Source organism: uncultured Thermosynechococcus sp., from assembly GCF_937958135.1.
In the GTDB taxonomy this organism is placed as follows: domain Bacteria; phylum Cyanobacteriota; class Cyanobacteriia; order Thermosynechococcales; family Thermosynechococcaceae; genus Thermosynechococcus.
Genome location: NZ_CALGOG010000045.1, coordinates 1 through 57,671 on the forward strand (window position 1 = coordinate 1; position 57,671 = coordinate 57,671).

General features: G+C 53.8%; 51 protein-coding genes, 1 tRNA gene and 1 other RNA gene (1 of these 53 running past the window's edge). 30 read left to right on the forward strand and 23 right to left on the reverse strand.

The features are described 5' to 3' along the window. Positions 1 to 247: 247 nt before the first annotated feature. The 9 genes from Q0711_RS05595 to bioA all read left to right on the forward strand — a co-directional run bounded on the left by Q0711_RS05595 (position 248) and on the right by bioA (position 7,819). Positions 248 to 964, forward strand: coding sequence for a hypothetical protein (locus tag Q0711_RS05595; RefSeq protein WP_298613754.1), 717 nt, complete (start codon positions 248 to 250; stop codon positions 962 to 964). After that, a complete protein-coding gene (locus tag Q0711_RS05600; protein WP_298613752.1) occupies positions 954 to 1,562 on the forward strand; it encodes a beta-carotene isomerase domain-containing protein in 609 nt (202 codons plus the stop codon). The genes Q0711_RS05595 and Q0711_RS05600 overlap by 11 nt, the downstream gene beginning before the upstream one ends. Before the next feature lie 82 nt (positions 1,563 to 1,644). Further along, entirely contained in the window at positions 1,645 to 2,655 is a 1,011-nt protein-coding gene (locus Q0711_RS05605) for an ArsJ-associated glyceraldehyde-3-phosphate dehydrogenase (RefSeq protein ID WP_298613750.1), read from the forward strand. Positions 2,656 to 2,665: 10 nt separating this feature from the next. Then, on the forward strand, positions 2,666 to 3,919 hold the full coding sequence (gene arsJ, locus Q0711_RS05610) for an organoarsenical effux MFS transporter ArsJ (RefSeq protein WP_298613748.1): 1,254 nt from the start codon (positions 2,666 to 2,668) through the stop codon (positions 3,917 to 3,919). Between the two features lie 129 nt (positions 3,920 to 4,048). After that, entirely contained in the window at positions 4,049 to 4,348 is a 300-nt protein-coding gene (locus Q0711_RS05615; RefSeq protein ID WP_298613746.1) for a hypothetical protein, read from the forward strand. Positions 4,349 to 4,548: 200 nt separating this feature from the next. Beyond that, positions 4,549 to 5,010 carry a ribosome maturation factor RimP gene (gene rimP, locus Q0711_RS05620; protein ID WP_298613745.1) on the forward strand — a complete coding sequence of 154 codons (462 nt, stop codon included), beginning with the start codon at positions 4,549 to 4,551 and terminating at the stop codon, positions 5,008 to 5,010. Between the two features lie 49 nt (positions 5,011 to 5,059). Beyond that, the gene (nusA, locus tag Q0711_RS05625) at positions 5,060 to 6,247 is read left to right on the forward strand and encodes a transcription termination factor NusA (protein ID WP_298613743.1); all 1,188 of its coding nucleotides are present in this window, start codon (positions 5,060 to 5,062) and stop codon (positions 6,245 to 6,247) included. Positions 6,248 to 6,252: 5 nt separating this feature from the next. Beyond that, a complete protein-coding gene (locus Q0711_RS05630) occupies positions 6,253 to 6,516 on the forward strand; it encodes a YlxR family protein (RefSeq protein WP_298613741.1) in 264 nt (87 codons plus the stop codon). Then, the gene (gene bioA, locus Q0711_RS05635) at positions 6,494 to 7,819 is read left to right on the forward strand and encodes an adenosylmethionine--8-amino-7-oxononanoate transaminase (protein WP_298617680.1); all 1,326 of its coding nucleotides are present in this window, start codon (positions 6,494 to 6,496) and stop codon (positions 7,817 to 7,819) included. The genes Q0711_RS05630 and bioA overlap by 23 nt, the downstream gene beginning before the upstream one ends. Here the strand turns inward: bioA and Q0711_RS05640 are convergent. Then, on the reverse strand, positions 7,789 to 8,187 hold the full coding sequence (locus Q0711_RS05640; protein ID WP_298617679.1) for a DUF1823 family protein: 399 nt from the start codon (positions 8,185 to 8,187) through the stop codon (positions 7,789 to 7,791). The two genes, bioA and Q0711_RS05640, sit on opposite strands and share 31 nt — an antisense overlap. A gap of 92 nt (positions 8,188 to 8,279) precedes the next feature. Next, the gene (locus Q0711_RS05645; protein ID WP_298617677.1) at positions 8,280 to 10,352 is read right to left on the reverse strand and encodes a glycosyltransferase; all 2,073 of its coding nucleotides are present in this window, start codon (positions 10,350 to 10,352) and stop codon (positions 8,280 to 8,282) included. A 189-nt stretch (positions 10,353 to 10,541) separates the two neighbouring features. On the opposite strand from Q0711_RS05645, the gene Q0711_RS05650 reads away from it, so the two are divergent. After that, positions 10,542 to 11,234, forward strand: coding sequence for a DUF1997 domain-containing protein (locus tag Q0711_RS05650; RefSeq protein WP_298617674.1), 693 nt, complete (start codon positions 10,542 to 10,544; stop codon positions 11,232 to 11,234). On the opposite strand, the gene Q0711_RS05655 is transcribed toward Q0711_RS05650, so the two are convergent. Then, positions 11,185 to 11,805 (reverse strand): bifunctional 4-hydroxy-2-oxoglutarate aldolase/2-dehydro-3-deoxy-phosphogluconate aldolase, encoded by a 621-nt coding sequence (locus Q0711_RS05655; RefSeq protein ID WP_298975835.1) that lies wholly within the window; start codon positions 11,803 to 11,805, stop codon positions 11,185 to 11,187. The two genes, Q0711_RS05650 and Q0711_RS05655, sit on opposite strands and share 50 nt — an antisense overlap. A 97-nt stretch (positions 11,806 to 11,902) precedes the next feature. Here Q0711_RS05655 and smpB point away from each other — a divergent pair, with 97 nt between their 5' ends. Beyond that, positions 11,903 to 12,361 carry an SsrA-binding protein SmpB gene (gene smpB, locus Q0711_RS05660; RefSeq protein ID WP_298617669.1) on the forward strand — a complete coding sequence of 153 codons (459 nt, stop codon included), beginning with the start codon at positions 11,903 to 11,905 and terminating at the stop codon, positions 12,359 to 12,361. Between the two features lie 2 nt (positions 12,362 to 12,363). Here smpB and Q0711_RS05665 read toward each other — a convergent pair whose 3' ends face one another. The 3 genes from Q0711_RS05665 to Q0711_RS05675 form a co-directional block, all read right to left on the reverse strand. Further along, complete coding sequence (locus tag Q0711_RS05665) at positions 12,364 to 12,996, reverse strand: DUF3747 domain-containing protein (RefSeq protein ID WP_298617666.1); 633 nt, start codon at positions 12,994 to 12,996, stop codon at positions 12,364 to 12,366. A 119-nt stretch (positions 12,997 to 13,115) separates the two neighbouring features. Beyond that, entirely contained in the window at positions 13,116 to 16,622 is a 3,507-nt protein-coding gene (gene smc, locus Q0711_RS05670) for a chromosome segregation protein SMC (protein WP_299041919.1), read from the reverse strand. Between the two features lie 158 nt (positions 16,623 to 16,780). Further along, positions 16,781 to 17,758 (reverse strand): site-specific DNA-methyltransferase, encoded by a 978-nt coding sequence (locus tag Q0711_RS05675; RefSeq protein WP_298617660.1) that lies wholly within the window; start codon positions 17,756 to 17,758, stop codon positions 16,781 to 16,783. 148 nt (positions 17,759 to 17,906) lie between these two features. On the opposite strand from Q0711_RS05675, the gene trxB reads away from it, so the two are divergent. Then, complete coding sequence (gene trxB, locus Q0711_RS05680) at positions 17,907 to 19,268, forward strand: thioredoxin-disulfide reductase (protein WP_298617656.1); 1,362 nt, start codon at positions 17,907 to 17,909, stop codon at positions 19,266 to 19,268. A gap of 19 nt (positions 19,269 to 19,287) precedes the next feature. Next, positions 19,288 to 20,043 (forward strand): sulfite exporter TauE/SafE family protein, encoded by a 756-nt coding sequence (locus tag Q0711_RS05685; protein WP_299041923.1) that lies wholly within the window; start codon positions 19,288 to 19,290, stop codon positions 20,041 to 20,043. A gap of 43 nt (positions 20,044 to 20,086) precedes the next feature. Here Q0711_RS05685 and Q0711_RS05690 read toward each other — a convergent pair. Both Q0711_RS05690 and Q0711_RS05695 read right to left on the reverse strand, forming a co-directional pair. Then, positions 20,087 to 20,158, reverse strand: a tRNA-Thr gene (locus Q0711_RS05690). A gap of 67 nt (positions 20,159 to 20,225) precedes the next feature. Then, positions 20,226 to 21,008, reverse strand: coding sequence for an ABC transporter permease subunit (locus tag Q0711_RS05695; protein ID WP_298617652.1), 783 nt, complete (start codon positions 21,006 to 21,008; stop codon positions 20,226 to 20,228). A 432-nt stretch (positions 21,009 to 21,440) separates the two neighbouring features. Here Q0711_RS05695 and Q0711_RS05700 point away from each other — a divergent pair, with 432 nt between their 5' ends. Then, positions 21,441 to 23,678: a heavy metal translocating P-type ATPase gene (locus tag Q0711_RS05700; protein ID WP_298617649.1), complete on the forward strand. Its 2,238-nt coding sequence runs from the start codon at positions 21,441 to 21,443 to the stop codon at positions 23,676 to 23,678. Here Q0711_RS05700 and Q0711_RS05705 read toward each other — a convergent pair. The 5 genes from Q0711_RS05705 to Q0711_RS05725 all read right to left on the reverse strand — a co-directional run bounded on the left by Q0711_RS05705 (position 23,631) and on the right by Q0711_RS05725 (position 26,323). Beyond that, on the reverse strand, positions 23,631 to 24,173 hold the full coding sequence (locus Q0711_RS05705; RefSeq protein WP_298617646.1) for a hypothetical protein: 543 nt from the start codon (positions 24,171 to 24,173) through the stop codon (positions 23,631 to 23,633). The two genes, Q0711_RS05700 and Q0711_RS05705, sit on opposite strands and share 48 nt — an antisense overlap. A gap of 116 nt (positions 24,174 to 24,289) precedes the next feature. After that, complete coding sequence (locus Q0711_RS05710; protein ID WP_298617643.1) at positions 24,290 to 25,084, reverse strand: hypothetical protein; 795 nt, start codon at positions 25,082 to 25,084, stop codon at positions 24,290 to 24,292. Positions 25,085 to 25,156: 72 nt separating this feature from the next. Beyond that, positions 25,157 to 25,939: a sterol desaturase family protein gene (locus Q0711_RS05715; protein WP_298617641.1), complete on the reverse strand. Its 783-nt coding sequence runs from the start codon at positions 25,937 to 25,939 to the stop codon at positions 25,157 to 25,159. Between the two features lie 24 nt (positions 25,940 to 25,963). Beyond that, entirely contained in the window at positions 25,964 to 26,137 is a 174-nt protein-coding gene (locus tag Q0711_RS05720; RefSeq protein WP_298615529.1) for a hypothetical protein, read from the reverse strand. A 3-nt stretch (positions 26,138 to 26,140) separates the two neighbouring features. Then, the gene (locus Q0711_RS05725) at positions 26,141 to 26,323 is read right to left on the reverse strand and encodes a 50S ribosomal protein L32 (protein WP_298615527.1); all 183 of its coding nucleotides are present in this window, start codon (positions 26,321 to 26,323) and stop codon (positions 26,141 to 26,143) included. A gap of 210 nt (positions 26,324 to 26,533) precedes the next feature. On the opposite strand from Q0711_RS05725, the gene Q0711_RS05730 reads away from it, so the two are divergent. The 3 genes from Q0711_RS05730 to ppc all read left to right on the forward strand — a co-directional run bounded on the left by Q0711_RS05730 (position 26,534) and on the right by ppc (position 32,219). Beyond that, complete coding sequence (locus Q0711_RS05730) at positions 26,534 to 27,538, forward strand: phosphoribulokinase (RefSeq protein ID WP_298615525.1); 1,005 nt, start codon at positions 26,534 to 26,536, stop codon at positions 27,536 to 27,538. Between the two features lie 26 nt (positions 27,539 to 27,564). Next, positions 27,565 to 29,070: a DUF3352 domain-containing protein gene (locus Q0711_RS05735; protein WP_299041926.1), complete on the forward strand. Its 1,506-nt coding sequence runs from the start codon at positions 27,565 to 27,567 to the stop codon at positions 29,068 to 29,070. A gap of 113 nt (positions 29,071 to 29,183) precedes the next feature. Beyond that, a complete protein-coding gene (gene ppc, locus Q0711_RS05740) occupies positions 29,184 to 32,219 on the forward strand; it encodes a phosphoenolpyruvate carboxylase (RefSeq protein ID WP_298615521.1) in 3,036 nt (1,011 codons plus the stop codon). Here the strand turns inward: ppc and Q0711_RS05745 are convergent. Then, complete coding sequence (locus Q0711_RS05745; protein WP_298615518.1) at positions 32,182 to 33,561, reverse strand: hypothetical protein; 1,380 nt, start codon at positions 33,559 to 33,561, stop codon at positions 32,182 to 32,184. The two genes, ppc and Q0711_RS05745, sit on opposite strands and share 38 nt — an antisense overlap. A gap of 117 nt (positions 33,562 to 33,678) precedes the next feature. Here Q0711_RS05745 and Q0711_RS05750 point away from each other — a divergent pair, with 117 nt between their 5' ends. Beyond that, complete coding sequence (locus Q0711_RS05750) at positions 33,679 to 34,413, forward strand: YggS family pyridoxal phosphate-dependent enzyme (RefSeq protein ID WP_298615515.1); 735 nt, start codon at positions 33,679 to 33,681, stop codon at positions 34,411 to 34,413. Positions 34,414 to 34,451: 38 nt separating this feature from the next. On the opposite strand, the gene rsmA is transcribed toward Q0711_RS05750, so the two are convergent. The 8 genes from rsmA to Q0711_RS05790 all read right to left on the reverse strand — a co-directional run bounded on the left by rsmA (position 34,452) and on the right by Q0711_RS05790 (position 42,895). Then, positions 34,452 to 35,258, reverse strand: coding sequence for a 16S rRNA (adenine(1518)-N(6)/adenine(1519)-N(6))-dimethyltransferase RsmA (rsmA, locus tag Q0711_RS05755; protein WP_298615513.1), 807 nt, complete (start codon positions 35,256 to 35,258; stop codon positions 34,452 to 34,454). Next, complete coding sequence (eno, locus tag Q0711_RS05760) at positions 35,259 to 36,536, reverse strand: phosphopyruvate hydratase (protein ID WP_298615510.1); 1,278 nt, start codon at positions 36,534 to 36,536, stop codon at positions 35,259 to 35,261. Between the two features lie 94 nt (positions 36,537 to 36,630). Next, complete coding sequence (locus Q0711_RS05765; protein ID WP_298615508.1) at positions 36,631 to 37,404, reverse strand: pseudouridine synthase; 774 nt, start codon at positions 37,402 to 37,404, stop codon at positions 36,631 to 36,633. Between the two features lie 430 nt (positions 37,405 to 37,834). Beyond that, positions 37,835 to 39,604 carry an ABC transporter ATP-binding protein gene (locus Q0711_RS05770; RefSeq protein WP_298615506.1) on the reverse strand — a complete coding sequence of 590 codons (1,770 nt, stop codon included), beginning with the start codon at positions 39,602 to 39,604 and terminating at the stop codon, positions 37,835 to 37,837. Positions 39,605 to 39,631: 27 nt separating this feature from the next. Beyond that, a complete protein-coding gene (locus Q0711_RS11675; RefSeq protein WP_366142445.1) occupies positions 39,632 to 39,817 on the reverse strand; it encodes a hypothetical protein in 186 nt (61 codons plus the stop codon). Positions 39,818 to 40,012: 195 nt separating this feature from the next. Next, complete coding sequence (locus Q0711_RS05780) at positions 40,013 to 40,390, reverse strand: YkgJ family cysteine cluster protein (RefSeq protein WP_299041928.1); 378 nt, start codon at positions 40,388 to 40,390, stop codon at positions 40,013 to 40,015. Positions 40,391 to 40,400: 10 nt separating this feature from the next. Further along, a complete protein-coding gene (locus tag Q0711_RS05785) occupies positions 40,401 to 42,425 on the reverse strand; it encodes a ribonuclease R family protein (protein WP_298615501.1) in 2,025 nt (674 codons plus the stop codon). Positions 42,426 to 42,463: 38 nt separating this feature from the next. Then, the gene (locus Q0711_RS05790) at positions 42,464 to 42,895 is read right to left on the reverse strand and encodes a pre-16S rRNA-processing nuclease YqgF (RefSeq protein WP_298615499.1); all 432 of its coding nucleotides are present in this window, start codon (positions 42,893 to 42,895) and stop codon (positions 42,464 to 42,466) included. 42 nt (positions 42,896 to 42,937) lie between these two features. Between Q0711_RS05790 and Q0711_RS05795 the strand changes: the two genes are divergently transcribed. Further along, positions 42,938 to 44,533: a hypothetical protein gene (locus Q0711_RS05795; RefSeq protein ID WP_298615496.1), complete on the forward strand. Its 1,596-nt coding sequence runs from the start codon at positions 42,938 to 42,940 to the stop codon at positions 44,531 to 44,533. A 158-nt stretch (positions 44,534 to 44,691) separates the two neighbouring features. Here Q0711_RS05795 and miaA read toward each other — a convergent pair whose 3' ends face one another. Continuing rightward, positions 44,692 to 45,630, reverse strand: a complete 939-nt coding sequence (miaA, locus tag Q0711_RS05800; protein WP_299041930.1) for a tRNA (adenosine(37)-N6)-dimethylallyltransferase MiaA — start codon at positions 45,628 to 45,630, stop codon at positions 44,692 to 44,694. Positions 45,631 to 45,756: 126 nt separating this feature from the next. Here miaA and gyrB point away from each other — a divergent pair, with 126 nt between their 5' ends. The 11 genes from gyrB to Q0711_RS05855 form a co-directional block, all read left to right on the forward strand. Then, the gene (gyrB, locus tag Q0711_RS05805; protein WP_298975869.1) at positions 45,757 to 47,679 is read left to right on the forward strand and encodes a DNA topoisomerase (ATP-hydrolyzing) subunit B; all 1,923 of its coding nucleotides are present in this window, start codon (positions 45,757 to 45,759) and stop codon (positions 47,677 to 47,679) included. Between the two features lie 37 nt (positions 47,680 to 47,716). Continuing rightward, positions 47,717 to 47,903, forward strand: a non-coding RNA gene (gene ssrS / locus Q0711_RS05810) — 6S RNA. 10 nt (positions 47,904 to 47,913) lie between these two features. After that, positions 47,914 to 48,492, forward strand: a complete 579-nt coding sequence (locus Q0711_RS05815) for a pseudouridine synthase (protein ID WP_298613909.1) — start codon at positions 47,914 to 47,916, stop codon at positions 48,490 to 48,492. 132 nt (positions 48,493 to 48,624) lie between these two features. Beyond that, positions 48,625 to 49,323 carry an FkbM family methyltransferase gene (locus Q0711_RS05820; protein ID WP_299041932.1) on the forward strand — a complete coding sequence of 233 codons (699 nt, stop codon included), beginning with the start codon at positions 48,625 to 48,627 and terminating at the stop codon, positions 49,321 to 49,323. Between the two features lie 235 nt (positions 49,324 to 49,558). Next, positions 49,559 to 50,722: an ABC exporter membrane fusion protein gene (locus Q0711_RS05825; RefSeq protein WP_298613913.1), complete on the forward strand. Its 1,164-nt coding sequence runs from the start codon at positions 49,559 to 49,561 to the stop codon at positions 50,720 to 50,722. 9 nt (positions 50,723 to 50,731) lie between these two features. After that, positions 50,732 to 51,886, forward strand: coding sequence for an ABC transporter permease DevC (devC, locus tag Q0711_RS05830; RefSeq protein WP_298613915.1), 1,155 nt, complete (start codon positions 50,732 to 50,734; stop codon positions 51,884 to 51,886). Between the two features lie 9 nt (positions 51,887 to 51,895). After that, on the forward strand, positions 51,896 to 52,591 hold the full coding sequence (locus Q0711_RS05835; protein WP_298613917.1) for a DevA family ABC transporter ATP-binding protein: 696 nt from the start codon (positions 51,896 to 51,898) through the stop codon (positions 52,589 to 52,591). A 26-nt stretch (positions 52,592 to 52,617) separates the two neighbouring features. Continuing rightward, positions 52,618 to 52,764: a hypothetical protein gene (locus Q0711_RS05840; protein ID WP_298613919.1), complete on the forward strand. Its 147-nt coding sequence runs from the start codon at positions 52,618 to 52,620 to the stop codon at positions 52,762 to 52,764. A 12-nt stretch (positions 52,765 to 52,776) separates the two neighbouring features. Continuing rightward, positions 52,777 to 52,929: a hypothetical protein gene (locus Q0711_RS05845; RefSeq protein ID WP_298613921.1), complete on the forward strand. Its 153-nt coding sequence runs from the start codon at positions 52,777 to 52,779 to the stop codon at positions 52,927 to 52,929. A gap of 316 nt (positions 52,930 to 53,245) precedes the next feature. Beyond that, positions 53,246 to 56,572 (forward strand): DNA-directed RNA polymerase subunit beta, encoded by a 3,327-nt coding sequence (gene rpoB, locus Q0711_RS05850; protein WP_298613922.1) that lies wholly within the window; start codon positions 53,246 to 53,248, stop codon positions 56,570 to 56,572. Between the two features lie 75 nt (positions 56,573 to 56,647). Further along, on the forward strand, positions 56,648 to 57,671 hold the 5' portion of the coding sequence (locus Q0711_RS05855) for a DNA-directed RNA polymerase subunit gamma (protein WP_298616969.1). Its footprint extends 845 nt past the window's final position; only the first 1,024 of its 1,869 coding nucleotides appear in the window; its start codon is at positions 56,648 to 56,650; its stop codon lies beyond the right edge, outside the window.

A 57,671-nucleotide genomic window follows, 5' to 3' on the forward strand; every position in this document is an offset into this window, starting at 1 on the left:
GAGTCTTGGCTAGGGTTCCCTCGACGCTTAGGAGAGGTGCCCCAAAGGACACCCCCGCCAGAACCTCTCCAGGGGCATTTTCAGCACTGTCCGCCCGACAGCGCTTCTCGAATCTATTTCGCAGCACCAGACCACTGGCAATATCTCTTTGTACTCATAGGAGCATTATAACCTTTAGTCGCTTCTAATGTCACTTAGTCACCTGCACAAAGTAGAATAAGACAGCAATTGGCAGCACACCCACTCTATGGTTACCTCTTGGGCGAAATGGTCATTGCCACGACCTCAACAGCACTCAACTCCGCTGCGCCAAAGGCGATTGCCCAAAGGGCACGCTACGCGATCGCTCCGCCGCCGCTGGAAGTCCGCTGTTCTGAGGTTCCTTTCTGAACGCCTTGTACTTGTCATGGCTGGCCTAGGGACAGGCCTCCTTCTGTGGCAAACCGATGGCCCCCTGATGATTGCTACTCTCAGCGGGGTGGGTACGATTTTTCTCCTCAGCCGGTGGCAACGCCGACTTTTAACGCTGTGGCAGGATCTGCGCCAGCAGGTTCACCACTGGCTATATCATCCCTTTGCCTTGACGGTGGCGGGGGGGGTGCTGGCCTGTTTGGGGACCTATACCCTTCTCCATGTGGGGCAGCACACGGCAGATCCGTGGTTGGTGGTGGCTCTTATCTTCCTTGGCCTGCTGCTGGTGGGTGTCATTGCTCTGCTGGGGACAACGATTGGACAACTGCAACAGCAGCATCAGACCCAACAGGTCTGCCGGTGGTTGACTGACCTCACCCATCCTCAACCCCTGCATCGGCTGGTGGCCATTCGCCAACTTGCTCGTGTCTCTCAGGGCGCCGATCGCCGTCAGGTGCAAGAAGCGCTCTATCTCCTCTTAGGACAGGAAACAGAGCCAATTGTTCGCCGTGCTGCCCTGGAAGTGTTAGAGTACCTCGACAATGCCCCCTAAGTCCTTGAATTGGCTAGAGCAATGGTGCTTAGCTCGCCTCATTCGGGCGATCGCCAATGTCCTTGGTGTTCGGGCACGGCGATTCGACTACGTTGGCTTTATTGAGATCACTCGGCAACTAAAGCAAGGGCGATCGCCGGCGCAGCAGCAGGCCATAGTTGCTAAGGTCTTTGATCTTCTCATCCCGCCGACGGTCAGTGCTCTCATCCGCAGGTTTGTGCGTCCTACCCGCTGGGTCTGTGAAGGGAATGCGTGGTTTGCCACCCGGCTCACAGGTTGGCTAGTTGGTGCCAGCGATCGCTACTGGGTTGAGGTGCTTCTCCCGAATAAATCTCGCCAATGGCAGCAAAGTGGCGTCCGCATTCAAAAATGCCGTTACTTGGCCGAGGGCCAATGCATGGCGCTGTGTGTGAACCTCTGTAAAAAGCCGACAGAGCAGTTTTTTCGGCAGCAGCTTGGCCTTCCTTTAACTATGACTCCCAACTTTAGGGACTATAGTTGCGAGATGGTTTTTGGTACGCCTGCCCATCCGATTCCTGAGCCAACAATTCTCCCCTGTTGGCATGAACCAACCCAAGCCTCCTGTCCCCATGTCTAGGGGCACCCTTTAAGAATGGTTGCAGATTGACAGTTCAAGAGGCCTTGAAATAGGGTAGGGGTGTACTGCTGGAGCAGCAACGATGGGCGTCGGCATTGGCATCAATGGCTTTGGTCGTATTGGTCGCTTGGTTTTGCGGGCTGCCTGGGGTTGGCCTGAGCTGGACTTTCGCCACATCAACGAGATTAAGGGAGGCCCGACTGCGGCTGCTTATTTGTTGGAGTTTGATTCGGTTCATGGCCGTTGGCCCCAAACCATTCAAGCCAAAGAGGGGGCGATCGCCATTGACGATCAGATCATCAGCTTTTCGGAAGCGAAAACCCCAGCAGAGGTGCCTTGGCAAGAGCGGGGAGTCGAGATTGTTTTGGAATGCTCGGGTAAATTCCGAACGCCAGAACAACTGGCTGCCTACTTTGCCGCAGGGGTGAAAAAAGTCATTGTTGCTGCCCCGGTTAAAGAGCAAGCCCTCAACATTGTCATGGGGGTGAATGATCACCTCTACAATCCCCAAGAACACCACTTGCTCACTGCTGCCTCCTGTACGACAAACTGCCTTGCTCCCGTTGTGAAAGTTATTCACGAAACCTTTGGCATTCGCCATGGTTTGATCACCACCATTCACAATGTCACGAATACGCAAACCGTCGTTGATGCTCCCCATAAGGACTTGCGCCGTGCGCGCTCTAGTCTCATGTCTCTTATACCCACGACAACCGGCTCAGCCACTGCCATCGGGCTGATTTATCCAGAACTCCAGGGGAAACTGAACGGCTTGGCGGTGCGGGTACCTCTGTTGAACGCATCGCTCACAGACTGTGTTTTTGAAGTTAGTCGCCCCACGAGTGTGGCAGAAGTGAATGCAGCTCTCAAGGCCGCGGCAGCTGGGGAACTCAAGGGAATTCTCGGCTATGAGGAGCGTCCCCTTGTCTCTGTGGACTACTGCAACGACCCCCGTTCCAGCATTGTGGATGCCCTCTCTACCATGGTGGTGGATGAAACGCAGGTGAAAATTCTCGCGTGGTACGACAACGAATGGGGCTACAGCAACCGCTTGGCGGAATTAGCGCGCTACGTCGCCCTAACTTTGTCCTAGGGAGTCTGCTATGGCTGTGTCCACCAGTGTCCGCAACTACATGATTGTGACCCTCGCCTACTGGGGGTTCACGATTACCGATGGCGCGCTGCGGATGTTAGTGCTGCTGTATTTTAACCAGATTGGCTACACCCCGCTGCAAATTGCCTTCCTATTTCTCTTCTATGAAATTTTTGGCATTATCACTAATTTTCTTGGTGGTTGGATTGGTGCGCGGTTGGGATTAAATGTCACCCTTTACGCCGGCATTGGCTTGCAGGTGATCTCGCTCCTTATGCTTACACCTCTAACACAAGACTGGCCGTTGTGGTTTGCCGTGCCCTATGTAATGACGGCACAGGCGATGTCGGGGGTGGCCAAAGACCTCACCAAAATGAGTTCCAAGAGTGCCATTCGCTTGGTAGTGCCCCAAGAGGCGGAGTCGCGCCTCTTTAAGTGGGTGGCAATTCTGACGGGGTCTAAAAACGCCCTCAAGGGGGTGGGCTTCTTTGTGGGAAGTGTACTATTGACGTTGGCGGGCTTTGTGGCGTCCCTGTGGATAATGGCGATCGCCCTCCTCCTGATCATGCTTACCGGTTTCTTGCTGCCGCGGGGGATGGGGCAGATCAAAAAGAAAATCAAGTTTCGTCAACTCTTTTCCAAGAGCAAGGAGATCAATATCCTTTCCGCCGCCCGCTTTTTCCTCTTTGGGGCGCGGGATGTCTGGTTTGTGGTGGGCCTGCCGGTCTATCTCCAAAGTGTCCTCAACTGGTCATTTTATGAAGTGGGGGGCTTTCTCGCCCTGTGGGTCATTGGCTATGGCGGTGTGCAGTCTGCGGCACCGGTTCTGTTGAAATACCTCAATCGCGGTCGGCCTCCCCAAGCAGCCACTATCCAATTTTGGACATTTACGCTGACGATTGTCCCAGCCGTCATTGCCTTGGGCTTGATGAGTGATTGGAATCCCAATGCCGTCATTATTGGCGGTTTGCTCCTGTTTGGGTTGATTTTTGCCATCAATTCGGCAGTGCACTCCTACTTGGTACTGGCCTACACCGACGATGAAAAAGTGGCCTTGAATGTTGGCTTTTACTACATGGCCAACTCCGGCGGGCGACTGGCGGGAACCGTACTCTCCGGCCTCATCTATCAGATTTGGGGCATTGTTGGCTGCCTATGGGCCTCGGTGGTTTTTGTTCTCTGCGCGGGAATTATTTCCCTAAAACTAGAGGATCCGAAACGGCAGCACCCCTACCCCTCCCTTGCTGTGGGGGATGGTGAATAAATGCAACATTTCCGCACCTGGGTGAGAAGGCAATAAAATTAAAGTACAGCCCTTTAAGGGCAAGGAGGGTCAAACATTTTCTTGCTTGCGCAGAGGGCTGTAGGAGAGGTTCCCCAAGGAAGTGCCATTATGATGCTCCCCCAAGAAATCATCGGCCAAAAAGTCTGGTTAGAAGTGGAACCCGAAGAGGCCTACTATCCAGGTGAGAAAATTCGCGTACAGGCAGAAATTAGCCAGCCCACTGCTCCCCCCTGGTATTATGCTCGCTACATTAATCCGCCGCGCTGGTTCCGTACCCCAGGCCAGTGGCTGACCCACCATGAGGCGGAGATGGCCGTGCTCTTGAATCCCGTCCTAGAGGATTTGGAGCTGGAGGAAGAGAACTACGACGGTGATGAGTTGACGAATGGGGATGTGAGCGATCGCTAGGAAAAGCGAGGTGGCGATCGCCCACGGTTAGCTGTTATACTAGTCTTCATCAAGAGTGGTGTAGTGACAGCACCCATGAACCTTCCACGGGGAAGGGTTCAGAATTCTCCTTCCGTTAGGAAGGGGGGAGTGTCCTTTGTTCAGACTGTTTGGGTGTGGTGGGCAATGTCCCGCCTTTTTTATTTCCTATGCAGATACAAATGCTTTTGCCGGTCGTGCAAACTCTGGCGCAGCAGGTTGCCGATCAAGAACGCCTCAACCTAGTTAGTGTGCAGTGGCTGACCCATCAATCGCCACCCATTTTGCGGGTGGAGGTGCGCCATCCTGAGCAGGACACCAGCCTAGAGGATTGTGAACGACTGAGTCGGGCACTGGAGATGGCCTTGGATGGGCTGCCGGAGTTGGAGTTTGCCTACGTTCTGGAGGTGTCGAGTCCGGGTCTATCGGATTACCTGAGTAGCGATCGCGACTTTGATGCCTTTCGCGGGTTTCCGGTGCGCGTCACCACCACTGCCCCCCATCGGGGCAAAACCCTTTGGGAGGGGAACCTGATTTGCCGCGACGCAGAGAATGTCTATCTCAATCGGCGGGGGCGATCGCTGGCAATTCCCCGCTCCCTCATTGCCAGTGTCCAGCTATATAGCCCCGGCGGTGAACCCTAGCCCAGATTGATTTCTATTTCATCTAGTTAGATCGAGGTTGTAACGGACGATGACTCTCTATCGCTTACCCGGCCTACGCGCCATGATCAATGAAATCAGCCAAGAGCGAAACTTACCCAAGCACGCAGTGCATCAAGCTCTCAAAGAAGCCCTACTCAAAGGATACGAACGCTATCGTCGCAGTCTGCGTCCCGATCATGGCCACTTTGAGGAAGATCACTTTGCCAACTTTGAAGTGGAACTCGACACCGAGCAAGAGGGCTTCCGCGTGTTGGCCACCAAAACAATCACAGAAACGGTACAGAACCCAGATCGCGAGATTGCCCTTGCCGATGTGATTCAGGTGGTGCAGGACGCCCGTGTCGGCGATACGGTGCTGTTGGATGTGACCCCTGACCATCAGGAATTTGGCCGCATGGCCGCCATGCAAACCAAGCAAGTGCTGGCGCAGAAACTGCGAGATCAACAGCGTCGCCTTATCCAGGAGGAATTTAAGGACCTCGAAGGTACGGTACTGGTGGGGCGCGTTCTGCGCTTTGAGCGGCGATCGGTGATTATGGCCGTGCGCAGCGACGCCAGCCAGCCAGAAGTGGAGGCCGAACTGCCACAACGGGAACAACTTCCCAACGATAACTACCGCGCCAACTCCACCTTCAAGGTGTATCTCAAGCGCGTCAAAGAGGGGTCGCAACGGGGACCCCAATTGGAGGTTTCCCGCGCCGATGCCGGCTTGGTGGTCTATCTCTTTGCGAATGAAGTGCCCGAAATTGAAGATGAGGTGGTGCGAATTGTTGCCATTGCCCGCGAAGCCAATCCCCCGAATCACAAAGTCGGCCCCCGCACCAAAATTGCCGTGGATACATTAGAGCGGGATGTGGATCCTGTGGGCGCCTGTATTGGGGCACGGGGATCGCGCATTCAAGCGGTGGTGAATGAACTGCGGGGCGAAAAAATAGATGTCATTCGCTGGTCGCCGGATCCCGCCACCTACATTGCCAATTCCCTCAGTCCCGCACCGGTGGAAGAGGTGCGGCTCATTAACCCCGAAGCGCGTATTGCCCATGTCCTTGTGGCACCGGATAAGGTCTCCCAAGCCATTGGCAAAGAAGGCCAAAATGTGCGCTTGGCAACTCGCCTCACGGGCTGGAAAATCGAGGTGCGCGACAGCTCCCAATACAACTACGAAGAGGAGGATCGCTTGGCCATGGCCGCCCTCGAAGAACAGATTGCGAGTTAGTCAAGATGGCTAATCCCCAACGCCGCTGCGTGGCCTGTGGTCGCTTGGCCGATCGCTCGGAGTTCTGGCGCGTGGTGCGCTGCTGGCCAGATCAAAAGGTGCAGTTGGATCAGGGAATGGGGCGATCGGCCTACCTATGTCGTACGGCGGACTGTCTCAAGGTGGCCAAACAAAAAAAGCGCTTGGCGCGATCGCTCCGCTGTCCCATTCCTGAGGAGATTTTTACCACCCTTGCTGCTCGCTTAAATGCCCATCCTAACCATGACTGACTCCCCCATTTGGCAACCCTTTACGCAAATGAAAACGGCGGATGCGCCCCTGAAGGTGGTGCGTGCCCAAGGAGCCATGCTTGAACTCAGTGATGGTCGGCGGATTATTGATGCCATTTCCAGCTGGTGGGTCACGCTCCACGGCCATAGCCATCCTGTTCTGGCGCAAGCCATCTCCGAGCAGGCGCAAACCCTTGAGCATGTCATTTTTGCCGGCTTTACCCATGAGCCGGCGGAGCAGCTCGCCCACCTCTTGTGCGCCCACAGCCCGGCGGGGTTGCAGCGGGTCTTCTTCTCCGACAATGGCTCCACCGCCGTGGAAGTGGCTCTAAAAATGGCCTACCAGTATTGGCAGCGGCGGGGTCAACCCCAGCGATCGCGCTTTATTGGCTTTGTCGGCGGCTACCATGGCGATACCCTAGGAGCCATGACTGTGGGTCAAAGTTCTCCGTGGTGGCAACCCTTCCAACCCCTGCTTCCCCCCCTAACCCTGTTGCCCTACCCCGCCACCTATCCAGGGGATCCAGAGGCAGCAACCAAGGAGGCACAGGCGATCGCTCAACTGGAGGACACCCTCAAGGCAGACCCAGAGACCTACGCGGCCCTCTTTATTGAACCCTTGGTGCAGGGAGCTGCGGGCATGCGCATGTGCCGTCCCACCTTTTTGCAAGCAATTTCTGAGATCGCCAAGGCCTACGGAGTGTTAGTGGTCTATGACGAGGTGATGACGGGATTTGGTCGTACCGGTGCCCTTTTTGCCTGTGAGAAAGCCGGCACGCAACCGGATCTCCTGTGTTTGTCCAAAGGTTTATCGGGAGGCTGCTTGCCCATTGCCGTGACCTTGGCCACGGAGGAAATTTACCAAGCCTTTTATGATGACGACCCAACGCGCGCCTTTTACCATAGTCATTCCTACACGGGCAACCCCTTGGCCTGTGCAGCAAGTGTGGCTTCGTTCCGGTTGTTGCTTTCAGAGCCAGAGCGCTACCAAAGTTTAGAAACACGCCATTGGCAGTGTCAGCGGCAGTATCTGGCCGATGTCAGCAATCTCAAGCACTTTCGTACCTGTGGCACAATTGCAGCCATGGAATTAGAAACCGAGGCCTCCTACTTTAGTGACCTTGTGCCCCGACTGCGCCGCCGCTTCATTGAATTGGGAGTCCTTCTGCGACCTCTGGGGAATACGCTGTATATTTTGCCCCCCTACTGCATTACCGATGCGGAATTAGCCACGGTCTATCAAGCCATCCGCCAAGTGGCGATCGAGGTGGCTCAGGGGTGCTTTGCCCCCGTCTCGGCTTGAGTGGCCAGGTAGCTCAACAGCCAATTGACAGCAGTGGCACGGCGGGTACGGCGGGGGGTCAGTTCTTTAATTTCATAGCCAGGAAAGCCCAACTGTTCCTTGAGCAGTTGTTTGTGGGCAGGGGGAATCGAGCGCGTCAGTTTGACAATGGCGGGGCGGCTACCCATGAAGTCCGGCGGTTGGGGATAATCTTGCTGCCATTCTGGGGGCACGCGATCGCTCTGCCAAGTTTGAGTGTTGGCGTCATAGCGATAACCCAAGCAGTGCCACAGGAGCTGATTTACCGTGGCATCCTCCAGTTCATCATTAAGAATTTGCCACAGCGTGGTTTCTGTGAGAGGGGGGAGTTGCACATCAGAACTGCTCATTGCCTCGCTTCATCGCTAGCTTTGCTGTTCTCGCGATAACGATTTAATCGTATTGGAATCTTAGTCATCGCTCCATTGCACTGAGTCATTTTTCATTTTTGATCGGAATAGCTGTAAGGGCGAGGCTCCGCTTTCGCCTGATCAGAGGGCATGATCCGCCTCCAGTGGCGACTTAAAGGAGGGGAAACAAGAGTGCGCAGGAGTAACCATAGAGTTTGCAATTCATTGGGGGCTTTCTGCCACTGCCACCGGTTGGGTTCACAAAAAAGTAAGGCGACCAATTGGCGGTATTGAGCGCAGGTTAGGGGATCGAAATAAATCTGTAGGGTCGTTTGATTGGGCATATCCACAATTTGGCCGCTGAGGTCAATGCCTGCCTCCAACAGCCGACAGGTAAGGGAGACACCCATCGCGGAGGGGGGGAGGGGTTGGTGCAGATGAATGATAGCCCCCCCTTCAGAAAGGCGAATGGTCTTGCCCCAAAGGGCAGTGGTTTTGTCCCAAGCAAGATGGAGTTCAACCGTTTGCTGCACATTGAGCCAATCGTAGGGATCGGAACGGGGGCGATCGATGAGGCTATAAAGCGCAAGGGCAAGAATCATGAGATTGTAGAGATTCCAGACCCATGCCAGGAGTAGCCCCTTGGTGTGTAATGCCTGCCAATTCAAGACGGCGGCAACAGCAGAGAGCACAAACAGCACCAAAAGGGGGGCAGCAAGATGCCACTGAACTCGGTAGCGATCGCGATAACTCCCCTTGGGGGTCACCCAGAAGCCCTGACCAAAGGGGCGCCATAACGTGTCAATTACCGTCAAGGTCAAGGGCACACACTGAATCACCGCATAGATATCCGACACCAAGGCAGAGCGACTTTGGCCATTGAGCCAGCGGAACGTACTCACCAGGAGCCAATAATAGGGTACAAAATAGTAGAGCCACTGCCGCAGGGTGGTTTCCAGGGGTACCACCCCCCAAAAAGCGGCAATCAGGGGCAACAGCAGCAACAGTAACCGCAGGGGACTGTGGAACCATTGGGTGATTCCCTCTAGGTGGGCAAGGCGCTGCAGCCAACTGAGATTGGGCACCCGCAGTGGACTTGCTGCAATGAACAATCCTTGGAGGGTACCCCGTGCCCAGCGTTGACGTTGACGAATATGCGCCGCCATTTCCTCCGCACACAGCCCCGCACTGAGACTTTCGTTCAGATAAATGAGCCGATGACCTGCTGCCGTCAATTGAATTCCTGTGTAGTAGTCCTCACTAAGGGATTCGGTGACAAAGCCGCCAATGGCCTCTAGAGCCGATCGCCGCACCACAAAAGAACTGCCGTAGCACAGCGCTGTTTCAATGCCATCCCGCAGGACTTGATAATGGCGGGAGAAGATCTCCACCTCTTGAGGCAGGTAATCCTCGAGGCCAAGGTTGCGGGCAATAGGGTCGGGATTATAAAAGCTCTGGTAGGTTTGTACAAGACCAATGTCAGGCCTTTGGAAAAAGCCCACCGTGCGGGTGAGAAAGTTGCGCGTGGGAACAAAATCAGCATCAAAGATTGCAATCAGTTCACCTTGGGTATGGCCAAGGGCATGGTTGAGGTTGCCCGCTTTGGCGTGGCGATTGTCTGGCCGGCTGAGGTACTCACAGCCTAATTCCAAGGTCAATTCCCGGAGAGCAGGGCGACGGGTATCGTCAAGAACATAAATCCGCTTGTGGGGATAGTCAAGGGCTTGGCAGCCGACAATTGTGCGTCGCAAAATTGTCAGGGGTTCATTGTAGGTGGGAATCAAGATATCCACCCAAGGTTGATAGTGGCCACTTTTGACTGCAAGGGCAGCGGCATCGGCTTCGGGACGACGATTTTTAATGTGCAAAAGCAGGTATAGTTGCAAGCCATAGCCCGCCATCATAAAACTTTCAATGCCCAGCAGGAGTAAACTGAGGGCCGCTTCTAGGGGGGTGCGCAGATTGAGGGTGGCGAGAGACCGCCACAGCAGATAATGCAGCATCAGGGCTATTAAACTGCCCACCACAAGGACACGCGCCCACAGCTGCTGCACCTTCCCCCAGCGCAAAACGACACTGCTGAGGATCACCATCAAGCACAGAGGCCAAAAAATCCACGGTTTGTCTAACTGTTCCACCGCAAGCCAAGGCACGAGGATGGCCATCGCTGAAGCCTCAATCAAGAGTTTAAGAAGATACCGGGCGGCATCCCCCGCCGCTATCAAGATAATGTAACGAAATATAAACTAAGCTTTAGACAAGCACAGGACTTTCAGGGGTTCCTGCCGTAGCGATCGCCCCCAGCGGTATGTCAGGATGAAAATCACCAAATTTTGATGAGCTGATGGAATGCTATGACCGCTTCCCCAGATGGCACAAACTTGCCGCCCTTTGTTTTTCACAACCAATTTCAAGGTTGGATGGAAGTTTATGCACCGGTGCAGCGCTACGAAACTTACCTCAACAATCACCAAGAATGGTTTCATCGCTGTGCCCATCCCATGAAAGCAGAACCGGTGGGTCAGCACGGCTACATTCTCACCATTGGTCGCTACGGTTCCCATGGCTATGAGGTGGAACCCAAGATTGGCCTACACCTGCTGCCCCAAGAGCAAGGAGTCTATCGCATTGAAACGATTCCTGTCCCAGAGCAGCCCTTTTTGAACTATGAGGTGAATTTTCAAGCGGCCATGGCCCTAGTACCGATGCGCGCCAATCCAGACACGGATGAGGAGCTATTGCACCTGAATGTGGTTGACTACACCCGCGTGAATTGGGAGCTGGATTTGCGGGTAACAATGTACTTTCCTCGATTTATCTATCGGCTACCCCACGGTCTAGTGCAAGGCACAGGCAATCGGGTCTTGGCTCAGATTGTCCGTCACGTCTCCTACCGCCTAACGGCAAAGGTTCAAGACGATTTCCACAAAACGATTGGCCTCAATTTGGGCAAACGCTGGCGACGCAAACGATTCCATGCTGAGCGGGTGCGCGTCCTCACCCCAACCCCCGATACGCTTGACGAGCCTGCGCCACCTGCTGCTTGAGCATGATCACATCGCTGCTGAGTTGACTCCCCATCCCAATGGCGATCGCCCCTGCCCTCCAGAGGGGTACCACATCCTCCCAGCCAATACCCCCACAGGGGATGAGGGGAATCTCAGCAAACAGGGGTCGCACTGCCCGCAGATAGCTTGCCCCCCCCACCGCCATAATGGGAAACACCTTGACCGCCACTGCCCCTGCTTGCCACGCGCGGAGAATTTCCGTTGGCGTCAAGGCACCCAAAATAAGCGGACAATTGGCCTCCTGGGCAAGGGGCACCACCTCTGTCGCGGTGTGGGGAGTCACAAGAAATTGCGCCCCCGCGGCGATCGCTTCCTCAGCCATCGCTGGCGTTTTGAGACTAGCAGCTCCTATCGTGCAGTGGGGAGAGTCTCGACGGAGTTGGTGCAACACCCCAGCAGCGTCAGGAGTAGTCCATGTCACCTCTAGGCAGGTGAAGCCCGCTTGGATACACACCTGAGCCTGGGCGATCGCTTGCGCAGGATCGGCCGCCCGCACCACGGCAATCAAGGGCAGACCTTGCAAAAACTCTAACTGCTGCGGCTTGGGCATGGCGTCATAACCATTGGAGGTGGAAGGGCAGTGATAAGATGAAAAGTTTCCCTACCCCTAAACTACGGTATATTGGCAATACCCTTGCGAGTCTCAAATGGGTGATAGCGTCAAAATCCTGAGTGAAAATCGCCAAGCGCGCTTTCAATACGAAATTCTAGAAACCTATGAGTGTGGGCTAGTGCTGCTCGGCACGGAGGTCAAGTCTATCCGTGCTGGCAAGGTGAATTTACGGGATGGTTTTGCCCGCATCCGCAATGGCGAAGCGTGGTTAATGAATGTCCACATTTCGCCCCACGAGAGTACCAACCAATCCTATAACCACGATCCCCTGCGCGATCGCAAGCTTCTTCTCCACAAGCAAGAAATCCGCAAGCTGGTGGGCAAAGTGGAACAAAAGGGACTGACCCTTGTGCCCCTGAAGCTTTACCTCAAAAACGGTCGAGTCAAGGTCTCCATAGGGCTGGCTCGCGGTAAGAAACTCCACGACAAACGCCAAGCCCTCAAGCAGCGGCAAGACAAACGGGAAATGGAGCGGGCAATGAAGCAGCGCTAAGTTTAGCTTTGCGGTTTTGGAAGCGGGCTGGCTTCTGTACTGACGGGCAAGATGGGTGCAGGAGTAGGGCTTGGTGCACCTGCCGTTGCCGCCTCCCAAGAGTCATTGGTGAAATACACATGGCCAAGCACGTTGCCTTCATAGGTGCGCCGCGTTAGCCGCCATGTGGGTTCCAGATGGAACTTGAGGAACTGTCCCTCCTGGAGACCATGGGTACGACCAATAATCATCCGCGGGCCACCGCGATTGCTGCTGCCGACAAGGAGTAGCTCGCCATCTCCTCTTTCAATGCGCAGATTGTACTGCAACCCTAAATCCTGTTGAGCCACCCGAATCGAGTAACCGTTGCTATCGGTGGCACGACCACAAATGCCCGTGAAGTCAAACGTAGTCAACAGCGGATCGATCACCACCGGGTTACTGCCCGATTCGCTCCAGCAGGGACGCGTATCCTTAATTTGCTCTACCACCAGTAGGCGATACCCACCGCGGGCAAGGGGCACAGCCATTACGGCATAGCGGCTTTGATCCACTTCTGTTTGGGTAAACATATTGGCTTGGGCAGGTCGAGGGGCCATTGCTCCCAAACAGGCCACAGTCAGTAGGCTCAGACCGAGTTTTTGCCAGGATTTCATAGGGACACTCCTCAACAGAACTTGGAGGTTTTGACAGCTAAAGGTATGCTACTGTTCCACTACGATCCACGCCGAGGAACTATCAAAATTCTGGGAATTATTTTTCAAATTTTCAAACCTCAGCGGTGAGCAGTTAGATCTAGGCCAATCACTTGGGTATGTTGTCCCCGTGCTTGGGTGACCCCAATGGTATGCTCAGCCGCCTCAATCATGGGTCGCCGCAGACTGACAACGAGAAACTGTGCTTCTTGGCTCTGCTGCTGAATCATTTTGGCCAGGCGCTCAACATTGGCGCCATCGAGAAACATATCCACCTCATCAAAGGCATAGAAAGGGGAGGGGCGATAGCGTTGGAGGGCAAAGATAAAACTTAGCGCTGTTAGGGATTTTTCGCCCCCCGACATTGAGGCCAAGCGTTGCACGGGTTTCCCCTTGGGGTGTGCCACTAGATTCAGACCCCCTGCAAAGGGATCCTCAGGCGTTTCCAGTTGTAAATATCCATCGCCATCGGAAAGGGTGGCAAAAATGGTTTGGAAGTTGGCATTGACGGCCTCAAAAGCTTCACGGAAGGATTGGTGACGAAGAGTTGTGAAGTTCTCAATCCGCAGTAAGATCTCCGTGCGCTCGGCTTCTAGAACGGCAAGCTTCGCCTGGAGTTCCCTAAGCCGCCCTTGGGTCTCCTCAAATTCCTGAATTGCCAGCATATTGACAGGTTCCATGGCCTGGAGCTGTTTTTCTAGGGCTTGGCACTGCTGTTGAATATCGCTGAGGGAAAGGTCAGGAGGCACGTCGGGTAATGGCTGCGGTAAGGGGGGTACCTCAATGGTGCTCAATTCCTGAAGGTGTGCTTGCAGCGTGGTGAGGGTATCGCTGGCTTTTTGGTATTCCCACTCCAGCTGTTGAGAGTCCTTTTGAGACTGCCGCAGTTGGTAGTCTTGGCGATCGCGATCGCTTTTAAGGTGACCGAGACGAGCGTCCAACTCCCTCAGGGCAGTTTGGGTCTTTTGAATTTGTGTGGCCAAGTCCCCCAGGGTTTGCTCGAGGGTCTGCTGCTGGCACAGTGTCTCCTGTTGGGCTTGGCGCAGTTGCCGTATCTCCTGCTCCGTTTGGCGTTGGGCTTGCTTCAGTTGCTCGAGTTGGCGCTGGCGATCGCCCAAGGCTTGATCCACCGCTTGTAGGGCGGCCAGATGGTCAGCGTGGATTTTCTCCTGGGCTTGAATTTGTTCCTGAAGCTGCTGCCACTGCTGATGGCAAGGATTGGCTTCAAGGGCATTCAGGGCAAGGCGTTCTGCGGCAAGTTCTGCTTCCAGTTGAGGAAGACGAGTCTCTAGGTGCGCAAGTTCAGTTTCTGCGGTGGTTAACTCTTGGCTGAGGTGCTGCTGTTGCCGCTTTAGGTCTGCCTGTTGGGCAGTGAGGCGCTGCTGTTGCTGTTGGAGTTGCTCCCATTGCCGCTGGCGATCGCGATGGCTTTGACGGGCCTCGCTCAGGGCTTGGCTCAGTTCATTGACTAGGCGCTGTTTTTGACCACGCTCTTGTAAGAGGCGATCCAGTAAGCGCTCCAACTCCCCAAGGCGATCGCGCAACCGTTCAGCTTCTGCCGACTCTTGGGGGGTAACCCCCTGACCAAAATGCAGCATGGGGGTGCGACTGTGGCTCCCCCCCGTCATTGCCCCTGAAGGTTCCAGTAAGTCCCCGTCTAGGGTTACCATCCGATACTGCCCCAGGTATTGTCGCGCTGCCTCAAGGGTCTCGAACACCAGCGTACTGCCAAACACATAGGCAAAAATTGGCGCATATTGCGGTTCAAAGGTAACGAGATTCAAAGCATAGTCAACACAGCCCGCTAAGGCAATGGGAGGGAGGGGCTTGGGACGTGCCATCTGATTCAGGGGCAAAAATGTTGCTCTGCCGGCCCGTTCCCGTTTGAGGAGGGCGATCGCCGCCGCTGCCACACGGTCATCTACGACAACGATATTCCCTAGGCGTGCGCCAGCTGCAATTTCTAACGCCAGTTGATAGCGGGGTTCCACCTGTCCCAGCTGCGCCACCAATCCCAGCACACCCGGTATCTCAGCACTTAAAACCAGCCGAGCCGCAGAGCTTCCTTGGGTTTCTTGGACGGCCTGTTGCCGCGCTTCCAGTTGATCCAGTTCCCGCTGCTTTTGTCGCTGTTCTCGCTCAAGGCGTTGATAGGTTTCTTCACTTAAGCGCAATTGTTGCTGTGCCCTTGCTAAGTCTTGGGCAAGGGTTTGCACTTGCTGCTCCTGCTGGCGGACTGCTGTCTTGGCTTGAGCAAGGGCATCTTCCAATTCCAGTTGTTGGGTGTTGAGGGCAGTGAGCGCTTGATTGAGTTCCCCCTGGCGCTGGCGCAACTGTTGCGATCGCTCCTGAAGGCGAGAAAGCTCACTACGACTCGGTTCCAGTTCGTGGATCAGGGCATCAATCCGCTGTCGCCGCCGACTGTGCTCCTGAAACCAAGTTTGGGCGGCTGCACTTAACTCCTGAGCTTGCTGCCGCAGGGCGTCGAGGGTGGCTTGGCTGGTGGCAACTGCTTGGACTAGGGGGAGGCGATCGCCCCCTTGCTGTTCTAACTCTGCAGCGAGTTGCTGTTGCTGCAACCGTTGACTGTGGTACTGGGCTTGTCGTTGCCGTAGTTGTTCCCCCAACTGTTCCTGCTGCTGCTGGTAAGCGGTTTGCTGGCGTTGATACTGGCGCTGTTGGGCATAGAGATCGGCTAGCGCTGCTTGCAGGCGGAGGTACTCTTCTTCGCCGAGGACTTTCACCTGCTGATTGAGGTGTTCTAGCCTGACGGCTGCCGCTTCAATCTCTTGAGCCTTTTGCTGTAGTTGTGCTCGGCGTTGGTCTTGTTCTTTTTGCAGCCCTTGAATCTCGGCTTGCAGCCGTGTTTTTTTCTGTTCACGGGCTTGCCATTGGCGCACCAGCCGCCATTGCTCTCGCTCTTGCAGTTCCAATCGTAGAGCTTGATATTTTTCCGCTTGCAGGCGTTCCTTTTGCAGGCGATCGCGCTGTCGAATCAATTCCTGCTCAACAATGCGCAAGCGTTCTTCACGCTCCTTGACCGTATCTAACTTTTCGCGAGCTTGGGCAATCTTGCGGTCAAAATCCGCCACCCCCGCCAACTCGTCAATAATTTCCCGCCGTGCCTTGGCATTCATCGAAATGATATTGGTGACATCCCCCTGCAAAACCACGTTATAGCCTTGGGGATAGATACAAAACGCCTGTAATTGATCGTGCAATTCATTCAGCGTGCAGGGTTGATCATTCACCGCGTAGGTCGAGGTATAGGTGCCCTGCTGGGTTACCCGCAGTCGCCGCGTCACCCGCCATTCCGTTTCGGCATCCAGTGCAAAGGTCACCGTGACTCGTGTTTCGACAACACCATGGCCGCGTCGTGTTTGGCTGTGGTTCACCAAATCGGGCAAGCGTTCGGCTCGCATCCCCTTAGACCCTGCAAGGCCGAGGGCAAAGAGCAACGCATCCAAAAGATTCGACTTCCCTGAGCCATTGGGACCTGAAATGACCGTAAACCCCGGCAGCAGCGGAATTACCGTTGTGCCGCCAAAGGACTTAAAATTTGTGAGTTCTAACTGCTTGATGTACACAATTCAGGACGCTGCTCAACGATATACATCCTAGCTGCAAAGCATAGCTAGGTAATTGCTGAGTACATCGCACATGAACGGTTTGGCCGGCCCTATTTCTCAGGCAGTTATTCCCAGTACCAGTACAGGGATGTCAATATCCGCAACGCCACGATGCTCTAAACTCCAAACACTTGGGAAGACTCCTTCCATTCTTCAGGAATTTGGGAGACTTTCTCCTTTCCTGTAGGCTGATAGATCGGTTTGCCTAGGGGACGATAACGGAGAGTACCATCGTAATATGCCTGAATGCGTTGACGGGCTATCTCCACATAGGTTATTGCTCTTTCGCAACCCATTGCCCGCCGATCATGCATGAGCGCAGCAATCAATGCAGAACCAACCCCCATATAGGGATCGAAGACCCAATCCTCTCTATTGGTCAGTGCCAGAATACAACGTTCAACCAGCTCAATGGGAAACTGGCAAGGGTGGATCGTTTTCTCTGGATGGTTAGACTTGACGTTAGGAATCTCCCAGACCAGCTCTTCCCAGTCTTGGACTAAGATTTCCCATACATCAGAGGGATTTTTTCCCAGCGGGTTTCCCGATGGCTTTCCCTTATTGGGACCTTTGAAATGACGTTTGCCAGGGTATTTGGCTGGAACTCGAACTGCGTCAAGGTTGAAGATGTAATTATCGGATTTCGTGAACCATAAAATAGTCTCGTAACGCCCTGAAAAGCGCCTAGAGGCATGTAATCCATGCCCAAATTTCCAAACAATGCGATTACGCAATTTCATGCCCAGCTCTTTGAAGATCGGATAGTAGAGAATATCAAGGGGGTAAACTTCTCCATCTTCAATAAAATTACCGACTTGCCAGCAAATACTGCCATCCTCTCTCAAGATACGGTGAAGTTGAGCAATCAATTGAGATTGAATTTTTAGATATTGGTCAACTGAAAGCCGATTCTCATAGTCTTTTCCTAGGTTATAGGGGGGCGAAGTTACAACTAGGGTAACCGAATTATCGGGAATCTGTTGCACAAAATCATTAACATCACCACAAAAAATAGTAATACGAGCATCCGGTTTGAAATTTGTTTCGATGGGTGCGATAGATTTGACATTAGATAACAATGGAATTTGATTCAAATTCTACTCCTGCCCTCTATTAGGCCTAGGGATTGATCTCACCTTTGATTTCGCTATGCCCATTATGCCCAAAGGCGATTCCCTTGTTTGCCACGGCAAATCGGTTTAGAATTAAATAAATCATAGTCGTTTCGAGTTTATTTTAGCTATGACACCGCCACGGATTGAAAATGTTGTCATTATTGGGTCTGGCCCGGCGGGCTACACCGCAGCTATCTATGCCGCTCGCGCTAACCTCAAGCCCTTTATGTTTGAAGGCTATCAAATTGGGGGGGTGCCGGGGGGACAACTCATGACCACCACCGAAGTGGAAAACTTTCCCGGCTTTCCTGAAGGCATTCAAGGGCCAGAACTGATGGCACGAATGAAGGCGCAAGCACAGCGCTGGGGCACGGAAATGGTCACCGAAGATGTGATTCAAGTGGATTTCAGTCAACGCCCGTTTCTTGTTCGCTCAGCGGAGCGGCAGGTGTATGCCCACAGCGTGATTATCTGTACTGGGGCAACGGCCAAACGGCTCCATCTTCCCGGCGAGGAGCAGTATTGGACAAAGGGGGTGTCCGCCTGTGCCATTTGTGATGGGGCAATGCCCATTTTCAAAGATGTTGAACTAGCGGTGATTGGCGGTGGTGATACTGCGGCGGAGGAAGCAATCTATCTCACCAAATACGGCTCCCACGTTCATCTCCTTGTTCGCGGTGACAAGATGCGGGCCAGTAAGGCAATGCAGGATCGCGTGTTTGCCAATCCCAAAATTACAGTACACTGGCAAACCGAAGCACGGGAAATCCTGGGCGATGGCAACTTAATGACAGGTCTGCGGATTATCAATAAAGCCACAGAGGAAGAATCCATCCTGCCGGTGCGCGGTCTATTTTACGCCATTGGTCACACACCCAATACCCAACTTTTCAAGGATTTTCTGGAATTGGATAGCGTCGGCTATATTGTCACCCACCACGGGACACAAACGAATGTGGAAGGGGTCTTTGCGGCAGGGGATGTTCAAGATCACGAATATCGGCAGGCGGTCACCGCCGCGGGCAGTGGCTGTATGGCGGCACTAGAGGCCGAGCGTTGGCTTTCGGCGCAGGGTCTAATTCAGGAGTTTCGCCAAGCAGTAACCGAGACCAACCCCCCAGAAACAGCGAAACCCACTGCATCCTCCGAGCAGGCGTTTGATCCCCATGCCATTAAGCATCGGGGTAGCTATGCGTTGCGCAAACTCTTCCACGAGAGCGATCGCCTGCTGTTGGTGAAATATGTCTCCCCCACCTGTGCCCCCTGCCATACCCTCAAGCCCATTTTGGATCGGTTGGTGGAGGAGTTTGACGGCAAGGTGCAATTGATTGAAATTGACATCACTGAAGATAGCGCGATCGCCGAGCAAGCGGGAGTTACCAGTACACCTACAGTTCAGCTCTTCAAAAATAAAGAACTCCTAGAGGAGATTGTCGGGATGAAACCCAAAAGCCACTACCGCGAAACCCTCCAACGCTATCTTGCCTAGGCTCGAGCCACTGAGGGGCATGCTCAGTGAGATCGGACTGCTCACCCTAGCGGGTCTGGCGGCAGGTGTGGTCAATGCCCTTGCCGGTGGGGGAACCCTGCTGAGTTTTCCGGCCTTGGTGGCGATCGGCCTGCCGCCGCTGGTTGCCAATCTCACCAGCACGGTTGCCTTAGTTCCCGGTTACTTGGGAGCTACGGTGGCACAGCGCGAGGAGCTGCGGGGTCAACCATGGCGCCTAGGTTGGCTCTTTGTCAGCGCTGTGGTAGGGGGGATGACAGGGGCAATGTTGCTGCTGCACACCAAGGAGGCGGTGTTTAATGCCTTGATTCCCTACTTGCTTTTGCTAGCTGCTGTCCTCTTGGGAGTTCAAGAACAGGTGCGAGCTTGGCTAGGCCGGCGGGTGAATGCCCCTGCGATTTCTGAGGCGGGGGCGATTCCTCTTGTCTTTCTGGCGGCGGTCTATGGCGGCTACTTTGGGGCAGGTGTGAGTGTGATTCTGCTGGCAGTGTTGGGAATTGCCTTCGGCGACAATTTGACCCGCCTCAATGGCTTGAAGCAAGTTTTGGCCTTTGGTACCAATGCTGCCGCCGCTGCCTTTTTTGTCCTGTCGGGGGAGGTGGTGTGGCCTGTTGCTGTGGGGATGGCGATCGCCACCATTGTTGGCGGTTTTTTGGGGGGGCAATTTGCCCGCGCGGTTAACCCCGTGCTCTTACGCCGCATTGTGGTTCTTTTGGCGGTCGTACTGGCAATCGTTTACTGGTTGCAACAGCGATAAATACCCCGCCGCAGATTGTGAATTCCACAGAGTTGGCTAACAAAGCCCGTGACGAGGATTGAACTCGTGGCCTCACCCTTACCAAGGGTGTGCTCTACCACTGAGCTACACGGGCGAGAATTCCCAGAGCTTTATCATAGCCCATTAAGGGGAGAATTGTACCACTGAGCTGCAAGTTTTTCTTAAAAGTTTCGCCGAGAGAAAATTAAGGTGGCGATCGCCAGGAGCGCCACTGTATAAATTACCCCATAAAAGGCATTGACCCCCAGTTCCAGGGGGGAGGGCAGGATCCCATAGACCGCCGTATTCTTAAAGTCTAGGCGAGATAAATCAGGAAAGATCAGATAGAGCAGCTGCAAGAGTTGGCGCACTCCCTCACTCTCGATTTTTTGACCCAGACGAACTAAATTTTGGCTAAAGTGCCCCATAAAGTAGAGGGCGACTGTTAACAGCGTTGCAATCAGGGAACTGGTAAAACTCCCAAAGAGCAGCGCTGCCGCCGTGAGCAGCGATAGCTGAAGCACAATATAGAAGGAGGTAACGATCAGAGGCCCCGCGGGATAGGCAAACTGATTTAGGCTCATCAAAATAAACAGAATCAGCGTCATCAGTGCCACCAGCACCAGCAGAACCGCCGAGAGACCTAAATGCTTGCCAATAATAAATTCTGCGCGGCTGATGGGCTTGGCCAACATCACTAGGATGGTGCGTTTTTCCACTTCTTTATTGAGGAGACCACCCCCCACAAAGGCGGCAATCATTAGGCCAAAGAGAGAAATTCCCCCCATTCCCACATCGAGGCTGATTTTGTCTTGGGTTCCCGCTGATACCTGCCCCAAAATGAGAATTGCTACGGCAAAGCTGAGGGCAAAGAGCGCCGTGACATAGAGAACCCGTTCCCGCAGGATTTCATTAAAGACATTGCGGCTAATTGTCCAGAGGCGACTCAGCGTTAAGGGCAACATCTCCTGTCCTTCTTGAATTCTTGAATTTACTTTTCTCTCAAAGAATACCCAATTTTGTTGTTGCCCTAGCCTCTTGCTTAGACATTCCTGGTCAGACTTTAGACGGTAGTGGTCAAGCTTTCCCCCAATTCTAGGGCTTCTGGCGCCCACAGGAGGCCCTTAAGCAGCGGTCAAGGACACCGGCGATCCGTATTGCCAAGAAACTCCTAGAGAACCAGAAGGGGAGTAAAATACCTTGGATACTTTTAAGAAATCACCAAGCAATCGCCAAGAACTCGCGATGCTCGTCTTTAGGTCAGCCACTGCCATCCCACTTCCAGAGGACAGTTCTCTCCTCCTTTTTCCCCAGAACTTCAAAGCCAGTGTGTCACAATAGGCGGTGGGGACGCAGTTAGGGAAGTTCAACATTGATCTTTTTGGAGAGGGTGCACCGTGTCCATAAGTTCAAGGGTTGATTCCCACACCGCTGAGTTGGCCATCCTGCGGGTGAGTGGCTTGCGCTGTGCCGGCTGTGTGCGATCGCTAGAAAATCAGTTGAAAGAACAGCCAGGCGTAGATGCTGCGGCAGTGAATCTAGTGACGGGAACCGCCGTTGTCACCTATTCCCCCACCCAGACAACCCCCCTTGCCATTGTTGAGAGCCTAAACAAAGGGCGGTTTCAAGCTACCCTTGCCGAAGCCAATGCCCCCTTAGAACTGCCTGCTTCTCCGGAGGAAGCCTCTTTGCCAAGGCTGGGGATTGCCCTTGTGCTCCTCATTCTCTCCAGTGCCGCCCATGGGATTGATCTGCTGCCGGGTCACTGGCCCATGTTAGAAGCCATGATCTGGCATTGGGGGTTGGCCACCGTTGCCCTTCTCCTGCCGGGGTGGGAGATTCTGCGGGAAGGGATAATAGGCCTGATCCAACGTTGCCCCAATATGAATACGCTGGTGGCGCTGGGGGCTTTGGGGGCTTACCTCACCAGTACGGTGGCGTGGCTGTGGCCGGCCTTGGGCTGGGAGTGTTTCTTTGATGAGCCGGTGATGATCCTTGGCTTGATTTTGCTGGGACGCAGTCTTGAGCAGCGGGTTCGTCAACAGGCACAAAAGGACTTGCGATCGCTCCTTGCCCTTCAACCCCCACGGGCACTGTGGCAGCCCAGTTTAGAAAGCACAGACCGCTGGCCCATTCCCGTGCAACAAATTCAGGTGGGAGACTGGCTGTGGGTGGCGGCCGGGGAACCCTTTCCCGCCGATGGCACGATTGTAACGGGAGAAACTTGGGTGGATGAATCCCTTCTTACGGGGGAATCCCTGCCCGTCGCCAAAGGGGTGGGGGACTCTGTCCTTGCAGGCAGTCGCAATGTGGGAGCGGCAGTTACCCTCAGGGTAGAACGCTGTGGCCGTGCCTCATTTTTAGGCCAGATTTTAGACTTGGTGGTGCAGGCGCAAAACCGCAAAGCACCCGTGCAGCAGATGGTGGATGTGGTGGCCGGCTATTTTTGCTATGGGGTGCTGGGGCTGGCAGGAGTAACGCTTGTCTTTTGGGGGGCGATCGCCCCCCATCTCTTTCCGGCACTGACCTATAATACGCCCCTGTTGTCCCTCAAGCTCTCCTTAAGTGTTTTGGTGATTGCCTGCCCCTGTGCCCTTGGCCTTGCCACCCCCATTGCCCTACTGGTGGGCACCAGTCGCGCTGCTGCCAAAGGTTTAATTATTCGCGGTGGCGATGTTCTCGAGCGCGTTCAACAGGTGGACACAATTATTTTTGATAAGACAGGCACGCTGACAACGGGCGAACTGGCAGTGGCCGAGATGAACCTGTACGGCCATGACTCCCCAGAGGAGGTGCTGTATCTACTGGCCAGCCTAGAGCACAAGAGTCACCATCCCCTTGCTGTGGCAATTCAAAAGGCATGGGCGGCCACGGGGCAAAACCGAGAACTCGCAACGGTGACAGAGAGTGAAACCGCCCTAGGACTGGGGATCAGCGGTTACATTGAGGGGCAGTACTATCGGGCTGGGCGCCTCGATTGGCTACGCACCCAGGGCGTGGATTGTCCTTCCCTAGAGCTAGAAACCCATGTCGCCCTAGCCTGCGATCGCCGGCTGATGGCGGTAGTGACTTTTCGCGATCGCCTCCGTCCAGAGGCAGTGAGCACCGTCCAAGCTCTGAAAGCCCAGGGCTACGAGATTCACGTACTCACGGGAGACACCGCCAGGGCGACGCAGCAACTCCTAGGCCCTCTTGGCCTACCGCCAACGCACCTCCACACCGACCTGCAGCCGCACCAAAAGCTCGCCCTCATTGAAGGGTGGCAGACCCAGGGCAAAGCCGTGGCCATGGTGGGGGATGGCATGAACGATGCCCCTGCCCTAACGGCCGCCCAAGTGGGAATTAGCCTAGGCACCGGTACCGAGGTGGCCATGGAAGCAGCGGATATTATCCTTACTCGCAATCACCTAGAGGATGTGCTCACCGTGTTGGCCCTCAGCCGTGCCACCTTCCGCAAAATTCAGCAAAATCTTCTCTGGGCCGTCGCCTATAACATCGTTGGTTTACCCCTTGCCGCCGGTGTGGGGTTACCCCTATGGGGACTCAGTCTCACGCCCGGCATTGCTGCAGCTTGTATGGCCACCAGTTCAATTGCCGTTGTCCTCAACTCCCTCAGTCTCCGTCGAGCAAACTAACTCACGAATCTGCTGGGCGTTGGCGGGGGTGAGTCGTTTTTTATGGGGCAGGACAACAACTGCCGGCCCGCGTTTGCATTCTCCCATACAGCCAGTCGCTTTCAGGACAATGGGGAGCCTTTGGGCTGCTAGTTCTTGCCACAATTCCTTGGCGCCCCGGCGACAGCAGGAAGATTTTTGACAAATGAGTACCCTACAGAGCCGAGCACTCTTTGCTACTGAGGCTGGGGCTGTTGCTAAAAACTCTAAATGGCTGGCTTTATACTGCTTGACCCAGCCATCGTACTTATCGCTGATCGTTCCCTCTAGGCGCAAGCGATCGCCCACCTTGGGAGGTTGTGCCAACTCACGCCGCAGCGACTTTTCCAACTTAATCCAGACTCTACCCGTTGCTGTTTTCAGAATCACAACCTTAGGTAGTCCCTTTTTATAGAAGACCTCTTCGACGGTACCCTCAAGGCTAAATACTGGCAACTCCTTAGCGCCCCGACCCATAAACGTAGCACCTTGTTAGCAATATTTCTCAATAGATTAAGGATAGCAGACAAGGGTGGAGCCGGGGGGTCTAAAGCGTGGTCGGCGCCCGCTGCGGCAATAATCCAATAATCAGGTCAACCGGAGAGAATCCGCTCCCACTCGGCCAATAGATTGTCAATACTCAAGTCCGGCGGGCTAGTGGAGGTGCCATCAGGAGGGCTGCCCACCTCCTCGACACTATTGGGAAAGAGTTCTTCGAGAGTAGGCTGAGTAGCAGAGGGTTCCCCTGAATTGAGATCGGCCACTAAGTAAATTTGGCGAATGTCTGGCGGCAGATACTCCACGATGCGCGCTAACCCCTCTTCTAGTTGTCGGTTGAGTTCCTCAAGGCTGTAGGTTTCCCCTTGCACTTCTAAGTAGGCGCGTACACGTTCAAGACTCCAATGGAATGTCTGCGTCGTCACCAGCACCAAGCGACTCAGGGGACTGAGGTAGGCAAGGCTGGCTTCCAGGTAGCACCAAAGGGGGGGTGGAGCAGCTTGAAGAACATAGGTAATCTGTTCGATGCCGGGGAGTTCCTCTTGGATCAGGGTGGCGGTGCGATTGACAATCCAATTGCGTAGGGAGTGAGCTTCCTCATCACCCACTTTCACCCCCTCAGGGGTAAACTCCACCAGGTCAAGGCTGAAAAATAACCCATGCCACACCTTGGCAAAAAGATAGTCCACCTGCACCGGCGATCGCCCGTGGTGCTGTAGCACACTGTAAACAAGAGGGCCGTAGCGACAGTAGAGGGCAACAAAGTAGCAGCCACGATCGCGCTCCTTTTGAAAGTGTTGCACCAACTCCTCATCGGACCAAGTGAGTAACGGCTGAATCAGGGGATGTTGCCGCTCCGGGATCCTAGGAAAGGAGAGAACCTTGACCATACTCCCTGCCACTGAATTAGACACACTGTCCTACGCCTTCGTCAATTGGCCTATGCAGAATTCATCCTCAGTTCAGCCTTGGGTGCGATCGCGAAACAAAGGCAGGTAGTCGCGGCTCTCTGTCCCCAGCCAGCGGTCCCAAAAGGTGAAATAGAGGCCATAGTTACAGCGAAACTGGCTGTGGTGCAAACTGTGGTGCGTTGCGCCAATTAGCCACTGCCCCAGCCAATGCTCAGCAAAGCCACGGGGATAAATCTCTAAGTTCAAATGGTTAATCACACTGGAGACCGTCATGAGGCTCAATTGAATGACAATCGCATAGGGATGCAGCGGCACAAGTACAATAATCAGTGGCAGAAAAATTGCCTGTAGGAAGGCCTCCCAGGGGTGAAACGAAAAGGCAGTCCAAGGGGAAGGGACAATGCTGTGGTGATGCACGCGATGGATACGACGGTAAATTTTGGGGTGGTGCATCCAGCGATGGAGCCAGTAATAGTAGGTTTCGTGGAGCAGCAGCACAAGACCAATGCTCAAGGGAAAGTAGAGATAGTCCCAGAGGGAATTCAACTCCAGATAAACCGCCGTCCAGCCCCGCTGCCACATCACTGCGGCGATCGCCCCTGCGAAGGCAAAAATAGCCGCTGTCAGCAACGACCAGCCAAACTCCTGCCAAAACTGTCCCCGCTGGTAGGGGCGCAAATTGACCCGCCGCTTCTTGAGAGGCGTCCAGCGTGCCACTGCATATAGGAGCGAAAAAAAGCCCGCCACCAACACAAGGCGGCTAACCACCATTAAAAACATGACCCCAACCATAATGGTAAAGAGGCGGGGGTCACTGAGGTTGTAGGGAATCATGCGAGAAAGTGCTAAGTGCGCCTTCTAAACCCAGCCCAACCAGTGGAGCAAGCCCTCCCCTGTCCAATATTCCCACAGCAAAAGAATTACCAAGCCAACCATTGCAGCACGACCGTTGATCCGCTCCGCAAACGTATTAAAGCCGTACTTGGGGGTTTCCAGTTTTGGGGTGCGGCTTGGCTCTGTGGGCGTAGCCATAGATTACTCCTGTTCCTCTTCGTTCTCTTCTTCGGCTTCAGGGAAGTAGAAGCCGCGGGCACGTTCCGTCAAAATAGACTTGCCAATCGAGAGGGCGCGTTGAGCTTGGAGGGCAGCTTGGCGCTTCCAGACCGCACGGCGCATACTGCGCTTAGACTTCGAGGTTTTCTTCTTGGGGCAGGCCATGGTAATCCCTAGGACTAACTTTCGCAACCTATCAGTGTATCCCAAACTCTCCTCTAGGGCAACTGCTGATTTCCTCTGGGGACGGCAATGTTCCTCTTTTTGCACAAAAACTATCACAGAGGGACACCACCCTTGTAATATCAGTTAAGGGAATACTGAACCACCCCATTAGGGGATGTCCACTTCTACGAGCAAAGGGAATCGTCAGCTATGAGCAGGAAGCCAGACCGTGTGGTTCTCATCGGCGTTGCTGGAGACTCCGGCTGTGGTAAATCAACGTTTTTGCGCCGACTGGCCGATCTGTTTGGCGAAGAATTTATGACTGTGATTTGTTTGGATGACTATCACAGTCTGGATCGCAAGCAGCGGAAAGAAATGGGGATTACGGCTCTTGATCCCCGCGCCAACAACTTTGATTTGATGTATGAGCAGATCAAGGCTCTTAAAAATGGCGAATCAATCATGAAACCCATCTATAACCACGAAACGGGGACAATTGATCCGCCAGAGAAAGTTGATCCCAACCATCTGATTGTGATTGAAGGGCTGCATCCCCTCTATGACGAGCGGGTGCGATCGCTCATTGACTTCAGTGTGTATCTCGACATCAGTGATGATGTAAAAATTGCTTGGAAAATCAAGCGAGACATGGCCGAGCGGGGTCATAGTTACGAAGATGTGATTGCCTCTATCAATGCCCGCCGCCCCGACTTCATCGCCTATGTCGATCCCCAAAAGCAGTACGCCGACATTGTGCTGCAAATTCTGCCGACCCAGTTGGTCAAAGAGGAGAAGGTCGGCAACATCCTACGGGTACGAATGCTGCAGCGGGAAGGCGTCCCCGGCTTTGAGCCGGTCTATCTCTTTGATGAAGGCTCGACAATTACTTGGATTCCCTGCGGTCGTAAGCTCACCTGCTCATACCCAGGCATTCGCCTCAGCTACGGACCTGATGAATACTATGGCCATCCTGTTTCGGTGTTAGAAGTGGACGGTCGCTTTGAAAAACTCGATGAACTGATCTATATCGAGAGTCACCTCAGCAACACCTCCACCAAGCACTATGGCGAAGTGACAGAACTGTTGCTGAAGCACCGTGATTATCCGGGTTCTGATAATGGTTCGGGGCTGTTCCAAGTGCTGACAGGGCTGAAAATGCGCGCCATCTATGAGCGCTTGACCTCGCGGGATGCGGCCACGGTCACCAACCGCTAGTTTGGCTTGCCACATTGAGGGCACTGATGCAACTGCACCGGCGATCGCTATGGTCATTGTTTTTGGTCTTCATCCTCTGCTGGTTGGTTCTAACCTGTGGCCAGCCTGCCTTTGCTGCCGATAGCGATGACCTGATCTTTGTCCCCCGCCAAGCCCAGAGTGTCCTCAAGCTCAATCAACGTCCCGGTAGCGATCTCCTGCGTTTTTTTTGGGAGCGTTTTTGGACATCGCAACTTGCTCATTGGGGCTGGTCGTGGTCTGAAATAAACGCCTGGGTGGGAGAGGGAGTGACTGTTGCTCAGTTGCCCTGCCCTGAGGTCTGCCAAACTCCCCGACAGTTGTGGATTCTGCCCCTGAAGCGTCCCGAAGCAGCAACGGCTTTTTTGGAAACCTACTGGCAGGCACATCCCTTTGAGGCGCAAGTCTATCAAAACCTTCCCCTCCAAGTGGGCAAGGACTTAGTAACAGCACGGCTAGGCGATCGCCTGCTCCTCGCTTCGGATGTGGAGACCATGATCGCGAGCTTAGGGTCGGCTGTGACCGAAGATGGCAATCTGGCGGGTTTGGCCTTTTATCAACAGGCTCGCCCTCAACTAGAGGCTCAATCTACGGCTCTCTACTACGCCAACCTGCAATCCCTAAGTCTTGAGAATCGGGACTTGGCACCCACCTATGATCGCCTGCTGGTTGCCATGAAGGCACAAAACAAGGAGCTGCATTTGCAAGCACTTTTGCACCGCACCGGTGACCCGACACTGATCTCTGCTCCCCTTGACCTTGAGTTCCTCCGTTCCCCAGAGTCTATGCCTGCGGTGGTGATTGCGGGTTCCCACTTGCCAGAGGGCTATAGCCAACTCACCGAGGCTTTGGCGGATTACCGCTTTGGCAAAACTCCCCAAGGGGATGATATTGCGAGCCGGCTGCTGCGGGATTTAACAGCAGATATACCAGTGGATTTGACGACACAAATCTTCCCTTTGGCTAGGGATCGCTTTAGTCTTACCCTTTGGCACCAAGCTGATGAGCAGTGGCAATGGGCGTGGCAGACGCGCAATACCCCAGAAACGCCAACCCTGCTGCGGCAACTGGAGGATCTTGCCCGTGCCAATGGCTATGAGGTCAACCGCTTGGTGTTGAATCAAGAAGCCGTAACCGCTTGGGTGAAATTAGTGCTTGCCCCCCAGACAAGTGAAGGCGTGGTGTCCGACGTGGCAGCGGCCTATAAGCAACAGGGCGATCGCCTACTCCTTGCCTCCTCTCTCTCGGTCTTGTCCCCTGGCCGGAATAAAAATAAAAAGGGGGCTTGGCTACCGCAAAGTCTCCTGAGACAGCAGCAAGGGGTTCATGGGCTGGTCTATGCCCATTGGCCACAGCTATTTGCCCCCCTGAGCCAACGCTGGCCTTTACTACAGTACCTCAATGGCGTCAGTGGGGGCGGGTTGGAACGTCTGCAAAGTATTACCTTAGTGAACTATGGGGTTCGCGATCGCCTGCAACACCTGGAACTGATTCTGAGTAGCAAAAAAGACTAGAAATACATTACAAACATTAACGAATCCTTAACAACGCTGTTATCAATTGTTGTATTTTGCTGCATCAGGATTCGGTAAAGTAGGGAGTATTATGCTTGCAGACTGGGGTAGATATGACATCAGTCCTCGATGTGACCAATCGCGATCGCTTGATTGAAAGTGAAAGCTTAGCAGCCCGTACCTTACAAGAACGTTTGCGACTGGTGGAAGAGGTCTTGGTGGATGTCTTAACAGCAGAATCCGGTCAAGAATTAGTTGATCTATTGCGGCGCTTGGGTGCCCTTTCTTCACCCGAAGGCCATGCCCTCCATCCTCCAGAGGGAGAACTGTTGAAGGTCATTGAATCCCTCGAGCTAAATCAAGCAATTCGTGCTGCCCGTGCTTTTAACCTCTACTTTCAAATTATCAACATTGTTGAGCAGCACTACGAACAACAATACAATCGCGAACGGGCGGCGCAAGAGCGACGACGACCCCGCAGTGTCATGAGCGAACCCATTTCCGGTGTAAGTGGTGAAGGATTTCCCTTGTCCTATACGGCTGCTAATGCAACGGGTGTGCGCAGTGGTCTGAGTGAGCGCCTAGAGCATAGTCTCTATGAAGCCATTCCCGCCACCCAGCAGTATGGTTCTTTTGCGTGGCTCTTCCCTCGGCTGCACATGCTGAATGTGCCACCGCGCCATATTCAACAACTGCTGGATCAACTGGACATTAAGCTGGTTTTCACGGCGCACCCGACGGAGATTGTGCGGCAAACGATTCGCGATAAACAGCGCCGGGTTGCCCGCCTATTGGAGCAACTCGATGTGCTCGAGGGGGCTTCTCCTCACCTGACGGACTGGAACGCCCAAACCCTGCGGGCACAACTAATGGAAGAAATTCGCCTCTGGTGGCGCACCGATGAACTGCATCAATTTAAGCCCGAGGTGCTCGATGAGGTGGAATACACCCTTCACTACTTCAAAGAGGTGATTTTTGCTGTTATTCCCAAGCTCTATCGCCGCCTTGAGCAATCGCTGCATGAAACATTTCCTTACTTGCAGCCACCCCGTCACAATTTCTGTCGCTTTGGCTCTTGGGTGGGGGGCGATCGCGATGGCAATCCCTATGTCAAACCAGAAGTTACGTGGCAAACGGCCTGCTATCAGCGCAATTTAGTTCTAGAGGAGTACATTAAGTCCGTTGAGCGGTTAATCAACCTGCTGAGCTTGTCCCTGCACTGGTGCGATGTGCTCCCGGATTTGCTGGATTCCCTTGAGCAGGATCAACGGCAACTGCCCAGCATCTATGATCAGTATGCGGTGCGCTATCGGCAGGAACCCTATCGCCTCAAACTTACCTATGTGCTCAAACGACTGCAAAATACCCGCGATCGCAACCGGGCACTGCAAACCTACTGCATTCGCCGCAATGAGGCGGAAGAGCTAAACAATGGGCAGTTTTACCGCCATGGTCAGGAATTCTTGGCAGAACTTCTGCTCATTCAGCGGAACCTGAAAGAAACAGGACTCACCTGCCGTGAACTGGATGATTTGATTTGCCAAGTGGAGGTCTTTGGCTTTAATTTGGCTGCCCTCGATATTCGGCAGGAAAGCACCTGTCACGCTGAAGCTCTCAATGAAATTACCGCCTATTTGGGGATTCTCCCCTGTCCCTATACGGAACTCTCGGAAACCGAGCGCACGCGCTGGCTCCTCAGTGAACTTTCGACCCGTCGCCCCTTGATTCCGGGGGAACTCCCCTTTAGCGATCGCACCAATGAAATCATTGAAACATTCCGCATGGTGCGGCAACTGCAACAGGAATTTGGCACGGATCTGTGCAATACCTATATCATCAGCATGAGCCATGAGGTCAGTGATCTGTTGGAAGTGCTCCTGTTTGCCAAGGAGGCCGGGCTTTTTGATCCCGCCACAGGGACCAGTACCCTGCAGGCAATTCCCCTCTTTGAAACGGTGGAGGATCTCAAGCATGCCCCAGCGGTGCTGACGCAACTCTTTTCTCTGCCCTTTTGCCGCAGCTACTTGGGCAGCCACAGCACCCCCTTTCTCCAAGAGGTGATGTTGGGGTATTCCGATAGCAATAAGGATTCGGGCTTCCTGAGTAGCAACTGGGAAATTTATAAGGCACAACAACGGCTGCAAAAAATTGCCGAAAGTTTTGGCTTCCAACTGCGGATTTTTCACGGTCGAGGGGGGTCGGTAGGACGTGGCGGTGGCCCTGCCTACGAGGCAATTTTGGCGCAGCCAGAGCAAACGATTAAAGGACGCATCAAGATTACGGAACAGGGAGAGGTGCTGGCCTCTAAATACTCGTTGCCGGAATTGGCCCTCTTTAACTTAGAAACGGTGGCCACAGCGGTGATTCAAGCCAGTTTGCTGCGCAGTAGCATTGACGAAATTGAGCCTTGGCACGAGATTATGGAGGAACTGGCTACGCGATCGCGCCGGTGCTATCGCCATCTCATCTATGAGCAGCCAGAATTCATTGAATTCTTTAACGAAGTCACCCCAATCCAAGAAATTAGCCAACTGCAAATTAGCTCACGGCCAACGCGGCGGGAGGGCAAGAAAACCCTTGAGAGTCTGCGGGCAATTCCTTGGGTCTTTAGCTGGACGCAAACTCGCTTTCTGCTGCCGGCTTGGTACGGGGTGGGCACTGCTCTGAAGGAATTTCTTGAGGAAAAACCCGCTGAGCATCTATCTTTGTTGCGCTACTTCTACTACAAGTGGCCCTTCTTTCGCATGGTGATCTCCAAGGTTGAGATGACCCTCGCCAAGGTGGATCTGGAAATTGCTCGCTACTACGTCCAGGAACTCAGCCAACCCCAAAACCGTGAAGCCTTCTTTCGTCTTTATGACCAGATTGCTCAAGAATATCGCCTGACAACAGAGCTAGTACTTACAATTACCGGACATCAACGGCTATTGGACGGCGATCCAGCACTTCAGCGATCGGTGCAACTGCGCAACCGCACTATTGTTCCCTTGGGTTTCCTGCAGGTCTCTCTCCTGAAACGGCTGCGTCAGCACAACAGCCAAACCACCTCTGGCGCAATTCTCCGCTCCCGCTATGGTCGGGGTGAGTTGCTGCGGGGCGCCCTTTTAACCATCAACGGGATAGCAGCCGGCATGCGCAACACGGGCTAGGAATTCCTAGGCAAGGGGGTTCTTGCTTACTCCCCATGTATTCTGTAGGTCGGCCGGTATCCCCATCAATCACAAGGCTGCCCACATAGTCGGCATTGCTATAGACCTTGGCAATTTGCTCGCTGATGTGCCGCATATCCGCAGCAGAGACAACGCCATTGTCGGTGGCCTTGTAAAATTGCACGGTGACCCGAATGGGGAAGCGGGGATCCCGCTCGATGGGCAGACCGTCAATCTCGGTAAAGGGGCCTTCCACCTCGCCATGGCTAATCACCGCAGCCTCCACATTAGAGCGAGCGGCGGTGGACATCCCTTCCATCAATTTTGATTCTGGTACCGAGAAAATTGGCATTGGCAGGCGTGGCCGGGGTGCTTGCTTTAGGGGCACTTGAATGAGCATTACCATATTCATCCCTGCGGCTTCCGCTTGGGCGGAGGTCATTTCACCTTGGCCGCTGCTGACGCCAAAGTCGCGGGCACGCTGTCCCACGAGGCTCGCCCGTTCGCCGTTCTTGTTAAAAAACAGTCGCTGCCCCCATGTTTGCCCCGCTTCAAAGGCATCCCGCTGGTTGTCAATGACGGTGGCACTGGTGCCTTGGCGGGTGACGAGAATCGCCAACACCGCTGGATTTTTTGCGTAGCTCTGGTAGTTAAAAAGGACGGGGTTGAAGGTGGCCTGCCCTTGGGGCGGAATGGGTAGAAAACAGGCTTGGGCACTCACGAGGACATGGCTATCGCGATCGGCCAAAAGGGAGCGACGATTCCCTGCCCAGGATCGCGGGTTGTGGAGATAGTTGCGAAAGTTGCCGAGAAATTCCCTAAGGTTCACCCGTTGCAGGGGTTTCCCCTTTTCATTCCCCACAAGGATAAAGAAGCGCTCAAGGGGAATATCCGCTGTGCGATCCGTAAAGTTCGGAAAGCGAATTACCGGCATCAGACTCAGTTCATACCCCTTGGTGCGTGGGTTGTACTGCTGGATTTGAATGGTCATGTCACTGATATTGGGGCCTACGGCAGAATTGTGGTAACGGGCGGTGTCTTCCCATGTAATGTCAAGGATATTTAAGCCATACTGTTGAGCCAGTCGCTGTGCCTCCGGATTGTGGATCATACTGCGGGTGCGCTCAATCACTTGGCGATAGCGATCGTAGTCGGCCACAGAAACGCGCGATGGGGGTTCGGGTTTACGGGGTGGCATGGGAGTTGATTCAATCCCCCAAGTGGGTTGACCTTGGGCAGAGGACATAAAACTTTCTCCTAGGGAGAGCACCTTCCCCGCTAAAACGGTACCGAGAGCCAGTAAACCGATGAGGCCAAGGGAGAGCTGGAGGGGCACAGCCATAGAATCGTTCTGAATTCTACCCTCTAGCCTAGTCAAGGGGACTGCAAATCCGGCCACGGTTTCACTTTTTGCAACAGAGTTTTAGGATCAAAAAGCATCCTTACCCGCAAGTTGCCTGTGTTATCCGCTGCTGAAATTCGCGATCGCGCCACCCACCTCAAATCAACGCTGCCTCCCCATGTCCGCCTGATTGCTGTGAGCAAGTTTGTGCCGGCGGCTGCCATCCGTGCTGCCTACGAAGCGGGCCTTCGGGATTTTGGGGAAAGCCGCGTACAGGAAGCTGCCAAGAAACGGGCTGAATTGGCAGACCTGCCAGACATCACGTGGCATCTGATTGGCCACCTGCAAACGAATAAAGTACGGCAGGCGCTGCAACTTTTTGACTGGATTCACTCCGTTGATCGCTGGCAATTAGCGGAGCGCATAAACGCCGTTCTCAGGGAAACGGGTACCCCCAGTCCTCGCTGTCTGTTGCAAGTAAAACTTCGCCCCGATCCCCAAAAGTACGGCTGGGAAAAATCAGAACTCGAAGCTGCTCTGCCCCAACTGGATGCCCTCTCCCATCTGCGCTGCTATGGTCTGATGACGATTTTGCCCCTAGGGCTGTCCCCTAACGAACAATTGCAGGTGTTTCAAGAATTGCGAGCTTGGGGAGAAACCCTCAGTACCCAACCATGGCAACATCTCCGGTGGCAGGAGTATTCCATGGGCATGACCCAAGACTATCCCCTTGCGGTGCAGGCCGGAGCAACGATGGTACGCATTGGCACCGCTATTTTTGGCGATCGCTTGCCGCCATTTCCTTCAACTCAGCCGAATTCTCCAGAGGAGAGTAGGGTTACCCTTCGTTGAGCAGCGGCAATACCCTTGGGGCTGTCACCTGTGGGGGGCTAGGAGGCCGGCCGCTCCTGCTGGCGTTGCAGAACCTCACTGAGCGCTAGCCAATCCTCTAAGCTCAGGGCTTCGGCACGGCTATTGGCATCCCGCCCCAACTGGAGAAGCGCTTGGCGCACCTGCTGCGGTGGCACCAGAGACTGCAGGGCATTGGCAAGCATCTTGCGGCGGGTGGCAAAGCCCTGTTTAAGAAGAATTTCCAGCCACTGGGGCGATCGCACCCTTGGGAGTACGGCGCGGGGCCACAAACGGATAACTGCCGACTCCACCTTGGGGGGCGGCTGAAAGGCGCGGGGGGGTACCGCACACACCTTCTCGCAAGTGGCCAAAAATTGCACCCGTACCGAGAGGGCGCCGTAGGCTTTGCTACCGGGAGCCGCCATCAGGCGATCGCCAATCTCTTTTTGCACGAGTAGAATTAACCGCTCAAAGGGGGGGCGTCGCGGTTGGGCAATACTGCCGAGCAGATGCCCCAGCAATGGCCCTGTGATGTTGTAGGGGATATTGGCCACCACTTTGTTACATCCCAAGGGCGTTAAGTCCAGCCGCAGAATATCCCCCTCAATCAACTGAAACCGCTCACCCCTAAACTGCTGCCGCAGCCGTGGGCAGAGATCCCGATCCAGTTCGACGGCAACCACTTCAGCCCCGCTGGCGAGGAGGGGACGAGTGAGGGCGCCCCGACCCGGACCAATTTCAAGCACGCGATCGCTCGCCTGCAGCTCAGCCGCTGCAATGATTTGGGCTAAAACCGATTCACTGCGCAGCCAATGCTGGCCAAAGCGTTTGCGGGCACGACTCACCTAGCGCGGCCCCAAGCCCACCGTGGGCGCATACACCGCCTGATCTCCCAATTCCGCTTCAATGCGCAGCAGGCGATTGTACTTGGCCACCCGCTCACTGCGACAGAGGGAACCCGTCTTAATTTGACCTGCACGAGTCGCCACCGCCAGATCCGCAATCGTCGTATCCTCTGTTTCCCCAGAACGGTGGCTAATGACCGAGCGGTAGCCCTTGCGCGTGGCCAGATCAATGGTTTGCAGCGTTTCGGTTAAGGAACCAATCTGGTTCAGTTTAATCAAGATGGCATTGGCCACGCCATTGTCAATCCCCCGCCGCAAGCGCTTGGGATTGGTGACAAACAGGTCATCCCCCACCAGTTGAATGCGTCCGCCAAGGGTCTGCGTCAGGAGTGCCCAGTTCTCCCAGTCCTCCTCCTGCAATCCGTCCTCAATGGAGACAATGGGATAGTTGCTCACCAAGTTTTCGTAGTAGCGGATTAGCTCCGCAGCCGTGCGGCTGGTCTTCTCAAACACATATTTGCCATCTTCATAAAATTCATTGGCAGCCACATCGAGGGCAAGGGCAATATCGGTGCCGGGGGCGTAGCCGGCCGTTTCAATAGCCTGCAGCAGAATATCCAAGGCCGCTTGGTTAGAGTCCAAATTGGGAGCAAAGCCCCCTTCATCCCCCACGCCAGTCAGTAAGCCTTTGTCCGCCAGTACCTTACTCAAAGCTGCGAAGACTTCTGCCCCCCAGCGCAGCCCCTCCCGAAAACTGGGAGCACCAATGGGCATGATCATGAATTCCTGAAAGTCAATGTTGTTGGCTGCATGGGCGCCGCCATTAATGACATTCATCATCGGCACAGGGAGCACATTGGCTAGCGGCCCCCCCAAGTAGCGGTAGAGGGGTAAACCGAGATATTCGGCTGCCGCTTTGGCCGTCGCTAAGGAGACTGCAAGAATGGCATTGGCACCAAGGTTGGATTTGTTCTCACTGCCATCGAGTTCTAACAAACATTGGTCAATGAAGGCTTGATCAAGGGCATTGAGATCCACGAGGGCGCTGAGAATTGTTGTTTCAATGTTTTCAACCGCGGTGAGTACCCCCTTGCCACCGTAGCGCTTCGGATCGCCGTCCCGCAGTTCATGGGCTTCAAAACTTCCCGTTGAGGCACCACTGGGAACTTGGGCAAGTCCGACAATGCCGCAATCTAGTTCGACTTCTGCTTCAACGGTGGGACGCCCCCGCGAGTCGAGAATTTCGCGGGCACGAATCGTTGCGATCGCCGTATCCATCTTGTGTATCCTCAATATGCAGCTTGATTGTACGATAGATACCTTGCCAAACATCAAGAGTTTGAGGTTAACGGAAGGGGGAGCCACAACCTGTTCAAGACCTGTTTTTGACAAAGCTTGCTGGAGTGGACAGGGGGGTAGGCGGCTTAGGGAGGGCAGCCAACTCTTGGCGGCTAAGGGGACGAACGGCGCGCGGGGCAAGATTACCTAGGTGAATCGGGCCAATCGCAATCCGGTGTAGGGAAAGGACGGGGTACCCAAGTTGTGCAGCCACACGGCGAATTTGGCGGTTGCGGCCTTCATGCAGAATGATTTCCAAGAGGGAGCGATCGCCCTCACTGCGCAGGAGCTTAACCACTGCGGGTAACGTCACCCTCCCCTCCAAGAGAACCCCCTCTCGCCACTGTTGGAGCACCCTTGCTGGCGGCTGTCCCTGTACCCAGACGCGGTAGGTTTTCGGGATGTGATGGCGGGGATGACTGAGATAGTAGGTGAACGCCCCATCGTTTGTGAGCAGTAGGGCACCACTGGAGTCGGCATCGAGGCGACCCACAGGGTGAAGCCCCCCTACCCCTCGATAGGCAGGAGGTAATAAATCCAGAACGGTAGGGCGACCTTGGGGATCGTGACAGGTACAGAGAACCCCCTTGGGTTTATGGAGGAGCAGATAGAGCCGTTGGGGAGGGCGGGGTGGGTTCAGGAGCTGTCCTCTGTATTCAATGCGATCGCGCATTGGATCGACTTTGTCCCCCAACTGTGCCCGCTGACCGTTCACAAGGATCTGACCCCTGCGGATCAGTATTTCGGCGTGGCGGCGTGAGGCCACTCCCCAATGGGCAAGGACTTTTTGGAGCCGCTCCGTGGTCATAGGCACCTCTGGAGTTCGGCGGCACTCCCGCAGCTTCTCGTTCTAACTTCTTTTTTGCCTAAGGGCGGCCTAGGAGTTGTCATTCTTTAGCAAACTTGATACAAAAGAATTGTCCAATTCTTGCCCAATCATCAATCATCTGACGTGAGGAGTTTTATGAAATCTCTTTACAAGCTTGCTGCCCTAGGCTTAATTTTAGTTGGTTTCTCCACAACACTGGTTGCCTGCGGGGGGGGCGGAGGTAACACCGAGAATCCAGCACCAACAGAATCGCCGGCAGAATCACCGACTCCCCAAACACCGGGACAGTAATTCCTTTTAGCTTCTACTGAGATTGTCTATTTTAAGCTATTTTAAGGGATCAAGTGGGGGATGACTTTGAGAGTCATCCTCTTTCTCTTTCAAAACAACTCTCAGGTGGGAGAGTATTCTATTGCAGGGAGCTTTCCAACTGGTACTGTTCCCAAAGGGATTGATAGAGTCCTTCTGCTGTCAGCAGTTCGTTGTGAGTTCCCTGCTCAACAATCTGCCCCTTGTCCATGACGAGAATGCGATCGCAGGTGGCTGCTGCGGAAAGTTGATGGGAGATAAAGAGAATCGTGCGAGGTCGCTGTTGTTGCCGCAGGGCTTGCAGGATGTGGCTCGCCGTTTGGTTATCCACACTGGCAAGGGCGTCATCTAAAACTAAGATCGGTGCATCCACCAGTAGGGCACGGGCTAAAGCCGTGCGTTGTCGCTGTCCGCCAGAGAGGGTAATCCCCCGCTCGCCCACCAAGGTTTCGTACTGCTGGGGAAAGTTGAGAATTTCGTTGTGAATCTGGGCTTGGCTAGCGGCAGCAATGACCTTTAACTCCGTAGCATCGGGTTCGCCGTAGCGAATGTTGTCTTTGATCGTGGTACTAAAGAGAAAGCTTTCTTGGGGCACGTAGGCGATCGCCCCCCGCAGATCGGCAAGGCGCAGCCGCGTAATGTCAATGCCATCCAAGAAAATCTGATTAGGGGCAATCTCCAATAGTCGAGGCAGCGCACTGGCCAAGGTGGATTTGCCACAGCCAATGGGACCCACGATCGCCACCATTTCGCCGGGGTGAATTTCAAAACTGAGGTGGTCGAGGGCGGGGGTGGAGCAATTGGGATAGGTAAAGGTCAAGTCTTGACAACGCAGGTGTCCCTGAACGCGATCGCGGGGGAGAGCCAGGGCATCGGGAGCATCAATGATACGGGGTTCGACACTTAAAATCGCCTCAATGCGGTCAACGCTGACCTCTCCCTGCTGGTAGGCGGTAATCGTAAATCCCAACAATGCCGTCGGGAAAATCAGCCGCTCAATATACAGCAACAGGGCAATGAAATCGCCCACCTGAATTGTGTGTGCAGCAATCATCCGACTGCCAAACCAGAGGAGAATCAGCAAACTCAAGCTGACCATGCCTCCTAGGAGGGGAAAGAGAATGCTGCGGGTTTTGGCCAAGACCAGATTGTTCCTGAGCAGCTCTTGGTTCAATTGGTCAAATTGGCGCTTTTCATTGGTTTCTTGCCCATAAATTTTAATGAGTGCAATGCCGCTCATGTCCTCTTGGATGAGTTCACTCAGCTCGGCAAGGCTTTGTTGCACATCCAGTTGCTCTGCCCGCAGGCGATCGCTAAAGGTTTGGACAATAAAGAGAACCGCCGGATAGACGGCGATCGCCCCCAAGCTCAACCCCGGATGAATTGCCAGCATGACCGGCAGCGTCATCCCGTAGGCAAACACTGTGTTCGCTGCACTCAAAAGGGCAAAGCCCACCAGACGGCGAATATTATCCACATCACTGGTGGCACGGCTAATCAAATCCCCAGGGGTATTCTCCGCAAAGTAACTGGGTTCAAGTCGCAACAGATGCTCAAAGAGCCGTTGCTTGAGGTCAAATTCCACCAGTCGTCCGGCGCCAAAGATCCACAGGCGCGAAGCCATGCGAATCAGCCACATCAAAGAGGCGAGGCCGATCAGCAGCAGGGCATAGAACACCAGCCGTCGAAAGTCAAACTTAGCCTGCAATTCATCAACGGCAGTGCCAATCAGCAGCGGCAGATAGGTTCCGAGGAGGTTGACAATGAAAAGCGCCGCAATGCCCCCCCAAATCTTTAGCTGATGAGGACGCAGATAGGCCAGCAGGCGACGCAAACGGCCAGAGCGGCCAGTTTTAGGAAGAGTAACCATATCCTCAACCTAACAGATATTGCCCCCCTAGGGGGTAGCACTTTCGAGAAACTGGTTGAGGTCTTCCACTAAACGATTTAGCTCTGCCTCGGCGGTTAAGCGAATGCGGTCATCGCGCACCGTCAAGAGAACTTTAGCGGCATAGGGATTTGGCCAAATATTGGGATTACAAAAGACTTCAAGAAAGACTTCGCCGAGGTGCTGATATTCCATGGCGGCTTGGGGGGCAGGGGGTTACCGCTGACTTTGGCATGGGCGATCGCCCGCATGAATCTCTTGCCGTAGCGCCTCTGCCGCTTCTGGGGAACAGCAAAAACTCACCGAGGCTTCTACATAAATTCGCCCGCCCCCGTTACTCGCTCATCGGCTCTGGCTAAATACACCGTCGTCATTATAGAAGGCATCTGATCAATCATCCCCTTGGGGAAGATCTGCGCTGTGCTCCACCAGATATGTATAGCGCAGTAGTTCAAAACTCTGTTCACCGTAGCGATCGCTAATGTGCTCACAGCAGCACTGAACGGCAAACTCATCCAGTTCTTCCGGTAGGACGCCGTACAAGTCCTCAAAAACCTCCGGCGTCACGCGACAAAAGCGGGGGCGAGTCTCATAGATACGACAACGGCGGCTGAGGGGTTCAAAGTGAATACACCAGCCATCGGCACCAATGAGGGATTGGTAGAGGGCAAATTCCTCTGCATTGAGAATGCTCGGCACCTCGGAGCGATCGCTCAACTCAAGGTAACAACAAGCACCACACCCCTGCATACACTGCCATTTTTTCATGCTTTTAAGATCATGCAATGGTTTCTGCAGGCATTGATGCCTCGACGGACACTTCCTCTAGCCAAATTTGATCACTGCGGGGATCAACACGACTGACCCGCACCAGCACACATTCTCCCAAGTTGGCTTGCCGTTGAAAGCGCATGGCCAGCTCGATTCCCAAATCTTCTAGAAGGATCAACCCCAGCCCCTCCTCAGGCCGCAACCAACGCAGCAAAATTCCCCGCCACACTTCCTCACGATGCCGCCGCAGGTACTCCAAACACCAATAGCGGTTGGTTTGCCGCTCCACTAAAGAAGATTCCTGAACCGAGGAGAGCAGCCCCAAGAGAGTTTCATTGAGTTGTTCGGATGTTAGGGGCGGCGGTTCCCCGCGCAGGTGGGCTTTAATCTGACGGTGTGCCAATAGATCTGTGTAGCGGCGAATCGGGGAGGTCACTTGGCAGTAGGCATCAAGGCCAAGGCTGGCATGGGGACTCGGTTGAGTAGTCATCTCACTGCGGGGCATACAGCGGCGAATGGCACAGTCACGAACAATGCCAGCAGGCAGTTGCAGCAATTCCTCCTCTGGGGGCAGTTCCGGTGGGGATTGACTGCGAAAGGGCAGTGGGATTCCCTCACGGGCACCAAAATGGGCGGCCACTTCGCCGGCCAGAATCATCATTTCCGCCACGAGTTGGCGGGCAGGGGAGTCATGGAGGGGTGAAATTTCCACCTTTTCACCGCTGACCTTAATGTTAGGTTCAGGCAGACTAATGCGAATAGCGCCCCGTTGCTGTCGCCACTCACTCCGCCGCAGTCCCCATTGGGCGATCGCCAGCAACTCCGCTTCGCCGCTGACCCCCTGCTCCAAAATCATGTCCACATCGTCATAGCTGAGGCGATAGGTGGGGCGAATCCAACTGGGGCAAATTTCGTAGTCCAAGACCTCGCCGCTGTCGGCTAAGAGAATACCAAAGCTGAGGGCACAACAGGTTTGCCCTGCCACCAAGCTCATCGGACCTGTGGCCAGCTCCGTGGGAAACATGGGAATCATTCCCGTCGGCAGATAGACGGTTGTGGCGCGGCGGCGAGCCTCCTGATCTAAGACGTCATCCACCATCACCCAGCGGCTGGGATCGGCAATGTGAATCCACAGCTTTTGGCGATCGCCCACGATTTCGAGGCTAAGGCCATCGTCAATTTCTTGGGTACTCTCGTCGTCAATCGTATAGACCTTGAGATGGGTAAGATCGCGCCGCAAGGGAGCGTCAATGTCGGTCGGGGGTGAGGTGAGGCGTTCTTGAGCCACAGCAAGTACCTTGGCGGGAAATTCAACGTCAATTTGACTACGGCGCAGAAATAGATTTTCGTGCTCTGACCAGAGGCCCAGATCCACCAGCAGTTGAAAGGCTCCCAAGGGTTGGGTAGGTCGCTTCAATTCACTGAGCAGGTCAATGGCCGCCTGGTGTTGGGCACTGGGTTCAATGGCTATAGCATAGCGTTCTAACTGCTCAAGGCGCTTGCGATCGCTGGCTGACCATGCCACCGTTTCCCCCTTGAGCGCTTGGGTCAAATGTTCACGGAAGCTCACTTCCTCCGCCAAGCGTTGGGCTTCCCGCTCGCTTTGATGTTTGAGTTCGGCCACCTGGGCAGCCGGTCGAGGCTCGTAGGTTTCTCCCTTGAGCTTGAAATAGAAGCGATCTTCACTCAGAAGATAGTGGGCAGCGTAGCAGGCCACCGCCGATCGCTCCGCAAAAAGCAGCTCCGCGAGATCTGCTGGGGTAATGGCGCGGTTTTCCTCACGGAGAATTTCCCATGCCACCTCTAAGCTGTCGGGGTCTAGGAGCGGCTGCACTTGTTGCCAAAAGGCGGGGATCTCCTGGGGACGAAACCGCTCCTCGGGTACCGTAAAGGTCAGTTGGCGCGGATGAACGGTGTGGGCTTGCAAATGTTGATCAATGGCAATCCAATGCTTTTTACCTTCGGGGCGATCAATAACCGCCAAGCGACGCTGGTTATTAACCCGAAATTCAATGAGGGTGCCTTTCTCCACGGCTGCCGTGCTGTACCATAATCCGATAATTATAAAGTTTATTGCCTCTTACCGAGCAGCAGGGGATAACCACAGTAGCGCTCCAACAGGACAATGGCGACAATGTCATCAATGGGACGAGGGGGGAGGCGCAAACCCTTGGGAATCAGCCGCTGCCAACCTTGGGGCGGAAAGAATTGCCAATAGCGATCGCGCGCCTCTAGGGTGCTATTGCGCTCATCCACAGCAATAACCTCTACTGCTAAAACCTCTTGAAGTTGGCGCTGCCATTGCCGTGAGGTGGTTTGATTGCCCACAATCACCTGTTCAAATGGATAAACTGCATGCCACTCTTGGACACGGGCGATCGCGCGATCGCCGGCCACCACTTCATAACACACCACTTCTTGACCGCGGGCAAGGGCTAAACCACACTTGTCCCGCCCCGGATCGAATCCCAACAAATACCTAGTGCGACCCATTTCCGTCATTTGCTAGAGTGGAGAAGTTATCAAACTGGGAGCGATCGCCCTGTGAGCCTACCCGCTGCGACCATCCGTCGTCTGTTGAATGTACCGCAAGTTTCTACCGTTTGGCTGGGTGGCGGACGCAGTCTCGACAGGATTAACGACACGGTCTTTGGCGCCGCTTGGCTCGATCCCCAAGATCAGGCGATACGCAGCATGGAGCTAAGTCAACTGCCACCCACTCCAGAACAACTGACGCGGCTGTTGGTGCAGGCAATTGAACACCCCCATCATCTTGCCTGTGAACCCTGCCGTCCCCACACGATTATCGTTGATGACCGCGAGCTGCAATTTTTCCTGCGTGGCGTCGTTGCCCCCCTCGACATTCAGGTGGAGTATCAAGCCCAGATTCCCCTCCTTGACGAATTTTTTGAATTCATCACTGCCAAGGCAACAGACGAGGCCGAGGATGTAGAGCTACTCCCTCGAGAATACATTCCTCTCTACAAGCAAAAGGTCAAAGAATTGGCGCAACTGGACATCTGGCAGTGTCTAGACAGTGTTATCCCCCTTAAGCTCCACTGTGAGGCTTGGGACTCCCCCACCCTCTTTGCAGTACTGGTTAACCCCCAAGGAACCAACCATGACTTTGGTCTGATGCTCTACCGCGGCGAAGAGGCTCTGCGCAACTTTTGGCAGCAGATTGATCAAGAGTATCCCTATATTGACGAAGACGACGATGAACACCTAGAAGAAACCGTTCTGCGCAATAATTGTCTTTTCTTGAATTTTACTCAAGTAAATGCAGAGGATTTGGACAGCGATCTATTTTTTTTCCTCAACGGGAAACTTTACGCCATTGACCCCGGCGCTATCCATCCTTTAGAGGGGATGCGCCCCTTCTATGCCCCCGAAGAAGCGGAAATGGTCTATGTGGCGATCGAGGCTCTGATCAAATTCTGGAAGAAGACAAAAAAGCAGTTCGCAAAGGGAGAGTACCCTGAACTTAATTTAAGGCTTAAGATTCCTTCGCCCTGCCATTTTGCCCTTAGCTATCAGGTGCAAGTGGCAACGGTGCCACAGATAAGGTCAACCATTGATGATAATACTGAGGAGAGCGACTTAAAATTCCGCATCCCCATTGATACGGAAGCTATTCCCGAGGAAGCCTATCTCCTCTTTAAGTTGTTTGCCCCTGAAGAGCTACAGGAATTACCAGCAGTCGTCTCCTACTATCAACGGGGGGAGATTCCAGAGGGATTTCAAGGTTATCCCGTGTTGACGATTCAAACTAAAAAAACAGCAGCGGAGGTACTTGCCGCCAAAATTGCTGAGGAGGGCGGCATTCACCATCTAACCGTCTTTCCCCTCTCGGGAGCTGAGCAAGTAGTCATGCTCCTTGCCCAAACCAATGCCAATCATCTGTGGCTTTTAGATACCTTTGACCCCGAAAGTGGCTTACTGCTCCTTGACTGGATCAAGGAGGTCAATGCACTTGAAGGCGCCTGTGGTCTTGCTGTGGCCTATGGCATAACGGGCAAAACGCGGATGCAGCCGACCCTCAAGCAAATTGTGGGACTCTTTGAAACGTCCCTTATCTTTAGTTTTGTGGACACCCAACGTCCGCCAACCCCTCAGCCTATTGAGATTGCCAAACGCTAGGCAACTGTGCATTCTTTACGGATTCTACTGCTTCAGGCACGGGGAGGAATTGGCCGAATCTATTCGCTTTAGCGACTTGGCTGCCGAGCAATTTACAGTGGTGAATGCTCCGCTTATGACGCTTTGCGCGCAACAGCCCGTCCCGCTCCCCACGCTAATCAGTTGACCCGCCGCTTTGTTGAAGTAGTGCTGGGCCACTCCGCCAATCGTGTTTGAATCTCTGCCAGTTGCTCCTCTAGGGTGGTGGTTTGCAGCCAATAGATCCCTGCTTCTGCTCGAAACCAGGTGCGCTGCCGTTTGGCAAACTGTTGGGTGTGCTGCACGGTGAGGGCAATGGCTTCTGCGAGCGTGACTTCCCCCCGCAGGTATTGGCGCATTTCCCGATAGCCAAGGGTATCTAAAAGGGGGAGGTCATCCCCATACTGGGCTTGTAGCTGACGAATTTCCTCTAGCCAGCCCATGGCTAGCATCTGGTGGGTGCGCTCCTCAATTCGTGCCCGCTGCTGTTGGCGATCGCCCCCCGTTAGGGCAAAGTACCAAATGGGATAGGAAGGCGGTTTGCGCTGCTGCTGCTGGCTCAGGGGCACCCCCGTCACGTAATAGACTTCCAAAGCGCGCAGGGTACGCACTTGATCGTGGGCATGGATGCGTTGCGCCGCCACGGGATCCACCTGCTGGAGCCACTGATAGCATTCCCGCTGACCCAGGGCCATCAACTGTGCCCGCAACTGCGGCTGGGGGGGGACTTGGGGAATGGTCAGCCCTTGGGTAATACTGCGGATATACAATCCCGTGCCTCCCACCAAGAGGGGCGTGATGCCTTGGGCATGGTAATGGGCAATGAGGGCTTGGGCTTTGGCTTGGTAAAGAGCTAGAGTGAGAGTATCGCGGGGGTCACAAATATCAATCAGGTGGTGCTGCACTTGGCGCTGCTGCTCTGGGGTGGGCTTGGCGGTGCCAATGTCAAAGCCGCGATAGACTTGGCGGGAGTCGGCACTCAAAATCACGCTCTTCAACTGCTGGGCAAGGGCGATCGCCAGTGCCGTTTTGCCTGTGGCCGTTGCCCCTCCGATTACTATTAACCCTACATCCCCCACTCAAATACAGCCTGAAAATTTCCTAGAATCGCCTATAACCCTTATGTGTTAAAATTTAGGTCAGATTTGACATTTGGGCAAGCAAAAACGCATTTGCCTCGATTCTATAGCAGTTAGGGAGTTGCCATGACCGCCGAGTATTCCTCTGCCCAGTTGCGGGTGCTCAAAGGCCTTGAACCCGTGCGGACACGACCGGGGATGTACATCGGCAGCACTGGCCCTAAAGGACTCCACCACTTGGTCTATGAAGTCGTGGACAACTCCGTTGATGAAGCCTTGGCAGGATACTGCTCCACCATTCTAGTTCAGATCAATGCCGATGGCTCTGTGACTGTCACCGATAATGGCCGCGGCATTCCTACGGATATTCACCCCGATACAGGAGTTTCGGGGGTTGAGACGGTAATGACGGTGCTCCATGCGGGGGGTAAATTTGGCGATGGCGGCTACAAAGTCTCAGGGGGGTTGCACGGAGTGGGAGTCTCTGTGGTCAACGCCCTTTCTGAGTGGCTAGAGGTGACGGTATGGCGCAATGGTTTTGCCCACTATCAGCGCTATGAGCGGGGGGTGCCTGTCACACCGCTGGAAAAAAGACCCGATCGCGAGGAACGGCGCGGCACGTCAGTGACCTTCTTTCCCGATCGCCAGATTTTTACAGAAACAATTGAATTTGATGCCAAAGTGCTGATGACTCGGCTGCGGGAACTGGCCTATCTCAATGCTGGGATTCACATTAACTTTCAGGATTTGCGCGTCACCCCTCCTCTGAGGGAAACCTTCTGCTACGAAGGCGGCATTCGCGAATATGTCCGCTATATGGTGCAGGAAAAGGAGCCTCTCCACCCAGAGATTATCTACATTCAGGGGGAAAAAAACGAGGTGCAAGTGGAAGTGGCTCTACAGTGGTGTGCCGATGCCTACAGTGAAAACCTCCTCGGCTTTGCCAACAATATCCGCACCATTGATGGCGGCACCCACATGGAGGGGCTAAAGGCGGTGCTGACACGGACGCTCAATGCCCTTGGCCGCAAGCGGAACAAACTGAAGGAAAACGATCCCAACCTTGCGGGAGAAAATATTCGGGAGGGGCTGACGGCGATTATCTCCGTGAAGGTGCCCAACCCGGAATTTGAAGGACAAACAAAGACAAAACTGGGCAACACAGAAGTACGCGGCATTGTGGATGCCGTTGTGGGTGAAGCCCTAACCGAATACCTCGACTTTCACCCAACGGTTACCGACGCCATTTTGGAAAAAGCCATCCAAGCTTTTAATGCGGCGGAAGCAGCACGACGGGCACGGGAAATGGTACGGCGCAAGTCGGTGCTAGAGTCTTCAACGCTGCCCGGCAAATTGGCCGATTGTAGCTCGCGGGATCCGGCAGAATCGGAGATTTTCATTGTGGAGGGGGATTCTGCAGGGGGGAGTGCCAAACAGGGGCGCGATCGCCGCTTTCAAGCAATTTTGCCGTTGCGGGGGAAAATCCTCAACATTGAGAAAACCGACGACGCCAAAATCTATAAAAATAATGAGGTGCAGTCCTTAATTACCGCCTTGGGTTTAGGCGTAAAGGGGGAGGAGTTTGACCCTGCCAAGCTGCGTTACCACAAGGTCATTCTCATGACGGACGCGGACGTGGATGGTTCCCACATTCGCACCTTGTTACTCACCTTTTTTTATCGCTATCAGCAGGAATTAATCAACCAAGGCTTTGTCTATATTGCCTGCCCCCCTCTATACAAAGTGGAACGCGGGCGACAGCACTTCTATTGCTATAGCGATCGCGAGTTACAACAGCAAATTGCGTCGTTCCCCGAAAATGCCAACTACACCATTCAACGCTTTAAGGGCTTAGGGGAAATGATGCCGGAGCAGTTGTGGGAAACCACCATGAACCCAGAGACGCGTATTCTCAAACGGGTGGAAATCGAAGATGCGGCTGAGGCCGATCGCATTTTCACAATCCTCATGGGCGATCGCGTAGCACCGCGCCGCGAATTCATCGAGACCTACGGCCCACAGTTGGCACTAGAAAACCTGGATATCTAAAGCCAGACCCTAGAGGAGATGTGCTATAGTAACTCTAGTTTGGCTGCGACGTTGGTGACTGCCAATATTGTTTTGTGATCTACAACTGCAAAACATTTGGGAATCAACACTGTGGGCGGCAGTAAACTGGTCTTGGAGCCAGAAACTTCTAAGTCTGCAGTTAGGATTCCCCCCTAGTCTTTACTAGGTCATAAACTGAGGTAAAACGGCGTCGCGGTCGAACTTTTCCTAACCATGAACTATCGTTACATTCTCCTATACAAGCCCTATCGGGTACTGTGTCAGTTTCAAGATCAAGAAGGGCGAGCCACCCTCAAAGATTATGTCCCTATTCCCGATGTTTATCCCGCTGGCCGCCTAGACTATGACAGTGAAGGTCTGGTGCTTCTTACGGATGATGGCCGGTTACAGCACCGCTTGACAGATCCCCGCTATGGCCATCCACGTACCTACTGGGTTCAGGTGGAAGGGGAACCCACGCCAGCAGCCCTGCAACAACTGACGGAAGGAGTAGTCATTCAAGGCTACCGCACGCGGCCGGCAATTGCTGAGATTCTCAATCCAGAGCCGTCCTTACCGCCGCGAAATCCCCCAATTCGTTACCGCCGTCATATTCCTACCCAGTGGCTCAGCTTGACCCTGCGGGAAGGCCGTAATCGTCAAGTTCGGCGCATGACAGCAGCGGTAGGATTCCCCACACTGCGCTTGGTACGGGTGGCGATCGCCAACTTGCAACTGGGTGACCTCGCCCCCGGCCAGTGGCGGGAACTCTCTCCCCAAGAGCGGCAAATGCTTTGGCAGCTGTGTGGTTGACGGTCACCAAGCCCTGCCTAAGGGTACGGCCTTTTTGTAAACTGGCTTCCTGACTCTTGATTTGTCGGTCAAGATTTTGTTCTATAATCAAAAATTATAAGGATTGATAATCAAGTTTTTGGAAAAACTAAAATGCTGGAATGGATTCTCAGATCAAACTTGAAGATTCAAATCAAGAATGCTTCAGATTGGATCATTTATAATGATATTTTTGTAGATGGGGAGTATGATCCGGCAATTTATCCACTAATGCTAAATCTGAGCGAACATAATCAGCTCCAAGTATTGGATATAGGCGCTAATGTTGGATTTTTTACAATTAGGGTCTTTGATCTTTTAATACGAAACGGATTTACTCCTGATCAAGTTTTTATTAATCTCTTTGAAGCAAGTCCAAGGATTTGTCAAGATCTGAGTGAAAGATTGATAGATATTAATAATCTGGGTAACTTTATACAAATTCACAATGGTTTAGTTGGACAGCGAGAAGGATCCGCTAAATTTAGCGAATTAGAATTTACTGGCATGAGCGGCATCTATACGGGATCAGAAAATGCAAACACCCAAGAAATTAATTTTATTGATGTTGAAAATATTCTCGACGGTGACACAAGAATTTCCCTTCTAAAGTGTGATATTGAAGGTTCAGAGTTAATGTTTCTAGAAAACTATCCATCGTTAATGAAACGTGTTGATAGTGCTGTATTTGAGCTTCATCCAAATTATTGCGATATTAGCAAATGCATGGATTTGATACGTGAATCCGGTTTATTTAACTATGAAATTTTACGTGAACTAAGCTATTTATCAGTAATTTATTTCTGGCGATAAGATTAAGTAATTGAACAGTTTCTACATCTTACTATTTTTACCCAATCAACAACTTTCAACCCATTGAATTCTGCATAGGCCAGCAATTAGACAATGTTCTTTGAGATAAATCGCCTACTCAAATCTCCTTTCTGCTCCATTCTCTTTTCAAATTCTTCCTTCTAAGTACCTCGGCTTAGGCCGTGCTAGACTTAAGTTATATTTCTTAACTTTAGTGCTTCTGTCAACTTCTCCTATGGGACAGCCGTTTTTTAGTAAAGTTGGTCGTCCGTGGCTAATTGGGGGAGCGATCGCCATCGGTGTGGGAAGCTTTGTACTGAGTCTCAACCACTGGCAGCAACAACAACGCGCCAATGAGGAGCGAGCGATTCAAGCTGCTTTAGCCAAGCCAGTGAGCGATCGCATTACGGCTTTGGGTCGCTTGGAACCCGAAGGGGAAGTGGTGACCGTCAGTGCTCCCTCAATGACCGAGCGGTTGGGGCAGCTCCTAGTGCGCGAGGGCGATCGCGTGGTTGCTGGTCAACCCCTTGCCTATTTAGACACTTATCCAGAGCGCAAAGCAGAGCGAGACTTAGCAGCAACTCAATTGCAGGAAGCCCGCCTACGCTATGACGCTGAAACTCGCCTAGCCCTTGCTCAAATTAGTGAAGCAGAGCGCCGGCGCGATCGCGCCAATGAACCCGCCATTGCGGCTATTCAAGCTCAACAGGCCACAATTCAGCGCATCCAAGCGGAACTGGAGATCGCCAATCGCGAGTATCAGCGGTTTGCCCAACTCTTTGCCGATGGGGTAATTTCTCAACAGGATTTAGATGACCGGATCGTTCGCGTGCGGAGCTTACAGGAGGAATTGCGCAACGCCCAAGCCAACCTCGTTCGTTTGCAGGAGGAGCGCCGCACAGAACTCGCCACTGCAAATGCTCAAGTGGACGCTGCCCAAGCAAATCTTGGACGAGTGCAAGCCCAAGTGCAACTCCTTTCAGCAGAACGCAATCTGCAACTAGCGGAAGCCCGTCTGGAGCGCACTATCATTCGCGCTCCCCGCAATGGTCGCGTGCTGCGGATTCACACTAAAGCAGGGGAGACCATCAATGAACGGGGCATTCTCGAACTCGGCAATACCGACCAAATGTATGCCGTTGCTGAAGTGTATGAGACCGATGTGCCCCGTGTCCATGTGGGTCAGCGGGCTGAAATTCGCAGCAGTGTCCTGAGTACACCGCTTACCGGGCGCGTTACGCGCGTGGGACTCCTAGTCGCCAAAAACGATGTCACCGATACCGACCCTGCCGCTAAAACCGATGCGCGGGTTGTGGAGGTCAGAATTCGCCTAGATAACAGCGAGCCAGTGGCGGGTCTGACCAATATGCAGGTGGAAGTGGCGATTGATCCCCGCTGAGGTACACCGATGATTTTTGCGATTCCCTTGGCTTGGTTGCAACTCATTCGGGAGCGGATTCGCCTCCTAGTGGCGATTGCCGGCATTGCCTTTGCCGTGGTGCTAATGCTCATGCAGTTTGGCTTTCGCGATGCCCTTTTTAAGGCGGCAGTGCGCTTCCACGAGAGCCTCAACACCGATATTGTTCTCATTAGTCCCCAATCCACGGCACTGATTGCCATGCGCAGCTTCCCGCGACGGCGACTCTACCAAGCAGCGGGTTTTGAAGGAGTGGAGTCCGTTTCTCCCCTCTACCTCAATTTTGGTCTGTGGCGCAATCCCATTAACAAAAGTACCCGCCAACTAATGGTGATTGGCGTGGATCCGATGGCGGTATCCATTTCAGTGTCCGATACCCCCCACTGGCAGGATGCTATTAAACTAGCGGATCATGTCCTTTTTGATGCCCAATCCCGCGCTGAGTTTGGCCCAATTCCAGAGCTATACCGCCAAGGGAAAGAGGTGACAACCGAAGTTTCTGGCCGCAAAATCACCGTAGCAGGCCTATTTCGCATGGGCGCTAACTTTGGCGCCGATGGTAATTTACTCACGAGTGACTTGAACTTTTTGCGTCTCTTTCCTGAACGCAATCCCGGTTTAATTGATGTGGGTCTGGTGCGGGTGCAGCCGGGGGTCAATACCAAGGCACTGGCACGGCGAATGAAGGCTGCTCTAGGCAATGATGTCCTAGTCATGACCCGTGAGGAGTTTGCTGAGTTTGAACGCAGCTACTGGGAAAAGAGTACCTCCATTGGCTTTATTTTCTCCCTCGGCGCCTTGATGGGTTTTATTGTTGGCTCTGTGATTGTTTATCAAATTCTCTACACCGATGTCACGGATCACTTGGCGGAGTATGCCACCCTCAAAGCGATGGGCTATCGCGACGTATTCTTCTATGGTGTGGTGATGCAGGAATCGTTGATTCTTTCCTGTATGGGCTATATTCCGGGATTCATTGTGTCGTTTCTACTGTATATCCTCATTGCCAATGCCACCTCGCTGCCGGTTTGGATGACGGTGGAGCGAGCAAGTTTGGTCTTTACCCTCACGGTGCTGATGTGTACGCTTTCGGGGGCGATCGCCATGCGGCGGATTCAACAAGCCGATCCTGCGGACATTTTCTAGGATGGTGCTATGGAGCCGGTGATCCAAATTCAAGGCCTCAATCACTACTTTGGTCAGGGGCAACTGCGTAAGCAAATTCTCTTTAATTTACACGCTCGCATTGAAGCGGGTGAGATTGTAATCATGACGGGGCCTTCAGGATCAGGGAAAACAACACTTTTAACCTTGATTGGTGCTTTGCGATCAGCTCAAGAGGGCAGTCTGCGGGTGCTTGGTCAGGAGCTACGCAACGCCACTAAAGAGCAGCAGATTCAAATCCGTCGTCAAACGGGCTACATCTTCCAAGGTCATAATCTGCTCCATGCCTTAACCGCTCGCCAAAATGTGCAGATGGCACTGGATTTGCAACCCCACCTGAGTCAACAGGAAGTCCGAGAACGGGTGGAAGCAATGCTCTGTGCCGTTGGCCTTGGAGAGCGCCTTGATTACTATCCCCATGAACTGTCGGGGGGACAAAAGCAACGAGTGGCGATCGCCCGCGCCCTAGTAGGACACCCAAAAATTGTACTTGCCGATGAACCCACGGCTGCCCTTGATAAAAAATCTGGTCGCGATGTGGTGGAAATTATGCGTGCCCTCGCCCGCGAACAGGGCTGTACCATCCTAATTGTGACGCACGACAACCGCATTCTCGATGTCGCCGATCGCATTATTCACATGGAAGATGGCCGTCTCTCGGAAACCACAATTGGCGTTTCTGCCTAACTTAGAATAGGAACAGCCGGCGCAGTATGAATCCGTTGAGGATATTTGCAGCTCCGCAGCAGACGCTACCGAGTTTAGACAGGGGCGATCGCCTCAGTCGCAAGGTCTTTGGGCGCCCCTATGCCCAATGTTTCTACATCAACAAAGCTGAACTTATTGACGCGATCGTGTAGGTGGCCTCCCCTGTGCAGGTAACGTCCCGCAGCCGTCCCCAGAGTCTCGTCATGGGCTGGTTGATGACCTTTGAAGCGGCAACGGCAAACGCCATGGTGCTCGATAATGCCACAGGGTGCTTAAAGGTTTATTGTCACTGTGGCGTTCAGGAATACTTGGTCTGAGTGGTACCGAACAAGTGGCCGATGACCACGGCATTTTTCGCAGTGTTTACTTCTACCCCTCGTGCAAGAAGCCTTGCAAACAGGATTGAAGTCGCGATCGCCCAAATAACGGTTCTGTGCTATGGTCATAGATAGCGGCTTGCAAGCGCAGCAGTGGCACTTGTCAACTCTTCTCATTTCCAACAGCTTCATCATGCCAGAAGTCTCCGGCGGCAGTCCTTGCCGTGAGCGGAGCTTTTGGTGTGCTTGACAAAGCGATGCCTCCTCGCTTAAGATGCAAGATCCGCGTTTTAGCGATACCCTCTAGAGGATATACATGGCTAGTAATCAGATTTACACGCCACCCGCCTTTACCTTGCCAGACCTTGTCGAGATTCAGCGGGCCAGTTTCCGATGGTTTCTTGAAGAAGGCCTCATTGAAGAGCTAGAGAGTTTTTCCCCAATTACGGATTATACCGGCAAAATTGAGTTGCACTTTTTGGCCAAGGACTACAGACTCAAGGAGCCGAAGTATAGCGTTGATGAGGCCAAGCGGCGGGATGCCACCTATTCGATGCAGATGTATGTCCCGACTCGCCTCATTAACAAAGAAAATGGCAATATCATTGACCAAGATGTCTTCATCGGCGATCTGCCCTTGATGACAGACCGTGGCACGTTTATCATTAATGGTGCCGAGCGTGTCATTGTCAACCAAATTGTCCGCAGTCCCGGTGTTTACTACAAATCAGAAACCGACAAAAATGGTCGCCGCACCTACAATGCCAGTCTCATCCCCAACCGAGGTGCTTGGTTAAAGTTTGAAACCGACAAAAACGATCTGCTCTGGGTACGCATTGACAAAACCCGCAAGCTCTCAGCACATGTCCTTCTCAAAGCCTTAGGTCTCACTGATAGCGAAATCCTAGAGCGGTTGCGTCACCCGGAGTACTACCAAAAAACCGTTGAAAAAGAAGGCAAATTCTCCGAAGAAGATGCCCTTATTGAGCTGTACAAAAAACTGCGCCCAGGGGAGCCACCCACAGTTTCAGGGGGACAACAGCTTCTGGAGTCGCGCTTCTTTGATCCCAAGCGCTATGACCTTGGTCGGGTTGGCCGCTACAAGCTCAACCGCAAGCTGCAATTGAATATTCCCGATACGGTGCGCATCCTCACCCCAGAGGACATTCTGGCGGCCATTGATTATCTGATTAACCTAGAGTTTGATCTGGGAACGGTGGATGACATTGACCACTTGGGCAACCGCCGCGTTCGCTCGGTGGGTGAATTGCTGCAAAACCAAGTGCGCGTTGGCCTCAATCGCCTAGAGCGCATTATCCGCGAGCGGATGACGGTGTCGGACACCGATTCTTTAACCCCCACTTCGCTCGTCAATCCGAAGCCCTTGGTGGCGGCCATTAAGGAATTCTTTGGCTCCAGCCAGCTTTCCCAGTTTATGGATCAAACCAACCCCCTTGCGGAACTCACCCATAAACGGCGCTTGAGTGCCCTTGGCCCCGGTGGGCTTACCCGTGAACGGGCAGGTTTTGCAGTGCGGGATATTCACCCTAGCCACTATGGCCGCATTTGTCCCATTGAAACCCCTGAAGGTCCCAATGCTGGGCTGATTGGTTCCTTGGCTACCCATGCCCGTGTCAATGAGTATGGCTTTATTGAGACGCCCTTTTATCCCGTGAAGGATGGCCGCGTTCTCAAAGATCAGCCGCCTGTTTATATGACCGCTGACGAAGAGGACGACAAACGGGTGGCACCAGGGGATGTGCCCACTGATGAGAACGGCTACATCTTGGGGGATGTGGTACCTGTGCGCTATCGCCAAGATTTCACCACCACCACCCCCGATCAAGTGGACTACGTGGCGGTTTCACCAGTGCAGATTATCTCCGTGGCCACCTCCTTAATTCCCTTCCTAGAGCACGATGATGCCAACCGTGCCCTCATGGGGTCTAACATGCAACGGCAGGCGGTGCCATTGTTGCGTCCCCAGCGTCCTTTGGTGGGTACGGGTCTAGAAGCTCAGGCAGCACGGGACTCCGGGATGGTAGTCCTCAGTCAGACCAATGGCGTTGTCACCTATGTGGATGCCAACCAAATTCGCATTAAGACCGATCATGGCCCTGAGATTACCTACACGCTGCAAAAGTACGAGCGTTCCAACCAAGATACCTGCTTGAATCAACGCCCCATTGTCTTTGTGGGCGATCGCGTCCAAGCGGGACAAGTGATTGCCGATGGCTCCGCCACCGAGGGGGGAGAACTCGCCCTTGGCCAAAACATCCTTGTGGCCTACATGCCGTGGGAAGGCTACAACTACGAAGACGCCATCCTCATCAGCGAACGGCTGGTGCAAGAGGATGTCTATACCTCCATTCACATTGAGAAGTATGAAATCGAGGCACGACAAACCAAACTCGGACCTGAGGAGATTACCCGCGAAGTGCCCAACGTCTCGGAAGATGCCCTGCGGCAATTGGATGAAAACGGCATTATCCGCATCGGTGCCTATGTAGAGGCAGGGGATATTCTCGTCGGGAAAGTCACTCCCAAAGGGGAATCGGATCAGCCCCCCGAAGAAAAACTGCTGCGGGCCATCTTTGGTGAAAAAGCACGGGATGTGCGGGACAACTCGCTGCGGGTGCCCAATGGTGAAAAAGGTCGCGTGGTGGATGTGCGCGTCTTTACCCGTGAGCAGGGGGATGAGCTGCCGCCTGGCGCCAATATGGTGGTGCGCGTCTATGTGGCGCAGAAGCGCAAAATCCAAGTGGGGGATAAAATGGCCGGTCGCCACGGCAACAAAGGGATTATTTCCCGAATTCTCCCTGTGGAGGATATGCCCTTCCTGCCCGATGGCCGTCCTGTAGATATTGTCCTCAATCCTTTGGGGGTACCCTCGCGGATGAATGTGGGGCAAGTTTATGAGTGCTTGTTGGGCTGGGCTGGCGAATGCTTGGGTCGCCGCTTCAAAATTACTCCCTTTGATGAAATGCATGGCAAGGAGAAATCCCGCGAAACCGTCCATGCCAAGCTGAAAGAAGCCAAAGAAGTCACGGGTCAAGATTGGGTCTTTAATGAGAACGACCCAGGCAAAATGGTGGTCTATGATGGCCGCACCGGTGAACCCTTTGACCGCCCAGTAACGGTGGGGATAGCCTATATGCTGAAGCTCGTGCACTTGGTGGACGATAAAATCCATGCCCGCTCCACGGGTCCTTACTCCTTGGTGACTCAACAGCCCCTCGGTGGTAAAGCGCAGCAAGGGGGTCAGCGGTTTGGCGAAATGGAGGTGTGGGCACTGGAGGCCTATGGTGCTGCCTATACCCTCCAAGAGTTGCTAACGGTCAAGTCCGATGATATGCAAGGACGCAATGAAGCCCTCAATGCCATTGTCAAGGGTCAATCCATTCCCCGACCGGGCACGCCGGAATCCTTTAAGGTGCTGATGCGGGAGCTGCAATCCCTGTGCTTGGATATTTCCGTGCGCAAGGCCAGTATTCCCAGCTTTGATGACGATGGGGAAACAAAACCTGATCCCGAGGTGGATTTGATGGTGGATGCCACTCCTCGCCGCACGCCGCCCCGGCCCACCATTGACTACAGTGCCCTTGATGACGCAGACGATAAAGAAGGGGCAACGACCTTCTAGACACGCGGCACCTATTCAGCTTGTTGGGGGCGATCGCCCCCTCGAACCATTCATTGCCAAAGGATTTGTGAGTTTATGCCCAGAATCGAGCAACGCTTTGATTATGTAAAAGTGTCTCTCGCGTCACCGGAGCGCATCATCCAATGGGGTCAGCGCACGCTCCCCAACGGTCAAGTAGTGGGCGAGGTCACTAAGCCAGAAACCATCAACTACCGTACGCTCAAGCCGGAGATGGATGGCCTCTTCTGCGAGCGGATTTTTGGTCCCGCCAAGGATTGGGAATGTCACTGCGGTAAGTATAAGCGGGTGCGCCATCGTGGCATTGTCTGCGAACGCTGTGGCGTTGAGGTCACCGAATCGCGGGTGCGGCGGCATCGCATGGGCTACATCAAATTGGCCGCCCCTGTCACCCATGTGTGGTACCTGAAAGGGATTCCCAGCTACATGGCTATCCTACTGGATATGCCACTGCGGGATGTGGAGCAGATTGTCTATTTCAACTCCTATGTGGTGCTCAATCCCGGCAATCACCCTGCCCTCAGCTACAAGCAGCTCCTGAGCGAAGATCAGTGGCAGGAAATCGAAGAAGAGATCTACAGCGAGGACTCGGAGCTAGAGGGCATCGAAGTGGGCATTGGGGCGGAAGCTATTCAACGCCTGCTTCAGGATTTGGATTTGCAAGCGGAGGCCGACCAGCTGCGGCAAGAAATCCTCAACGCCAAGGGGCAAAAACGCGCCAAGCTGATCAAACGGCTGCGGGTTATTGATAACTTTATTGCCACTGGCGCAAAGCCGGAATGGATGGTGTTGACGGTGATTCCCGTTCTTCCACCGGATCTACGGCCAATGGTGCAACTGGATGGGGGACGCTTTGCCACCTCTGACCTCAATGACTTGTACCGCCGTGTCATTAACCGCAACAATCGCCTTGCCCGTCTCCAAGAAATCCTTGCGCCAGAAATTATTGTCCGCAATGAGAAGCGGATGTTGCAGGAGGCGGTGGATGCCCTGATTGATAATGGTCGTCGCGGGCGCACGGTGGTGGGTGCCAATAACCGTCCCCTCAAGTCCCTTTCGGACATTATTGAGGGCAAACAGG

Coding starts and splice junctions, on each gene's coding strand:
- Q0711_RS05595 (WP_298613754.1), top strand. CDS start 248: ATGGTTACCTCTTGGGCGAAATGGTCATTGCCACGACCTCAACAGCAC.
- Q0711_RS05600 (WP_298613752.1), top strand. CDS start 954: ATGCCCCCTAAGTCCTTGAATTGGCTAGAGCAATGGTGCTTAGCTCGC.
- Q0711_RS05605 (WP_298613750.1), top strand. CDS start 1,645: ATGGGCGTCGGCATTGGCATCAATGGCTTTGGTCGTATTGGTCGCTTG.
- arsJ (WP_298613748.1), top strand. CDS start 2,666: ATGGCTGTGTCCACCAGTGTCCGCAACTACATGATTGTGACCCTCGCC.
- Q0711_RS05615 (WP_298613746.1), top strand. CDS start 4,049: ATGATGCTCCCCCAAGAAATCATCGGCCAAAAAGTCTGGTTAGAAGTG.
- rimP (WP_298613745.1), top strand. CDS start 4,549: ATGCTTTTGCCGGTCGTGCAAACTCTGGCGCAGCAGGTTGCCGATCAA.
- nusA (WP_298613743.1), top strand. CDS start 5,060: ATGACTCTCTATCGCTTACCCGGCCTACGCGCCATGATCAATGAAATC.
- Q0711_RS05630 (WP_298613741.1), top strand. CDS start 6,253: ATGGCTAATCCCCAACGCCGCTGCGTGGCCTGTGGTCGCTTGGCCGAT.
- bioA (WP_298617680.1), top strand. CDS start 6,494: ATGCCCATCCTAACCATGACTGACTCCCCCATTTGGCAACCCTTTACG.
- Q0711_RS05640 (WP_298617679.1), bottom strand. CDS start 8,187: ATGAGCAGTTCTGATGTGCAACTCCCCCCTCTCACAGAAACCACGCTG.
- Q0711_RS05645 (WP_298617677.1), bottom strand. CDS start 10,352: ATGGCCATCCTCGTGCCTTGGCTTGCGGTGGAACAGTTAGACAAACCG.
- Q0711_RS05650 (WP_298617674.1), top strand. CDS start 10,542: ATGACCGCTTCCCCAGATGGCACAAACTTGCCGCCCTTTGTTTTTCAC.
- Q0711_RS05655 (WP_298975835.1), bottom strand. CDS start 11,805: ATGCCCAAGCCGCAGCAGTTAGAGTTTTTGCAAGGTCTGCCCTTGATT.
- smpB (WP_298617669.1), top strand. CDS start 11,903: ATGGGTGATAGCGTCAAAATCCTGAGTGAAAATCGCCAAGCGCGCTTT.
- Q0711_RS05665 (WP_298617666.1), bottom strand. CDS start 12,996: ATGAAATCCTGGCAAAAACTCGGTCTGAGCCTACTGACTGTGGCCTGT.
- trxB (WP_298617656.1), top strand. CDS start 17,907: ATGACACCGCCACGGATTGAAAATGTTGTCATTATTGGGTCTGGCCCG.
- Q0711_RS05685 (WP_299041923.1), top strand. CDS start 19,288: ATGCTCAGTGAGATCGGACTGCTCACCCTAGCGGGTCTGGCGGCAGGT.
- Q0711_RS05695 (WP_298617652.1), bottom strand. CDS start 21,008: ATGTTGCCCTTAACGCTGAGTCGCCTCTGGACAATTAGCCGCAATGTC.
- Q0711_RS05705 (WP_298617646.1), bottom strand. CDS start 24,173: ATGGGTCGGGGCGCTAAGGAGTTGCCAGTATTTAGCCTTGAGGGTACC.
- Q0711_RS05710 (WP_298617643.1), bottom strand. CDS start 25,084: ATGGTCAAGGTTCTCTCCTTTCCTAGGATCCCGGAGCGGCAACATCCC.
- Q0711_RS05715 (WP_298617641.1), bottom strand. CDS start 25,939: ATGATTCCCTACAACCTCAGTGACCCCCGCCTCTTTACCATTATGGTT.
- Q0711_RS05720 (WP_298615529.1), bottom strand. CDS start 26,137: ATGGCTACGCCCACAGAGCCAAGCCGCACCCCAAAACTGGAAACCCCC.
- Q0711_RS05725 (WP_298615527.1), bottom strand. CDS start 26,323: ATGGCCTGCCCCAAGAAGAAAACCTCGAAGTCTAAGCGCAGTATGCGC.
- Q0711_RS05730 (WP_298615525.1), top strand. CDS start 26,534: ATGAGCAGGAAGCCAGACCGTGTGGTTCTCATCGGCGTTGCTGGAGAC.
- Q0711_RS05735 (WP_299041926.1), top strand. CDS start 27,565: ATGCAACTGCACCGGCGATCGCTATGGTCATTGTTTTTGGTCTTCATC.
- ppc (WP_298615521.1), top strand. CDS start 29,184: ATGACATCAGTCCTCGATGTGACCAATCGCGATCGCTTGATTGAAAGT.
- Q0711_RS05745 (WP_298615518.1), bottom strand. CDS start 33,561: ATGGCTGTGCCCCTCCAGCTCTCCCTTGGCCTCATCGGTTTACTGGCT.
- eno (WP_298615510.1), bottom strand. CDS start 36,536: ATGGATACGGCGATCGCAACGATTCGTGCCCGCGAAATTCTCGACTCG.
- Q0711_RS05765 (WP_298615508.1), bottom strand. CDS start 37,404: ATGACCACGGAGCGGCTCCAAAAAGTCCTTGCCCATTGGGGAGTGGCC.
- Q0711_RS05770 (WP_298615506.1), bottom strand. CDS start 39,604: ATGGTTACTCTTCCTAAAACTGGCCGCTCTGGCCGTTTGCGTCGCCTG.
- Q0711_RS11675 (WP_366142445.1), bottom strand. CDS start 39,817: ATGGAATATCAGCACCTCGGCGAAGTCTTTCTTGAAGTCTTTTGTAAT.
- Q0711_RS05780 (WP_299041928.1), bottom strand. CDS start 40,390: ATGAAAAAATGGCAGTGTATGCAGGGGTGTGGTGCTTGTTGTTACCTT.
- Q0711_RS05790 (WP_298615499.1), bottom strand. CDS start 42,895: ATGACGGAAATGGGTCGCACTAGGTATTTGTTGGGATTCGATCCGGGG.
- gyrB (WP_298975869.1), top strand. CDS start 45,757: ATGACCGCCGAGTATTCCTCTGCCCAGTTGCGGGTGCTCAAAGGCCTT.
- Q0711_RS05815 (WP_298613909.1), top strand. CDS start 47,914: ATGAACTATCGTTACATTCTCCTATACAAGCCCTATCGGGTACTGTGT.
- Q0711_RS05820 (WP_299041932.1), top strand. CDS start 48,625: ATGCTGGAATGGATTCTCAGATCAAACTTGAAGATTCAAATCAAGAAT.
- Q0711_RS05825 (WP_298613913.1), top strand. CDS start 49,559: ATGGGACAGCCGTTTTTTAGTAAAGTTGGTCGTCCGTGGCTAATTGGG.
- devC (WP_298613915.1), top strand. CDS start 50,732: ATGATTTTTGCGATTCCCTTGGCTTGGTTGCAACTCATTCGGGAGCGG.
- Q0711_RS05835 (WP_298613917.1), top strand. CDS start 51,896: ATGGAGCCGGTGATCCAAATTCAAGGCCTCAATCACTACTTTGGTCAG.
- Q0711_RS05840 (WP_298613919.1), top strand. CDS start 52,618: ATGAATCCGTTGAGGATATTTGCAGCTCCGCAGCAGACGCTACCGAGT.
- rpoB (WP_298613922.1), top strand. CDS start 53,246: ATGGCTAGTAATCAGATTTACACGCCACCCGCCTTTACCTTGCCAGAC.